The organism is Sphingomonas endophytica (assembly GCF_014199415.1).
Classification (GTDB): domain Bacteria; phylum Pseudomonadota; class Alphaproteobacteria; order Sphingomonadales; family Sphingomonadaceae; genus Sphingomonas; species Sphingomonas endophytica.
In genome coordinates, this window is sequence record NZ_JACIJN010000007.1 from 165,089 (window position 1) to 209,355 (window position 44,267).

41 protein-coding genes (1 of these 41 cut by a window edge) are annotated in these 44,267 nt (G+C 69.1%); 19 read left to right on the forward strand and 22 right to left on the reverse strand.

Annotated features, from left to right (window positions below; genetic code table 11):
- The 3 genes in view from FHS97_RS11945 to FHS97_RS11955 are tightly spaced (at most 12 nt apart) and all read right to left on the reverse strand, a layout consistent with a single transcriptional unit that may run on beyond the window.
- Positions 1-315 carry the 5' portion of an LptA/OstA family protein gene (locus FHS97_RS11945; protein WP_184037801.1) on the reverse strand. It extends 222 nt beyond the left edge of the window, so only the first 315 of its 537 coding nucleotides appear in the window; it begins with the start codon at positions 313-315; the stop codon falls past the left edge of the window.
- Between the two features lie 12 nt (positions 316-327).
- Positions 328-960 carry an LPS export ABC transporter periplasmic protein LptC gene (lptC, locus tag FHS97_RS11950; RefSeq protein ID WP_184037804.1) on the reverse strand — a complete coding sequence of 211 codons (633 nt, stop codon included), beginning with the start codon at positions 958-960 and terminating at the stop codon, positions 328-330.
- Positions 953-1,573, reverse strand: coding sequence for a ribonuclease D (locus FHS97_RS11955; RefSeq protein ID WP_184037807.1), 621 nt, complete (start codon positions 1,571-1,573; stop codon positions 953-955). Before FHS97_RS11955 ends, lptC begins: the two co-directional genes overlap by 8 nt.
- A gap of 269 nt (positions 1,574-1,842) precedes the next feature.
- Here FHS97_RS11955 and FHS97_RS17645 point away from each other — a divergent pair, with 269 nt between their 5' ends.
- Positions 1,843-2,691, forward strand: coding sequence for a cold-shock protein (locus FHS97_RS17645; protein WP_184037810.1), 849 nt, complete (start codon positions 1,843-1,845; stop codon positions 2,689-2,691).
- A gap of 283 nt (positions 2,692-2,974) precedes the next feature.
- The gene (locus FHS97_RS11965; protein ID WP_184037813.1) at positions 2,975-4,501 is read left to right on the forward strand and encodes a peptide chain release factor 3; all 1,527 of its coding nucleotides are present in this window, start codon (positions 2,975-2,977) and stop codon (positions 4,499-4,501) included.
- 123 nt (positions 4,502-4,624) lie between these two features.
- Here the strand turns inward: FHS97_RS11965 and mgtE are convergent, their stop codons facing one another.
- Entirely contained in the window at positions 4,625-6,037 is a 1,413-nt protein-coding gene (gene mgtE / locus FHS97_RS11970) for a magnesium transporter (protein ID WP_184037816.1), read from the reverse strand.
- 143 nt (positions 6,038-6,180) lie between these two features.
- Here mgtE and FHS97_RS11975 point away from each other — a divergent pair, with 143 nt between their 5' ends.
- Complete coding sequence (locus tag FHS97_RS11975; protein ID WP_184038011.1) at positions 6,181-6,609, forward strand: peptidylprolyl isomerase; 429 nt, start codon at positions 6,181-6,183, stop codon at positions 6,607-6,609.
- 150 nt (positions 6,610-6,759) lie between these two features.
- On the opposite strand, the gene FHS97_RS11980 is transcribed toward FHS97_RS11975, so the two are convergent.
- The gene (locus tag FHS97_RS11980) at positions 6,760-7,644 is read right to left on the reverse strand and encodes a LysR substrate-binding domain-containing protein (protein WP_184037819.1); all 885 of its coding nucleotides are present in this window, start codon (positions 7,642-7,644) and stop codon (positions 6,760-6,762) included.
- A gap of 308 nt (positions 7,645-7,952) precedes the next feature.
- Here FHS97_RS11980 and FHS97_RS11985 point away from each other — a divergent pair, with 308 nt between their 5' ends.
- A complete protein-coding gene (locus tag FHS97_RS11985; RefSeq protein ID WP_184037822.1) occupies positions 7,953-10,247 on the forward strand; it encodes a CDC48 family AAA ATPase in 2,295 nt (764 codons plus the stop codon).
- Between the two features lie 117 nt (positions 10,248-10,364).
- Here FHS97_RS11985 and FHS97_RS11990 read toward each other — a convergent pair whose 3' ends face one another.
- Entirely contained in the window at positions 10,365-11,642 is a 1,278-nt protein-coding gene (locus FHS97_RS11990) for an MFS transporter (protein WP_184037825.1), read from the reverse strand.
- 156 nt (positions 11,643-11,798) lie between these two features.
- Here FHS97_RS11990 and FHS97_RS11995 point away from each other — a divergent pair, with 156 nt between their 5' ends.
- The gene (locus tag FHS97_RS11995) at positions 11,799-12,413 is read left to right on the forward strand and encodes a class I SAM-dependent methyltransferase (protein ID WP_184037828.1); all 615 of its coding nucleotides are present in this window, start codon (positions 11,799-11,801) and stop codon (positions 12,411-12,413) included.
- 53 nt (positions 12,414-12,466) lie between these two features.
- Here the strand turns inward: FHS97_RS11995 and FHS97_RS12000 are convergent, their stop codons facing one another.
- Entirely contained in the window at positions 12,467-13,915 is a 1,449-nt protein-coding gene (locus FHS97_RS12000) for a S41 family peptidase (RefSeq protein ID WP_184037831.1), read from the reverse strand.
- A gap of 107 nt (positions 13,916-14,022) precedes the next feature.
- On the opposite strand from FHS97_RS12000, the gene FHS97_RS12005 reads away from it, so the two are divergent.
- Both FHS97_RS12005 and FHS97_RS12010 read left to right on the forward strand, forming a co-directional pair.
- Complete coding sequence (locus FHS97_RS12005; protein ID WP_184037834.1) at positions 14,023-14,373, forward strand: hypothetical protein; 351 nt, start codon at positions 14,023-14,025, stop codon at positions 14,371-14,373.
- Between the two features lie 139 nt (positions 14,374-14,512).
- A complete protein-coding gene (locus tag FHS97_RS12010; protein WP_246346629.1) occupies positions 14,513-15,217 on the forward strand; it encodes a glutaminyl-peptide cyclotransferase in 705 nt (234 codons plus the stop codon).
- A 182-nt stretch (positions 15,218-15,399) separates the two neighbouring features.
- Here the strand turns inward: FHS97_RS12010 and FHS97_RS17650 are convergent, their stop codons facing one another.
- The 5 genes from FHS97_RS17650 to FHS97_RS12030 all read right to left on the reverse strand — a co-directional run bounded on the left by FHS97_RS17650 (position 15,400) and on the right by FHS97_RS12030 (position 18,402).
- Positions 15,400-15,534: a hypothetical protein gene (locus tag FHS97_RS17650; protein ID WP_260396546.1), complete on the reverse strand. Its 135-nt coding sequence runs from the start codon at positions 15,532-15,534 to the stop codon at positions 15,400-15,402.
- A gap of 210 nt (positions 15,535-15,744) precedes the next feature.
- Positions 15,745-17,169 (reverse strand): ammonium transporter, encoded by a 1,425-nt coding sequence (locus FHS97_RS12015; protein ID WP_184037841.1) that lies wholly within the window; start codon positions 17,167-17,169, stop codon positions 15,745-15,747.
- Positions 17,170-17,180: 11 nt separating this feature from the next.
- Positions 17,181-17,519 carry a P-II family nitrogen regulator gene (locus FHS97_RS12020; RefSeq protein WP_028967359.1) on the reverse strand — a complete coding sequence of 113 codons (339 nt, stop codon included), beginning with the start codon at positions 17,517-17,519 and terminating at the stop codon, positions 17,181-17,183.
- Positions 17,520-17,650: 131 nt separating this feature from the next.
- Positions 17,651-17,851 (reverse strand): putative signal transducing protein, encoded by a 201-nt coding sequence (locus tag FHS97_RS12025; protein ID WP_184037844.1) that lies wholly within the window; start codon positions 17,849-17,851, stop codon positions 17,651-17,653.
- Positions 17,851-18,402 carry a pyridoxamine 5'-phosphate oxidase family protein gene (locus FHS97_RS12030; RefSeq protein WP_184037847.1) on the reverse strand — a complete coding sequence of 184 codons (552 nt, stop codon included), beginning with the start codon at positions 18,400-18,402 and terminating at the stop codon, positions 17,851-17,853. The genes FHS97_RS12025 and FHS97_RS12030 overlap by 1 nt, the downstream gene beginning before the upstream one ends.
- Positions 18,403-18,452: 50 nt before the next feature.
- On the opposite strand from FHS97_RS12030, the gene FHS97_RS12035 reads away from it, so the two are divergent.
- Together FHS97_RS12035 and FHS97_RS12040 are read left to right on the forward strand one after the other, a co-directional pair.
- The gene (locus FHS97_RS12035) at positions 18,453-18,698 is read left to right on the forward strand and encodes a type II toxin-antitoxin system CcdA family antitoxin (RefSeq protein ID WP_184037850.1); all 246 of its coding nucleotides are present in this window, start codon (positions 18,453-18,455) and stop codon (positions 18,696-18,698) included.
- Positions 18,698-18,994: a CcdB family protein gene (locus FHS97_RS12040; protein ID WP_184037855.1), complete on the forward strand. Its 297-nt coding sequence runs from the start codon at positions 18,698-18,700 to the stop codon at positions 18,992-18,994. Before FHS97_RS12035 ends, FHS97_RS12040 begins: the two co-directional genes overlap by 1 nt.
- Before the next feature lie 2 nt (positions 18,995-18,996).
- On the opposite strand, the gene tldD is transcribed toward FHS97_RS12040, so the two are convergent.
- Complete coding sequence (gene tldD, locus FHS97_RS12045) at positions 18,997-20,412, reverse strand: metalloprotease TldD (RefSeq protein ID WP_184037858.1); 1,416 nt, start codon at positions 20,410-20,412, stop codon at positions 18,997-18,999.
- A 281-nt stretch (positions 20,413-20,693) separates the two neighbouring features.
- A complete protein-coding gene (locus FHS97_RS12050; RefSeq protein ID WP_184037861.1) occupies positions 20,694-20,930 on the reverse strand; it encodes a zinc-finger domain-containing protein in 237 nt (78 codons plus the stop codon).
- Between the two features lie 82 nt (positions 20,931-21,012).
- Between FHS97_RS12050 and FHS97_RS12055 the strand changes: the two genes are divergently transcribed.
- The 6 genes from FHS97_RS12055 to FHS97_RS12080 all read left to right on the forward strand — a co-directional run bounded on the left by FHS97_RS12055 (position 21,013) and on the right by FHS97_RS12080 (position 31,079).
- Positions 21,013-21,954: an ABC transporter ATP-binding protein gene (locus FHS97_RS12055; RefSeq protein WP_184037864.1), complete on the forward strand. Its 942-nt coding sequence runs from the start codon at positions 21,013-21,015 to the stop codon at positions 21,952-21,954.
- Positions 21,955-22,214: 260 nt separating this feature from the next.
- Positions 22,215-23,144, forward strand: coding sequence for a 3-keto-disaccharide hydrolase (locus tag FHS97_RS12060; RefSeq protein WP_343053439.1), 930 nt, complete (start codon positions 22,215-22,217; stop codon positions 23,142-23,144).
- Positions 23,145-23,386: 242 nt separating this feature from the next.
- Entirely contained in the window at positions 23,387-24,967 is a 1,581-nt protein-coding gene (nadB, locus tag FHS97_RS12065; RefSeq protein WP_184037868.1) for an L-aspartate oxidase, read from the forward strand.
- 289 nt (positions 24,968-25,256) lie between these two features.
- Positions 25,257-26,366, forward strand: coding sequence for a serine hydrolase (locus FHS97_RS12070; RefSeq protein WP_184038017.1), 1,110 nt, complete (start codon positions 25,257-25,259; stop codon positions 26,364-26,366).
- A 176-nt stretch (positions 26,367-26,542) separates the two neighbouring features.
- The gene (gene polA / locus FHS97_RS12075; RefSeq protein ID WP_184037872.1) at positions 26,543-29,311 is read left to right on the forward strand and encodes a DNA polymerase I; all 2,769 of its coding nucleotides are present in this window, start codon (positions 26,543-26,545) and stop codon (positions 29,309-29,311) included.
- Positions 29,312-29,555: 244 nt separating this feature from the next.
- The gene (locus tag FHS97_RS12080; protein WP_184037875.1) at positions 29,556-31,079 is read left to right on the forward strand and encodes a lipopolysaccharide biosynthesis protein; all 1,524 of its coding nucleotides are present in this window, start codon (positions 29,556-29,558) and stop codon (positions 31,077-31,079) included.
- Positions 31,080-31,246: 167 nt separating this feature from the next.
- Here the strand turns inward: FHS97_RS12080 and purH are convergent, their stop codons facing one another.
- From purH to FHS97_RS12100, 4 genes are all read right to left on the reverse strand, one after another.
- The gene (purH, locus tag FHS97_RS12085; protein WP_184037878.1) at positions 31,247-32,821 is read right to left on the reverse strand and encodes a bifunctional phosphoribosylaminoimidazolecarboxamide formyltransferase/IMP cyclohydrolase; all 1,575 of its coding nucleotides are present in this window, start codon (positions 32,819-32,821) and stop codon (positions 31,247-31,249) included.
- A gap of 122 nt (positions 32,822-32,943) precedes the next feature.
- Positions 32,944-34,665, reverse strand: a complete 1,722-nt coding sequence (locus FHS97_RS12090) for a heparinase II/III family protein (RefSeq protein ID WP_184037882.1) — start codon at positions 34,663-34,665, stop codon at positions 32,944-32,946.
- Positions 34,662-35,324: a ribulose-phosphate 3-epimerase gene (rpe, locus tag FHS97_RS12095; RefSeq protein ID WP_184037885.1), complete on the reverse strand. Its 663-nt coding sequence runs from the start codon at positions 35,322-35,324 to the stop codon at positions 34,662-34,664. Before rpe ends, FHS97_RS12090 begins: the two co-directional genes overlap by 4 nt.
- A 28-nt stretch (positions 35,325-35,352) precedes the next feature.
- Positions 35,353-36,675, reverse strand: a complete 1,323-nt coding sequence (locus tag FHS97_RS12100; RefSeq protein WP_184037888.1) for a transcription antitermination factor NusB — start codon at positions 36,673-36,675, stop codon at positions 35,353-35,355.
- 93 nt (positions 36,676-36,768) lie between these two features.
- On the opposite strand from FHS97_RS12100, the gene FHS97_RS12105 reads away from it, so the two are divergent.
- The gene (locus tag FHS97_RS12105; RefSeq protein WP_184037891.1) at positions 36,769-36,930 is read left to right on the forward strand and encodes a DUF1674 domain-containing protein; all 162 of its coding nucleotides are present in this window, start codon (positions 36,769-36,771) and stop codon (positions 36,928-36,930) included.
- A gap of 85 nt (positions 36,931-37,015) precedes the next feature.
- On the opposite strand, the gene FHS97_RS12110 is transcribed toward FHS97_RS12105, so the two are convergent.
- Positions 37,016-37,552 carry a sterol desaturase family protein gene (locus FHS97_RS12110; RefSeq protein WP_184037908.1) on the reverse strand — a complete coding sequence of 179 codons (537 nt, stop codon included), beginning with the start codon at positions 37,550-37,552 and terminating at the stop codon, positions 37,016-37,018.
- 51 nt (positions 37,553-37,603) lie between these two features.
- Between FHS97_RS12110 and FHS97_RS12115 the strand changes: the two genes are divergently transcribed.
- On the forward strand, positions 37,604-39,178 hold the full coding sequence (locus FHS97_RS12115; RefSeq protein ID WP_184037911.1) for a lysine--tRNA ligase: 1,575 nt from the start codon (positions 37,604-37,606) through the stop codon (positions 39,176-39,178).
- 118 nt (positions 39,179-39,296) lie between these two features.
- Here FHS97_RS12115 and FHS97_RS12120 read toward each other — a convergent pair whose 3' ends face one another.
- The 3 genes from FHS97_RS12120 to hemC are packed head-to-tail and all read right to left on the reverse strand — an operon-like array spanning position 39,297 to position 41,744.
- Positions 39,297-40,172 (reverse strand): hypothetical protein, encoded by an 876-nt coding sequence (locus FHS97_RS12120; RefSeq protein WP_184037913.1) that lies wholly within the window; start codon positions 40,170-40,172, stop codon positions 39,297-39,299.
- 31 nt (positions 40,173-40,203) lie between these two features.
- Complete coding sequence (locus FHS97_RS12125) at positions 40,204-40,854, reverse strand: uroporphyrinogen-III synthase (protein WP_184037916.1); 651 nt, start codon at positions 40,852-40,854, stop codon at positions 40,204-40,206.
- On the reverse strand, positions 40,851-41,744 hold the full coding sequence (hemC, locus tag FHS97_RS12130) for a hydroxymethylbilane synthase (RefSeq protein ID WP_184037919.1): 894 nt from the start codon (positions 41,742-41,744) through the stop codon (positions 40,851-40,853). The genes FHS97_RS12125 and hemC overlap by 4 nt, the downstream gene beginning before the upstream one ends.
- Before the next feature lie 306 nt (positions 41,745-42,050).
- On the opposite strand from hemC, the gene tsaD reads away from it, so the two are divergent.
- The gene (gene tsaD / locus FHS97_RS12135; RefSeq protein ID WP_184037922.1) at positions 42,051-43,076 is read left to right on the forward strand and encodes a tRNA (adenosine(37)-N6)-threonylcarbamoyltransferase complex transferase subunit TsaD; all 1,026 of its coding nucleotides are present in this window, start codon (positions 42,051-42,053) and stop codon (positions 43,074-43,076) included.
- Positions 43,073-44,053: an NAD(P)H-dependent glycerol-3-phosphate dehydrogenase gene (locus FHS97_RS12140; RefSeq protein ID WP_184037927.1), complete on the forward strand. Its 981-nt coding sequence runs from the start codon at positions 43,073-43,075 to the stop codon at positions 44,051-44,053. Before tsaD ends, FHS97_RS12140 begins: the two co-directional genes overlap by 4 nt.
- The last annotated feature ends 214 nt before the right edge of the window (positions 44,054-44,267 follow it).

Consider the following 44,267-nt stretch of genomic DNA (forward strand, 5'->3'; position numbering starts at 1 on the left):
GACGCCGAACTGGCTGCGCGCGGTCTGGTCGGGGCGCACCACCGTCACCCCGCCGCTGGCGTCCAGCCGCGACACCTGCGGATTGCCGTCGACGACCTGCCCCGTATAGGCAACCGTCATCCGCTGCGCGGTGAGCGTCATCTCCGCCTGCCGCACCTTGACGTTGCCCGCCAGCACCGCGCGATTGGCGCGATCCTGCAATTCGATATGGTCGGCGCCGAAGTCGATCGGCGCGGCGGTGTCGTGCCGGGTCTGCGCCGCCGCGGGAACGGCGAGCATCAACAGCAGGGCAGGGGCGGCGGCAAGGCGCAACATGCGGAAGCTTCTCTATTTTCTTGGGGTGAACCGCAAGCGGGCATTGCCGTCGAGCGTGACGGTGCGCGCCTCCAGATCGGCGCGCATCGTGTCGCCGCGGAACGTGCCCTGGCGCACGGTGCCGGTCGCCGCGCCGGTGGAGCGCAGGCGGCGCGATTTCAGGTCGACGACCGCATTGTCGGTGTCGAGCGTGTAATTGTTCGGTCCGCGCACCTTGATCGGCCCGTCGACGTTCACCTGCTCGCTGTCCATGTCGTAGCGCCCGGTCGGCGCGGTCAGCGTCGCGGGGCCGTCCGACAGCCGGATCGCCGCGGCCATATCGGCGATGCGCACGATCGGCTCGGCGGAGCTTTTTTGCACCGCCGAGCCCGCGTCGAGCTCGAACGGCTGGCCCTTGGTGTCGGTGCCGCGATAGCGCGCCTCGCGCAATTTCATGCGCTCCTTGGCGACCTCGACGCGGTTCTTGTCGAGGACGAAAGACGCGTCGCCGCCCATCGTCAGCGGCGCCATGACGAGAAACGCGAACAGCACGCCGATCGACACCGGCAGCCCGCGGTTGGCGAGCGCGATGATGCGATCGTGCCGCCCGCCAGGCTGTGCCCAGCGTTGCCGTTCCGATCGGACGCGAAGCGCGACGTCAGACATGCGCGAAGATGTCCACCTCCGGCCAGCCCGCCAGATCCAGCTCGGCACGCGCCGGCAGGAAGTCGAAACACGCCTGCGCCAGTTCGGTGCGGCCCTCGCGCGCCAGCCGGCGATCGAGTTCTTCCTTCAGCCGGTGCAGATAGCGGACGTCGGAGGCGGCATAATCGCGCTGCGCATCGCTCAGCACCGGGCCGCCCCAGTCCGACGATTGCTGCTGCTTCGAGATGTCCTGCCCCAGCAATTCGCGCACGAGCTCCTTCAGTCCGTGCCGGTCCGTATAGGTCCGCACCAGCCTCGACGCGGTCTTGGTGCAATAGACCGGCGCGGCCACGACGCCGAGATAGTGACGGATCGCCGCAATGTCGAAACGGCCGAAGTGATAGAGCTTCAGTCGTGCCGGATCGGCCAGCACCTGTCGCAGCACCGGCGCGGCATAGTCGCTGCGCGGCGAGAAGCGCACCAGATGCTCGTCGCCGCCGCCGTCCGACAATTGCACCAGGCACAACCGGTCGCGCGGGGTGATGAGCCCCATCGTCTCGGTGTCGACCGCGATCGCGGCGCCCGCGGCGAACACGTCGCCGGGCAGGTCTTCTTCGTGCAGATATACAGCCATATGCGGCCTGTAACGAGGCGGGTCGCCGGGCTCAATCGCTTCCTTACTCGTGAACGCTGGTACGACGGAACGTGGCAACAATGCGACCGATCCGGGGCGTTTGACGGTCATTGCTTGAAAAGATGCGCAAAACGATTCGCAGGACGGCGCAAGATGGGCTATGGAGGAGATGAGGTGCAGTAGGTCCTGTGCCCAGGGGAGCCGCGTTCGCCGTCCTGCGCGTGGCCCTGATGAGAGTTATCGGGCGGACCGGGAAGACGAACAGGGTTATGGGTTACGACAAGGGCGGCCGCGGGCAGCGCGGCGGGCGTGGGCGCGACAAGCGCGATGGTTTCGGCGGCGGCAGTGACGATTTCGGCGGCGGCGGCGGTGGTTTCGGTGGCGGCGGCTTCGGCGGTGGCTTCGAAGATCGTGGCGGCGGCGGTTTCGGCGGCGGTCGTAGCTTCGGCGGCGGTGGCGGCGGCTTTGGCGGCGGCGGCGGTGGTGGCTTCCGCGGCGGCGGTGGCGGCGGCTTCGGTGGTGGCGGCGGTGGCCGCGGCTTTGGTGGCGGCGGTGGCGGCATGCCCCCGCAGGTCGTCGGCGAGGGCACCGGCGTGGTCAAGTTCTTCAACGCGCAGAAGGGCTTCGGCTTCGTCGTCCGTGACGACGGCGGTGAGGACGTGTTCGTGCACATCTCGGCGGTCGAGCAGGCGGGCCTGTCGGGCCTGGCCGAGGGCCAGCCGCTCGGCTTCACGCTCGTCGACCGCGGCGGTCGCGTCTCGGCGACCGATCTGAAGATCGACGGCGAGCCGATGCCGGTCACCGACCGCGCGCCTCCCCGTGAAGGCGGCTTCGGCGACCGTGGTGGCGATCGCGGCCCGCGTGCGGGCGGCGCCGGCGGTGCTCCCCAGCGCCAGCTGACTGGTGAGAAGGCGACGGGCACCGTCAAGTTCTTCAACGCGATGAAGGGCTTCGGCTTCATTCAGCGCGACGACGGACAGCCGGATGCGTTCGTGCACATCTCGGCCGTCGAGCGCGCCGGCATGCCGACCCTCAACGAGGGCGACCGCCTGAGCTTCGAGATCGAGGTCGATCGTCGTGGCAAGTATGCGGCCGTGAACCTCGAGTCGGGCAGCTAAGCAGACCGGTTCTCGCGAACGAACGGCGGCCCGTCCGACTAACGTCGGGCGGGCCGTTGTCGTTTTTACGCTGGCATTCGTCGCCCAGACTTGATCCGACGCCGCGCTTCTTCCTCCGACGTCGCAAAGAAGCGGGGGCCCGGGTCGAGCCCGGGATGACGGACCAACGATCGGCAACAAGAGGTCTGCACACCCGCCTCTGTCCCTCCGCGCGCCATCCTGCTATCCGCGCGCTCCACACCGCCGCGCGGAAGCGGCGCTTGCCCGAACCGCTGGAACCCGCATGACGTCTCCCCGCCGTACCTTTGCGATCATCTCCCACCCCGACGCGGGCAAGACGACGCTGACCGAGAAGCTGCTGTATTTCGGCGGCGCGATCCATCTCGCCGGCGAGGTCAAGGCGCGCGGGCAGAACCGGCGCGCGCGGTCGGACTGGATGAAGATCGAGCAGCAGCGCGGCATCTCGGTCACCTCCAGCGTGATGACCTTCGAAAGCGGCGGCATCACCTTCAACCTGCTCGACACGCCGGGGCACGAGGATTTCAGCGAGGACACCTATCGCACGCTGACTGCGGTCGATTCGGCGATCATGGTCATCGACGCGGCGCGTGGCATCGAGGCGCAGACGCGCAAGCTGTTCGAGGTCTGCCGGCTGCGCTCGGTGCCGATCATCACCTTCGTCAACAAGGTCGATCGCGAGGGGCGGCCGACCTTCGAGCTGCTCGACGAGATCGCCGACATGCTCGCGCTCGACGTCTCCCCGATGACGTGGCCGGTCGGGATGGGCGGCACGTTCGAGGGCATCCTCAACCTGTCGACCAACCAGATCGCGCGCCCCGAAGGTGACAGCCGCACGTTCCAGGGCAAGACCGAGGCCGCGCCGATGCTGCCCGACGCGGTGGCGGAAGAAATCGAGCTTGCGCAGGCCGGCTATGCGGCGTTCGATGCCGAGGCGTATCGCAACGGCGACCTCACGCCGGTCTATTTCGGTTCGGCGCTCAAGGACTTCGGTCCCGCCGACCTGATCGCGGCGCTCAGCGACTATGCGCCGCCGCCGCGCCCGCAGCCCGCCGAGCCAGCGCCGGTCGATCCGCAGGAGAAGGAAGTCACCGGCTTCGTCTTCAAGGTGCAGGCGAACATGGACCCGCAGCACCGCGACCGGATCGCGTTCATGCGGCTGTGCTCAGGCACCTTCAAGCGCGGCATGAAGCTGACCCCGACCGGGCACGGCAAGCCGATCGCGGTCCACTCGCCGATCCTGTTCTTCGCGCAGAATCGCGAGGTCGCCGACGAGGCGTATCCCGGCGACATCATCGGCATCCCCAACCACGGCACGCTGCGCGTCGGCGACACGCTGAGCGAGAAGGCCGACGTGCGCTTCACCGGGCTGCCGAATTTCGCACCCGAAATCCTGCGGCGCGTTGTGCTGAAGGATTTCACCAAGACCAAGCAGTTGCGCAAGGCGCTCGACGACATGGCCGAGGAGGGGGTGACGCAGGTCTTTTATCCCGAGATCGGCAGCAACTGGATCATCGGTGTCGTCGGGCAGCTCCAGCTCGAGGTGCTGCTCAGCCGGCTCGATGCGGAATATAAGGTCGCCGCGGGGCTGGAGCCGGCGCCGTTCGACACCGCGCGCTGGATTTCGGCGGAGGACCCGGCCGAGCTGAAGAACTTCACCGACCTGAACCGCGCCGCGATGGCCAAGGATCGCGACGGCAACCCGGTATTCCTCGCCAAAAGCGCATGGGAGGTCGGTTACGTGCAGGACCGCTATCCGAAGGTGAAGTTCGCCGCGACGCGCGAGCGGTAGGACGAACCACTACCGTCATCCCCGCGAAGGCGGGGATCCGGACGCGCAGGTTCTCGCAAGGGGCGAAACGTCAGAGATTCTGGATCCCCGCCTCTGCGGGGCTGACGTCTTCAGGGGAGGGACTTACCCGCCCAATCCCCACAATGCCGCCAGCCCGAGGAAGGTGAAGAACCCCAGCGAATCGGTGCAGGTCGTCACGAACACCGACGACGCCACCGCGGGATCGACATCGAACCGGTCGAGCGTCACCGGCACCAGCACGCCTGCCAGCCCGGCGACGATGTTGTTGATGAACAGCGCCAGCCCGAACACCATCGCCAGCGCCGGATTGCCGAACCACAGATACGAGCCCGCGCCGACCAGCAGCCCGAGCCCGACGCCGTTGCTTCCGGCGATCCGCAGCTCGCGGACGATCATCCGCATGGTGTTGGAGCCGGTCAGCTGATTCGTTGCCAGCGCACGGACGACGACGGCGAGCGTCTGGGTCCCGGCATTGCCGCCCATCCCGCTGACGATCCCCATCAATTGCGCGAGCACCGCGAAGCGCGCGATCCGTTCGTCGAACAGCCCGACCACCGTCGCGGCGATCATCGCGGTCGGCAGGTTGATGAGCAGCCACGTCAGCCGCGTCCGTACCGTCAGGCGGATCGGCTCGTTGATATCGCCTTCGCCCGCGCCCGACAGCCGCAGCGCGTCCTCGCCCGCTTCCTGCTGGATGATGTGGACGACGTCGTCGACCGTGATCATCCCGACCAGCCGCCCCGAACCGTCGACGACCGCGGCGGAGATCAGCGCATATTTCTGGAAGCGCAGCGCGACCTCTTCCTGGTCCATGTCGACCGGGATCAGCGTCTGCTCGCGCTGCATGACGTCGGCGATCGCGATGCTGCGGGGGGTGCGCAGGATCCAGCTCAGCGAACAGGTGCCGACCGGCTCGTGCGTCGGGTCGACGACGAAGATTTCCCAGAAGTCGGTGGTCAGCGTCTCGTCGGCGCGCAGATAGTCGAGCACATCGCCGACCGTCCAATGTTCGGGCACCGCGACCAGATCGCGCTGCATGAGGCGGCCGGCGGATTCCTCCGGGTAGGACAGCGCCTCCTCGATCGCGGCGCGATCGTCGGGCTCCATCGCGCGCAGGACCTCGCGCTGGTCCTCCGGCTCCATGTCCTCGATGATCGCGACCGCGTCGTCGGTATCAAGTTCGCTCGCGATGTCCGCGACCTGCCGCGCGTCGAGCGCGTCGATCAGCGCCTCGCGGACGTAGTCGTTCATCTCCGCGAACACGTCGGCGTCGAGCAGGTCGCTGACCGCGGCGGCGAGATCGCGGCGGCAATCCTCGGGGGTCAGCTCGAACAGATCGGCGATATCCGCGGGGTGGAGCGGCTCGACCAGCGCATGCGCCTCGGCGACGTCGCCAGCCTCGACCGCGTCGAGCACCGCGCGGACGAACTCGGGCTTGAGCCGGTCGTCCTCGTCCAGACGCTCCTCGCGGTCGTCCTGATCCTCGTACGCGTCGCGCAGCTCGGTCTCGCTCATGTGCCGGCTCCCTCGTTCACGTCGGACCGAAGGGCACCTAGCGTGGGCGTCGCGCATTTGCCAGCCGGGCGCGGGACCGATAGGGGCGCGCACATACGGCAAGAAAGGAACTGCCTGTGACCGATACCTATTCCACGCTGACCATGACGCTGGACGGCGGCGACGTGACGATCAAGCTGCGCCCCGATCTTGCGCCCGAGCATGTCGCGCGCATCGCCGAGCTGGCAAACGACGGCTTCTACGACGGCGTGGTATTCCACCGCGTGATCCCGGGCTTCATGGCGCAGGGCGGCGATCCGACCGGTACCGGGATGCACGGTTCGGACAAGCCGAACCTCAAGCAGGAGTTCAGCAAAGAGCCGCACGTGCGCGGCACCTGCTCGATGGCGCGGACGATGGACCCGAATTCCGCGAATTCGCAGTTCTTCATCTGCTTCGACGACGCACGCTTCCTCGACGGCCAGTACACCGTCTGGGGTCAGGTGACCGACGGCATGGCGCTGATCGACGCGCTGCCGAAGGGCGAGCCGCCCGCGAACCCCGGCAAGATCGTCTCGATGAAGGCGGCCTGATCCGGTCGCGACTCGCCCTGCGTGGCGGGGCGGGTCGCGGCCTCTCTCCGTCATTCCCGCGAAGGCGGGAATCCAGAACCTCTGACGTAAGCGACTCTTGCGAGAACCTGCGCATCTGGATTCCCGCCTTCGCGGGAATGACGGTAGAGGTCACCCTTCCCGCAGCGTCCGGATCAGCCAGTCGCGGAAGAGCTTGACCGGCTTGGTCTGCAGCGCGCGTGGGCGGCACGCAAACCAGTAACTGTAGGGGCTGGTCACATCGATATCGAACAGCCGCACCAGCCGTGGGTCATTCGCGTCCTGGAAGTGGTTCTCGTGCATGAAGGCGACGCCGAGCCCCTGCGCCGCCGCCTCGAGGATCAGCACGCCGGTATCGAAATAGTCGATCGCGACCGGCTCCATCCCCGGATAGCCCGCTGCCTGGCTCCACGCCGCGAACGTGTCGGGCATGTCGCGGTGGAGCAGCACGCTATGTTCGCGCATCTGTTCGGGCGAACGCAGCGGCTTCGGCCCGTCGAGCAAGCCGCGCGCACCGATCGGATAGACCATGTTGCGGTCGAGCCGCTCCGAATAGAGCATCGGATCGATGTCGCGCGCGACGACGATCACCGCATCGAGCCCCTCGCCGAGTCGCGCAAGCGCATTGCCGCCGGTGTCGATGTCGAGGTGCAATTCGGGATGCGCGGCGCGCAGCTCGCCCAGGCGCGGAAACAGCCGTTGCGACGCATAGAGCGGCAGCACGCCGAGCCGCAGCCGCAGCACCTCGTTGCCGCTGGTCATCCCTTCGATCGCATCGGACATGCCGTCGAGCGCGGGGGCGATGGCGGCGAGCAGCCGCTCGCCATCGGCATTGGGGACCATCGCCTGATGGCGGCGATCGAACAGCGGCCGCGAGATGAAGCGTTCGAGCGTCTGGATGCGGCGGCTCAGTGCGGGTGGCGACAGCGCAAGCTCTTGCGCCGCGGCCTTGATCGAGCCGAGTCGCGCGACGGCCACGAAGGCCTCGATCGCAGTGAGGGGCGGAAGCCGGCGCATGGCAGGTTCGGGACTGGTCCGAAATGACTGTTGCGCTGCATCATGCAACATCCGGTCCGCGACGCAACAACAATCGCCCTTACGATTGCAGATAGTGCAACCATACCGCTAACATTTCGCACTTGCGAAGGTCGATGCCGCGGCGCACATAGGGCGGGCCTTTCAGGCATCCTCTCCTAAAAACTTCAAACGGCCGGCCCCTTGGGGCTGGCCTTTTTTTCGTCCACGCGACGGGCGGACGTGGGTCGCAATGCGGAACCGCCGCCCTATCTCCTGCGCTCGGCCCCTAGCCGTGCGAAAGGAACAAGATGGCGGATGCCGACGAGACAGTGGTGAAGTTGCAGGTCGCGAACGCGCGGCCGGAGGATAGCGGGCGCGGCGTCGCGCATCTGCCGCGCGCCGTGTTCGCGGCATTGGGTATCACCGACGGCGACGTCGTCGAGATCGTCGGCAAGAAGACCACCCCCGCGCGCGCGATCGGCCCCTATGCCGAGGACGAAGGACTGGAACTTGTCCGGATCGACGGGTTGCAGCGCGCCAATGCCGGGGTCGGCTCGGGCGATTTCGTCGAGGTGCGCCGCGCTGAGTCGAAGGCCGCGACGCGCGTCGTGTTCGCTCCGGCGCAACAGAACCTGCGCTTGCAGGGCTCGACCAACGCGCTGAAGCGCACCTTCTTCGGCCGGCCGCTGTGCGCGGGCGACATCGTCGCGACCGCCGGGCACCAGCGCGTCCAGAACATGCCGCCGGGGATGGAGCGCTACGTCAACGCCCCCGCCTATGCCTTGCAGGAGATCCGGCTGCTGGTCGTCTCGGCGAGCCCGAAGGGCGTCGTCCATATCGACGAGACCACCGAGATCGAGCTGCGCCCCGAATATGAGGAGCCGCAGGCCGCGCGCCGCGCCGACGTTACCTATGACGATATCGGCGGCATGGGGCAGACGATCGACCAGCTCCGTGAGATGGTCGAACTGCCGCTGCGCTATCCCGAACTCTTCCAGCGGCTCGGCGTCGATCCGCCCAAGGGCGTGCTGCTGCACGGGCCGCCCGGCACCGGCAAGACGCGGCTGGCGCGCGCGGTGGCGAACGAGTCGGACGCGCAATTCTTCCTTATCAACGGCCCCGAGATCATGGGCTCGGCCTATGGCGAATCCGAACAACGGCTGCGGCAGGTGTTCGAGGAAGCCAGCAAGGCCGCGCCATCGATCGTCTTCATCGACGAGATCGACTCGATCGCGCCCAAGCGCGGCCAGGTGTCGGGCGAGGCGGAGAAGCGGCTGGTCGCGCAATTGCTGACGCTGATGGACGGGCTGGAGGCGCGCGCCAATCTGGTGGTGATCGCCGCGACCAACCGGCCGGAGGCGATCGACGAGGCGCTGCGGCGGCCGGGCCGTTTCGACCGCGAGATCATCGTCGGCGTGCCGGACGAGCGCGGGCGGCGCGAGATCCTCGGCATCCACACCCGCGGCATGCCGCTGGGCGAGGGCGTCGACCTCGACCAATTGGCGCGCCAGACGTTCGGCTTCGTCGGCGCAGATGTCGCCGCCCTGACCCGCGAGGCAGCGATCGAGGCGGTGCGGCGGATCATGCCGCGGCTCAACCTGGAAGATCGCACGATCCCCGCCGAGGTGCTCGACATGCTCGCGGTGACGCGCGAGGACTTCACCGAGGCGCTCAAGCGAGTCCAGCCGAGCGCGATGCGCGAGGTGATGGTGCAGGCGCCAACCGTCAAATGGTCGGACGTCGGCGGGCTCGACGATGCGCAGATGCGGCTCAAGGAAGGCGTCGAGCTGCCGCTCAAGGACCCCGATGCGTTCCGCCGGCTTGGCATCCGCCCGGCGAAGGGCTTCCTGCTCTACGGTCCGCCGGGGACTGGCAAGACGCTGCTCGCCAAGGCGGTCGCGCGCGAGGCGCAGGCGAACTTCATCGCCACCAAGTCGAGCGACCTGCTCAGCAAATGGTATGGTGAGAGCGAGCAGCAGATCGCGCGGCTGTTCCAGCGCGCGCGGCAGGTCGCGCCGACGGTGATCTTCATCGACGAACTCGACTCGCTGGTCCCGGCGCGCGGCGGCGGGCTGGGCGAGCCGCAGGTGACCGAGCGCGTGGTCAACACGATCCTCGCCGAGATGGATGGGCTGGAGGAACTCCAGTCGGTGGTGGTGATCGGTGCGACCAACCGGCCCAATCTGGTCGACCCGGCGCTGTTGCGGCCGGGGCGATTCGACGAACTGGTCTATGTCGGCGTGCCCAATGCCGCGGGCCGGCGGCGGATCCTCGACATCCAGACGCAGAAAATGCCGCTGGCGCCGGATGTCGATCTCGACGCGGTGGCGGCGCGGACCGAGCGCTTCACCGGCGCCGATCTGGAGGATGTCGTGCGCCGCGCCGGGCTGATCGCGCTCCGCGAGTCGCTCGATACGCGCGAGGTGCGTCGCGCACATTTCGAGCGCGCGCTGGAGGAGAGCCGCGCGAGCGTCACGCCCGAGGTGGAGCGTGATTACGAGCGGATGGCGGCGCGGCTGAAGCAGGAGGCGAATGCGATCCAGCCGATCGGCTTCATCGCGCCGGGGCAACTGACCGCACGACCGGGCGGCAAGGAGGTCTAGGTTCACCGCATCGTCGCCCCGGACCTGATCCGGGGCCCCGCTTGTTCTCGACGGAAGGAAGAAGCGGGATCCCGGATCAAGTCCGGGATGACGCCGTGGGGAGGCGAGCGACCCGACTTAATTCCGCAGCGCCCGCCACCCGAGCGGCAGCAGCAGCGCACAGGCGATCGCCGCGGCATCGTAGGGCATTGCATGGCCGATGCCGTACAGCGCGACCCCGATCGACGGCCCCAGCACGAAGCTGGCCCCGCTGATGCTCGTCACCTTCCCCGCGACCGACGCCTGCAGCGATGCGTCGACTGCGAGGCTCGATCCCGCGGTGAACCCCGGTCGCACGAACCCGAACCCGAGACTGGCCAGCGCATAGCCGCTCGCGATCGCGGGCAGGGTGGCGGCATGGCCGGTCGCCGAGCAGCCGGCGGCGGCGAGCGCGAGCCCGACCAGCACCAGCGCGCGCGGCCGCAGGTCGAGCAGCGGGATCAACCCCCATTGCGCAAGCAGCGACGCGCCCGCGCCGGTCATCAGCACCAGCCCGGTCGCGCCCAGCGCGTCGACCGGCGACACGCCGAGCCGGTCGATGACGAGGAAGCCGACCACCTGCCCGGTCATCGCCTGCGCATGGCCCATCACCAGCCCGACGAACAGCCACCAGCGGATGCGGGGATCGCGCGCGTCGATCCGCCCGCCGCCCTCGGGCGCGATCGCCGCGGTGACGCTCGCGCCCGAGGATTGCCCGCCGATCGACGGATAGGCGTTGACCGCGCCGTGGCTCGAATCGTCCGACCGGTCGTCGGGGAGCCGCCGCCACACTGCCAACAGCATCGCCACCCCGAACAGCGCGAAGACGAACGCCGGCGCGGCCAGCCCGACCGCGACCGGGCCGAGATGGCCGAGGATCAGATACGGCGCGAGCGCCGGGCCGAGGATCGTTCCCAGCCCGAAGGCCGAGGCGAGCAGCGTCAGCGCGCGGGTCCGTTCCTCGCGGGTCGTGCTGCCCGCGACCAGCGCCTGCACCGCGGGCGGGGCCGCCGCACCGGTCGCGCCATAGATCACGCGCCCGACGATGAAGAGCAGGAACGCTGCCGTCCCGCCGATCCACCCGTTGATCCCGGCGAGGAGGAACATGCCGCACAGTACGAGGCTGGTCGCGTAGCCGCCGAGCCCGAGCAGGATCATCGCGCGCCGCCCGTGGCGGTGCGAGCGGTGCGCCCAGAACGGCGCGGCGAGCACCCAGAACAGCGCCGAGATCGAAAAGGCGAGCGCCACCTCGGCATCGCGGACGCCCAGCGAGCGGCCCAGCGCCGGCAGCACCGACTGCAGCGCGGTGTTGCCGGCGGCGATCGTCAGCATCACCATGAACAACAAGGCAAAAGTGCCGTCGCGCGCCTGTCTCACCGCTGTCCGCTCCCGCTCCGTCGCATCGGAACCTCGATTAGGCGCTTGGGAGGCGCGTACAACCCGGCTATGGCAACCGCTTCGCCTGCAGGGCGTTCGTCATGCGGATGACGTGAAATCGTCATCACTTCAGGGTTCGGGAGCCGTTTTTTCCACATGACCAGTTCCACCGACGCCGTGCGGCGCGATCGCAGCAAAGCCGCCGGCGTGCCCGGACCGTGGCAGATGTTCTTCACCGGCTTCCTGAAGCATCCCGTCATGGTCGGCTCGATCATCCCGTCGTCGGACCGGCTGATCGCCAAGATGCTCGGCCCGGTCGACTGGGCCAATTGCAAGCTCTTCGTCGAATATGGCCCGGGCGTCGGCACCTTCTGCCGCCCGATCCTGGAGCGGATGGCGCCGGACGCGATGCTGATCGCGATCGACACCAACGCCGATTTCATCCGCTATCTCGACCATACGATCACCGACTCACGTTTCGTGGCGGTGCATGGCTCGGCGGCGGACGTGGAGCGGATCGTCGCCGAACACGGGCATGAGGCAGCCGATTACGTGTTGTCGGGGCTGCCCTTCTCGACGCTGCCCGACGGCGTCGGCCCGGCGATCGCGGCGGCGACGCAGCGCGTGCTGCGCGTCGGCGGCGCGTTCCTGGTCTATCAGTTCAGCCCCAAGGTCCGCGACTTCATCGCCCCGCATTTCCACCGCATCGACCATGACATGGAATGGTGGAACGTACCCCCGGCGCAGCTCTACTGGGGCTGGAAGGACTAGGATCTGCCGTCTCCCGGATCACGTCCGGGATGACGTTGCCACCGGGCCGGCGCTCAATAGAGCCCCGGCGTCTCCCGCTGCGCGGCGGTCGGACGGGGCGCGACCAGCGGGCGCTGCCACTCCGCGAACAGCCCGGCCGTCCGCGCCGCCGCCGCACTCGCGCCGATCCGCGTGCAGCCACGCCCCGCCAGCCAGTCGAGCGCGGTGCGCGTCGAGGTCTCGCTGACGTCGCCCAGCGGGTGTGCGTAATCGTCGGCGGCCTGGCAGCTCGCCTCCACCTTGGTCGCGAGCCCGTCGTAATAATCGCCCTGCCCCGCCGAATTCCGGAGCGCGAAGGCGATCACGCGCAGCCGGTCGTCGCTGCACGACGGATTGTCGACCGGGATCTGCCCGACGGGCTTGCCATAAGTGTTGGCGCCGACCAGCGCGAGGTCGCTGTGGAGGTACGGGATCAGCGCGTTGATGACATATTCGCTCGCCGAGGCGGTCTGGCCGGTGCCGATGAACGCGATCCGCGTCGGCGCGATCGCGTTCATCTCGCGCGCGAAATGGCGGACCTGGTTTTCCTGCGCCTTGGAAGGACGGAAGGTCGTGTACGCCTGCACGTCGCTCGTCGAGCGATTGGCGCCGAGCAGGTCGGTGAACGTCTCGGCGGTGTTGAGCAGCCCGCCGCCATTGTAGCGCAGGTCGACGATCACCTGCGTCACGCCCTGCGCCTTGAAGGTGGCGAATGCGCTGCGGAGTTGATCGTTGGCGGTATCGATGAAGGTGCGCAGATTCACGTAGCCGACCTTGCGCCCGTTATCGTCGATCGCCTTGACGCCGTAGCGTGAGGAAACCGGCGTCAGCGTATAATCGGCACTGGCCACCCGCACGTCGCGGGTGCCCGCGGCATCGGTGATGCGCAGATAGCGGACGGTGCCGGGGGTCGATACGTCGAACGCGGCGTTGAACGCAGCGGTGCCGCTCGCCTGCAGGTCGCTGATCGTCTGGATCGTCGTCGCGGTGGTGCCGATGCCGACGATCTGCGCCCCGCGGTCGATCCCGGCGTTCAGCGCCGGGGCATTCTCATAGGCTTCGGTCACGAACAGCCGGTCGCTCCCGTCCCGCGCCAGCCGCGCGCCGATCCCGGCGGTGCCGCCCGAACTGTAATAGGCATTCTCCTCCTTGAGCGAGGCCAAATAGGTAAAATAACGATCCTTGTGCTGCGCACGCGCCGTCGCGGTCAGCGCGTCGAGGAAGCTGTCGACGTCCGGGAAACCGGCCGGATCGAGGCTGGCCGGCAGGGTATCGGGGAACAGATACCATTCGTTCATCGCGTCGCGCACCCAGTTCTGCCGCGCGCGCAGCGCACAGCCGGTCGCAGCAGTGGTGCCGCCGACGCTGCCGCCGCCCGTCGCGCCGCCGGTGCTGCCCGCGACGCGCGTGCCGCCGTCACCATCCCCGCACGACGCCAGCAGCGCCAGCCCCGCCACCAGCCCGATCGACCGCTTTGCCCGCATCACACCGTCCCCACGACTCGCCCGCCCTTCTTCATAGAGGAGATGGTGCAACCCGAAGCTGTGAAAAATGTTAAACCAGCGCAACGTTCGTCTTCGAGGGGCCTGAGATGATTCGCCATGCCGTGATCGCCGCCATCCTGCCGTTGTCGCTCGCCGCGTGCGGCTCGCGCCCGGACGGGGAGACCGCCGCGGCGGCCACCAACAACAGCAGCGGTAATTATCTCGCGCAGATCAGCCAGTTGAACGAGAAGGAGCGCAACGGCGTGCTGTTCCGCGCGATCAGCGATGCCGGGCGCGCCTGTCAGGGCGTGACGCGCTCGACCGCCGGCCCGGAACTGCAGGGCAACCCGAGCTGGGTCGCGACCTGCGACGACGGCACGCCATGGGTGGTCTCGATCAATGACAAGGGCATCGCGACCGTGACGGCGGTGCAGGGCACGACGCCCAGGGCGGGCTGAGGCCGGCGCGCGGCGCAACGTGATTGCCCCGCGCCGCGCGGCATCGTACCGCTGGCGCATGTCGCGCTGGCTGCTCCTCCCGCTTCTCGCCCTTGCCGGTCCGGCCGGGGCGGCCCCGCCACAGGCTGCGTCCGCCGTCATGGCGCGCCAGCCGGCGCTGGTCGTGCCGGTAATCGTGCGCCGGACACCGCACGATCCCGCCGCCTTCACCGAAGGTCTGGTATGGCACGGCGGCGCGCTGATCGAGAGCGTCGGGCTGGAAGGGCGTTCGGACGTGCGACGCGTCGATCCGGTCAGCGGCAAGGTCACGCTGCGGCGGACGATCCCCGCCGCGCAGTTCGGCGAGGGGCTGGCATTGTGGAAGGGCGAGGCGATCAGCCTGACCTGGCACGATGGCATCGCGCATCGCTGGACCGCTGCGACGCTCAAGCCGCTGGGGACGATGCGCTATTCGGGCGAGGGCTGGGGGCTGACGTCCGATGCGACGTCGCTGATCCGTTCCGACGGCAGCGCGACGCTGACCTTCCACGATCCGGCGACGATGAAGGTGCGGCGCACCGTTACCGTCACGTTCGCGGGTCGCGCGCTCGACCAGATCAACGAGCTGGAGATGGTCGACGGGCAGATCCTCGCCAACGTCTGGCACCAGCCGGTCATCGTCGCGATCGATCCGCGCAGCGGCGTGGTGACGCGGGTGATCGACCTGCGTGCGATCGTCGCCGAGGTCGGCGCGCGCGATCCCGAGGCGGTCGCGAACGGCATCGCCTGGGACGGCAAGGCGCGGCGGCTGTTTGTCACCGGCAAGCGCTGGCCGACCATGTTCGAGATCCGGCTGCCGAAGTAACCTGCCTTTGTCGTCCCGGATCAAGTCTGGAGCGACGGGAATGGCTTCAGACTGCGGTAGCATCTACTTGCTAAGTGCGAGCGTAGCGAAGCAGTCCAGGGCATCATGATCCGGCACTGGATTGCTTCGCTACGCTCGCAATGACGAGCCAAAGATCCCAATCGTCGTTGTTGCGCGCTCGATCAGCGTATCAGCAGCTCGCCGACATAGACGACCGCATCCGCGGCAAGCTGTGCGCCAAGTACCGCAGCGGTGAACATCGCTGCGAGCCCGGCAGCGACCATACCATGATGGCCGGCGTTCCTGATCCTCAACATGACCCATCCTCTCCTTCTCGGAGCCGGGGTCTCGCTGGAACGAGATCACCCGGCGCCGTTTACTTATATAGCGCATCGGAAGGCCCGCGTCATCTTGCAGCGCAGCACGCAAAAAAGGGCCCGGTCGCGTTGCCGCGCCGGGCCTTGAGGTGTCGTCCGCAGGAGGAACATCGGTGGCAGGGCGGCGACCGTCGCCGCCCCGCGAACTCGTCAGTAATTATAGGCGCGTTCGCCATGCTCGTTGATGTCGAGACCTTCGACCTCGACCTCGAGCGAGGGACGCAGCCCCATCGTCGCCTTGATGCCGTAGAAGAGCACCGCAGAGACGCCGCCCGACAGCACCAGCGTCAGCACGACCGCCTTGATCTGCGTGAAGACCTGCGCGGCCATGTCGTACTTGCCGGCGACCGACGGGAAGCTGGTGTAGTCGATGAAGCCCTGACCGCCGAGCGACGGGTCGGCGACGATCCCGGTCGCAATCGCGCCGATGATCCCGCCGACGCAGTGCACGCCGAACACGTCGAGCGTGTCGTCATAGCCGAGCTTGTTCTTCACCGAGGTGACGAAGAAGAAACACACCGCGCTGGCGACGAAGCCGAGGATGATCGAGGTCATCGGTGCGGCGAAGCCGGCGGCCGGGGTGATCGCGACGAGGCCGGCGACCGCCCCCGACACGCCGCCCAGCAGCGACGGCTTCTTGTGGACGATCTGCTCGATCACCGCCCAGGCGACCGCCGCGGCGGCGGTGGCGACGAAGGTGTTGACGAACGCGAGCGCCGCGCCGCCATTGGCCTCGAGGTTGGAGCCGGCGTTGAACCCGAACCAGCCGACCCACAGCAAGGAAGCGCCGATCATCGTCATGGTCAGCGAGTGCGGCGGCATCGGCTCCGACTTGTAGCCGTGGCGCTTGCCGATGATGAGGCAGCCGACGAGGCCCGCAATGCCCGCGTTGATGTGCACCACCGTGCCGCCCGCGAAATCGAGCGCGCCCCAGCCGTACAGCAGCCCGGCGTCGGTCGGCGCGTCGGCGAGGAAGTCCGGGCCCGCCCAGTACCAGACCATGTGCGCCATCGGGAAATAGACGATCGTCAGCCACAGCACGACGAAGATCAGCAGCGGGGTGAACTTCACCCGCTCGGCGAACGCACCGACGATCAGCGCGGGCGTGATGCACGCGAAGGTCATCTGGAAGGCGATGAACGCATATTCGGGCACGTAGACGTTGTTCGAGAAGGTCGCCGCGACCGAGGTCGGCCCGACGCCCGCGAGGAACGCCTTCGACAGCCCGCCGACGAACGCGTTACCGCTGGTGAAGGCGAGGCTGTAGCCCCAGCACACCCAGACGAGGCTGGCGACCGAGACGATCATGAACACCTGCATCAGCACGCTGAGCATGTTCTTGGTGCGCACCAGCCCGCCGTAGAACAGCGCGAGGCCGGGGATCGACATCATCAGCACCAGCGCCGCGGAGATTAGCATCCACGACGTATCGCCCTTGTTGATCATCGCGACGGCGGCTTCGGCACCCGGTGCGCGCACCGGGCCGGCGGCGCCCTGCGCCCATGCCGGCGCGGCCGTGAGCAACGTGGCGGCCAGCGCCCCCGCGCCGCCCGCAATCTTTCTGGAAAGCGTCATCAGTCCCCCCATCACAAGGCCGTGTCGTCGGTTTCGCCAGTGCGGATCCGCACCGCCTGTCCGACATCGAGCACGAAGATCTTGCCGTCGCCGATCGCGCCGGTGTTGGCGGCGGCCTGGATCGCCTCGACCACGCGGTCGGCGATGTCGCTGGCGCACACGACCTCGATCTTGATCTTGGGCACCATGTTGGTGCTGTATTCGGCGCCGCGGTAGATTTCGGTCTGGCCCTTCTGGCGACCGAACCCCTTCACCTCCGACACGGTCATCCCGGCCACGCCGACGGTGGTGAGCGCTTCGCGCACCTCGTCGAGCTTGAACGGTTTGATGATGGCTATGACCAGCTTCATCGCGCCCCCTTTGCGTTTGTCCGCAAAGGAGCATCGCAAGGGTCGTGCCAGTTGCTCGCAGAGCGGGCAGTCGGGAGAGGAGGTGCTAACGATCGTTAATAATTGTGCAGCGCGTCACCGCTGCCCAAAAATCAGGCAGCGCCGGCGATCGCCTGCGCGGCGGCGAGATCGTCCTCGTCGACCATGACGCGCACCGAGATCAGCAGCCAGCTGCCGTCGGCGATGCTCGCGCCGCCATCGAAAGCCAGCGCGGGGATGCCGTCGCTCTCCAGCCGCGCGACGAGGATGTTGGCGAGGTTGCGGTCGTAGCGGCCGAGTTCGACAAGCGCCATCAGGCGGGCACGCGCGTCGGGCTGCGCACCGGCAGCCCGTCGATGCTGTGGGTGCGGACGGCATATTTGCCGAAGCGCGTCGCATCGTCGGTGCTCGCGTGATATTTGTTGAGCGTGTCGCGCTCGCGCTCGAACGCCATGTACGGCACGCCCCAGCCGCACGAGGTCTGCGCCTCGTCGACCGCGATCACGAAGATCTGCCGCGTGCCGGGCAGCAGCGTGAAATGCGCGGCCAGTTCGTCCCACGCGTCATCCTGCGGCAGCACCGGCCGGCCGCGGCCGTAAATGCGGAAGATCAGCGCGGGATTGTCGAAGGCGCAGAACATGATCGTGATCCGCCCGTCGGCGAGCAGATGCGCGTTCGTCTCGTTCCCCGATCCCGCGACATCGAGATAGGCGACCGTGGTGTCGTCGAGGATGCGGAAGCTGTCCATGCCCTTGGGGCTGAGGTTGACGCGCGCGTCCGCCGCCGCGGTGGCGACGAAGAACACCGGCTGTTTCGCGACGAACGCGCGATGCTCGGGGGTGAGGGCGGGGAAGAACTTGGCCATTGGTCACTCCGCGTTGACGCGCATGGATGATGCGCATAGCTTCATGCGCCATGAAGCACGATCCGATCACGTCCGGCAAGCGCAAGCCGGTCAACCTGTCGCTCGACACGGGCGTAGTGGCTGCAGCCCGAGAGGCGGGAATCAACCTGTCGCAGGTAAGCGAAGCAGCGTTGCGAAAGGCTGCAAAGGAAGAGCGGGATCGTCGCTGGCGGGAAGAGAATCGCGAATGGGCCGAATCCGTCAATCGCTGGGTTGAGGAAAACGGCTTGCCGCTGGAACGCTACCGGCTGTTCTGATGGCACAATTTGATGTGTATCGGTCGAGCGACGGCGGCCTGCTGCTCGATTGTCAGTCGGAGGTGCTCGCCTATCTGGCGACGCGGATGGCGGTACCTCTGCTTCCCGTAGCGGATGCCCCGCAATTGCGGTTACGCTTGAACCCTGTGTTTGAGATCGAAGGCGAACGCTATGCGATGATCACGCAATTCGCCGCCGCTGTGCGGGTCAGCGAACTACGAAAGCTCGTGATCACCTTGCGGGATTATCGCCTCGACATCATCGACGCTTTCGACATGGCGCTGACCGGCGTCTGACGTCAGGCCGTCCCGCCCACCGTCAGCCCGTCGATCAGCAGCGACGGCTGCCCGACGCCCGCGGGGACGCTCTGCCCGCCCTTGCCGCACACGCCGATCCCCTCGTCGAGCGCGAAGTCGTGGCCGACGCCCAGCACCTTGGTCAGCACGCTCGGCCCGTCGCCGATCAGCGTCGCGCCCTTGATCGGCGCGCCCAGCTTGCCGTCCTCGATCCGGTACGCCTCGGTGCACGAGAAGGTGAACTTGCCCGAGACGATATCGACCTGCCCGCCGCCGAACGACTTGGCGAAGATGCCCTTCTTCACGCGGCTCAGCAGCTCGGCGGGATCGTCGCGGCCGGCCTTCATGAAGGTGTTGGTCATGCGCGGCATCGGCGCGTGCGCGAAACTCTCGCGCCGCCCGTTGCCGGTCGGCGCGACCCCCATCAGCCGTGCGTTGAGCCGGTCCTGCATATAGCCTTTGAGGATGCCGTCCTCGATCAGGATCGTCTCCGAGGTCGGCGTGCCCTCGTCGTCGATCGTCAGCGAGCCGCGCCGGTCGGCGATGCTGCCGTCGTCGACGATCGTCACGCCGGGAGCGGCGACACGCTCGCCGATCCGCCCCGAGAAGGCCGAGGTGCCCTTGCGGTTGAAATCGCCCTCCAGCCCGTGCCCGATCGCCTCATGGAGCAGCACGCCGGGCCAGCCATTCCCGAGCAACACCGTCATCTCGCCCGCGGGCGCGTCGACCGCCTCGAGATTGACCAGCGCCTGTGCCAGCGCCTCGTCGATCGCACGGTTCCACATCTCGGGCGTCATCACCCGGTCGTAGAGGTAGCGCCCGCCGACCCCGAACGACCCGGTCTCGCGCCGCCCGTTCGCCTCGGCGACGATCGAGACGTTGAGCCGAACCAGCGGGCGGACGTCGGTGGCGACGAAACCGTCGGCGCGAACGATCTCGACCACGCTCCACGTCCCCGACAGCCCGACCGACACCTGCGCGACGCGCGGATCGCGCGCGCGCGCGGCGGCGTCGATCGTCTGGCACAGGTTCACCTTGTCGGCGAACGGCACGAGATCGAGCGGATCGGCGTCGGTATAGAGCCGGTGGTTGGTGCGCGCCGGCGCGGCGGCCTTCGTCGCGCTCGACGGATCGATCAGCGCCATCGTCTCGCCGGCGCGGCGGATCGCGGCCTCGCTCAGCTCGTTGGCGTGCGCGAAGGCGGTCATCTCGCCCGACACCGCGCGCAGTCCGAAGCCGGCGGTGGTGTCGTAGCTGGCGGTCTTCAGCCGCCCGTCGTCGAACCCGAACGCCTCGGCCTTGCGATATTGCAGGAACAGCTCGCCGTCATCGGCGCGCCCCAGCACATCGGCGGTGACGCGCTGCGCGGTCGCGGGGTCGAGCGTGTCGCGGTACAGGAAGGAGCGGGGATCGGTCATCGCGCCAAGATAGGCGTGCGCGGGTGGGGATGCCAGCGGTTGGGTTCACGCGGAGGCGCGGAGCATGCGGAGAGGGGTGCGCAAGCTCCGCGTCATCGTTCCCCGTCGCCCCCGACTTGATCCGGGACCCCGCTTCTTCTTACCGGCAGGAAGAAGAAGCGGGACGCCGGGTCAAGCCCGGGATGACGAACCTTTTCGTTGGGCGCCGAAGGATGACGCAGGGCGCAACCACACCGCGCATCCGCGTGCCATCACTCTGCTCTCCAAAACGGAGAGCGACGTTATTGCGGGCTGGCACCCTCGGAAATGTCGGGGAGCGTGCTGTGATCGACACCGTCCGCCGGCCCGCCGATCAGCACGAAGCGCCGGTCGCAATAGCCGCAGTCGACATAGCCATGCTCGTCGATCTGCAACCACACGCGCGGGTGGCCGAGCGCCGCGCCGCCCGGAATGTCGGTCGCGCCGTCGCAGGCGACGCGGGCGGAGGAGGTGCGGACGAGTTCGGACGGCGGGCGCATGGGCAGGCGATTAGCAAGGCGGCGACGACGAAACAATCCTCCGTTATTGGCTTCCGCCGCCCACGCGCCTATCGCGCCGGATATGACCGAAGCAGCGATCTCGATCCGCGACCTGTGCAAGACCTACGCCGGGGTGAAGGGCGGCGCGCCGAAGCGCGCGCTGGACGGCGTGACCTTCGACGTCCCGCGCGGCAGCATCTTCGGGCTGCTGGGGCCGAACGGCGCGGGCAAGTCGACGCTGATCAACATCCTTGCCGGGCTGGTCAACAAGACCAGCGGCGCGGCGACGATCTGGGGCTTCGACATCGACGAGCACCCGCGCAACGCCAAGGCGTCGATCGGGATCGTCAATCAGGAGATCCTGTTCGACCCGTTCTTCACGCCGGTCGAGACGCTGGAGATCCAGGCCGGGCTGTACGGCGTGCCGAAGAAGGAGCGCCGCAGCATGGAGCTGCTCCGCGCGGTGCATCTGGAGGACAAGGCGAACGCTTACGCCCGCACGCTGTCGGGCGGCATGAAGCGTCGGCTGATGGTCGCCAAGGCGATGGTGCATGCGCCCCCGGTGCTGGTGCTCGACGAGCCGACCGCCGGGGTCGACATCGAGCTGCGTCAGCAATTGTGGACCTATGTCCGCAGCCTCAACGACGCCGGGGTGACGGTGGTGCTGACCACCCATTACCTCGAAGAGGCCGAGGAACTGTGCGACCGGATCGCGATCATCAACCACGGCCGCGTCATCGCCAACTCGCCGACCGCCGAGCTGCTCGGGAAGGCGCAGGAGAAGATCGTCGCGGTGACCGTCGACCGCGACGTCGCGGCGCTGCCCGACAACGACTGTTTCGGGAAGGTTGCGCTTAAGGGCACGCGGACTCTGGAGATCACCTACGCCAAGGACCGCGTCAATGCGGGCGAGGTGCTGGGCGCGATCCAGCGCGACGGCTACGGGATCGTCGACGTCAGCACCAAGGAAGCCGATCTGGAGGACGTGTTCCTCAACCTGACCCGCGCGGCGAACGCGGGCTGATCCCCGTCGCCCCGGACTTGATCCGGGGGACCTCGCTTCTTCTTTCTTCTTCGCAGCCGAACGACACTCTAGCCACGTCATTGCGAGCGAAGCGAAGCAATCCAGGGCGTCCTGGTCCGGCTCTGGATTGCTTCGCTACGCTCGCAATGACGGGCGGAGAGGCCGTGGATAAGGACCCGAGGTTCCGACCTTGGTCGTAAGTCGTTGTTGCGGCTCCGCTATCCTGCAATATTCCTTTGCGAACGCAGTGGAGGCGGCCAGTGAACATCATCCTGTTGGCGACAGCGATCGCGCAGGCCGCGGCGCCCGCCCCGTCGCCGGTCGAGCAGGCGCGCGCGATCGTCGGCGACGCGCCCACGACCACGCAGACCCTCGTCCTCAGCGACGTCCCCAAGCCGACCGGCCCGTCACGCGTCTTGTTCAACGGCCGCGACCTGTCCGGGTGGCAGCCGTGGCTCGGGTACCCCGACCCGTCGGTTACTTACCGCGACAAGCCCGGCGCAACCGCGATCGGCCGATCGCGCTCGACCGCGGGCGATTTTGCGGTCAGGGCGATCGACGGCAAGCTGGCGCTGTGGGTCAAGGGCGAAACCTGGGGCGCTTTGGTCCATGACGCCGACCTGCGCGACTATCACCTGCGGCTGGAATATCGCTGGGGCGACCAGCGCTGGGCGCCGCGCGCCGGACAGCCGCCCAACAACGGCCTGCTCTATCATACGCATGGCACGCCCGGCGCGGTGTTCGGGACATGGCAGCCCTCGGTCGAGTTCGAGATCATGACCGGTTCGACCGGCATGGCGGTCGCGGTCGGGCGCGATGTGCGCATCCGTACCGCCGCCGCGCTCGACCCGTCATTGATCTCGCCGCCGGTCCGCTACCGGATGGGCGGGAAGCCGGTCGAGATCGTCAACGGCTCGCTGATCTGGAACGTCGAGAATGCCCGCGATGCCGAGCGGCCGGCGGGGCAGTGGAACGTGCTCGATCTCTACGTGCTCGGCGACCGCGCGGTGCATGTCGTCAACGGCGTGCCGGTGATGCTGGTCGAGGGGCTGGCGACCGTCGGAGCCGGCGGTGTGCGCAGCCCGCTGACGCACGGGCACGTCCAGTTGCAGTCGGAGGGCGCGGAGACGTGGTTCCGCAGCGTGACGGTCGAGCCGATCGACCGGCTGCCGACGGTGGTGGCGCGCTAAATCCTTTCCGCCACCAACCGTCATCCCCGTGAAGGCGGGGATCCAGACCCGCTGACGTTGCGGCTCAATCGACGACCTGCGCGTCTGGATTCCCGCCTGCGCGGGAATGACGAAGCAGGTGCGCCCACAACATGGGCTGTCCCTCACGCCCCGATCTATGCCACATGGATCATCATGTACCCCGTGCCCGCCGCAAGAACCCGCCAGCGTCTCAACATTCGCAACATTCGCGGGCGCGCGGCATGACTGGAAGCGACGTGCTGATCGTCGGCTCCGGCGCGGCCGGGCTGACCGCGGCGCTCAATCTCGCCGATCGTTTCAAGGTGACGGTGCTTGCGAAAGGCGCGCTCAACGAAGGCTCCACCGCCTGGGCGCAGGGCGGGATCGCCGCGGTGCTCGAACCCGGCGACACGTTCGAGCATCATGTCGAGGACACGATGGTCGCCGGCGCCGGGCTCAACGACCGCGCGATCGTCGAACTCGTCGTCGAACGCGCCCCCGCCGCGATCGAGCGGTTGCGCGCGTTGGGCGTGCCGTTCGCCGAGGAAAAGGGCGCGCTGCACCTGACGCGCGAGGGCGGCCATTCGCACCGCCGCATCGTCCATGTCGCCGACGCGACCGGCTGGGCGGTGCAGGAGGCATTGCAGCGCGCCGCCGAGGCGCATCCCAACATCACGCTCGTCCCCGATCAGGTCGCGATCGATCTCGCCACCAGCCGGCACGAGGAGCGCTATTCGGGCGCGGGCAACGTCTGGGGTGTCTATGCGATCGACCGCCGCAGCGGGCGGGTCGCGCTCCACACCGCGCGCGCGACGATCCTCGCGACCGGCGGGGCGGGGCGCACCTATCTGTTCTCGACCGCGCCGCGCGGCGCGACCGGCGACGGGATCGCGATGGCGTGGCGGGCCGGAGCGCGCGTCGCGAACATGGAATTCATGCAATTCCACCCGACCTGCCTCTACCATCTGGAGGTCAAGAACTTCCTCATCACCGAGGCGGTGCGCGGCGAGGGTGGGCGGCTCATCAACCCGACCACCGGCAAGCGCTTCATGCCCTATTACGATGCGGAGCGGCTGGAGCTGGCGCCGCGCGACGTGGTGGCGCGCGCGATCGACGCCGAGATCAAGCGCTACGGGCTCGACTTCGTCCATCTCGACATCAGCCACATGCCCGCCGATTTCGTGCGCGGGCATTTCCCGAACATCTACGAGAAGCTGAAAGGGCTGGGGATCGATATGACCGTCGCCCCGATCCCGGTGGTGCCGGCGCAGCATTACACCTGCGGCGGGATCATGGTCGATCGCGACGGGCGCACCGATCTGCCCGGCCTCTATGCCGCGGGCGAGTGCACGCAATCGGGGCTGCACGGCGCGAACCGGCTGGCGTCGAACTCACTGCTCGAATGTTTCGTATTCGGCGAGGCGGCGGCGCGCGACATCGCCGCACGCTGGGACACTTTGCCCGACGTGCCCGCGATCCGGGCGTGGGACGAAAGCCGCGTGACCGATTCCGACGAGGAAGTCGTCATCAAGCAGAACTGGACCGAGATCCGTCGCTTCATGTGGAATTACGTCGGGATCGTCCGCACCACCAAGCGGCTGGAGCGCGCCCGTCACCGCATCGACCTGCTGCGCAGCGAGATCGAGGATTATTACGGGCATTTCCGCGTCACGCCCGATCTGATCGAGTTGCGCAACCTGCTCCAGACCGCCGACCTGATCGTCCGCTCGGCGCTGCATCGCCATGAAAGCCGCGGGCTGCATTACACGCTCGACTATCCCGAGCTGAGCGACCCACCGGTCGATACGGTGCTGGTGCCGTGAGCCCTGGGTCGGATCAACCCGAACATCCTCTTGTACGTCGCCCCGGACTTGATCCGGAGCCCCGCTTCCAGCGACGGCGGCAAAAAGCGGGATCCCGGATCAGGTCCGGGATGACGGAAGAAGGAGATCGGCGGATGTCGATCGGCCTTGGGGGACCAGTCGGTTGAGCGACCCCGACTCGACTCGTCGCGCGCTGGCGGGCGGTCGTCGCAAGCACGAGTCGCAGGGCTTTGCCTCGGCAGGCGCGCCCGGCACACCCGCGGATCAGGCAGGGGTGACGGCGGCGGGCATGGGGAAGACGACATTCGCGCACCGGTCGTCGGTGATCGGCTGGTCGCTGTTGATCGCCGGCTGCGGCGCGGGGGCGGGGTCGACGCTGATCCCGGCCGCGCCACCGCCGCCGATCGTCTCGGTCGCGGTCCCGCCGCCCGCGCCGCCGCGCCCGAAATCGGCGCCGCGCGCGTTGCAGCAACGCGTGACGCAGCTGATCCGCAGCTTTCCCGGCAAGGCCGGCGCGGCGATCCAGGCGGTCGACGAGGACTGGATCGTGCAGGAGGGCGGTTCGCTCTATCTGCCGCAGCAGAGCGTCAGCAAATTATGGGTCGCGATGACCGTGCTGGCGCAGCGCGACGCCGGGCGGCTCAAGCTCGACGACCCGCTGCTGGTGACGCGCGACGATCTGACGCTGTTCCACCAGCCGGTCGCGTCGCTGGTGACCGGCGACGGCTATCGCACCACGGTCGGCGGGTTGCTGACGCGCGCGCTGACGCAGAGCGACAACACCGCCAACGACCGGCTGCTGAGCTATGTCGGCGGCCCGGCGGCGGTGCGGCGCTTCCTTGCCGACAAGCATATCGCCGGCATCCGCTTCGGCCCCGGCGAGCGTCTGCTCCAGAGCGGCACCGCGGGGGTGACGTGGAACCAGTCGATGGCGCTGGGGCGCGGGTTCGAGGCGGCGCGCGCGCGGCTTGATCCGGAGGTGCGCCGGGCGGCGCTGCAACGCTATATCGACAATCCCCCCGACGGCGCGCAGCCCGCCGCGATCGTCGAGGCGCTGGCGCGGCTGGCGCGCGGCGAGTTGCTGAGCGAGACGTCGACGCGGGTGCTGCTCGAGACGATGGCGAATTCGCACACCGGACGCGCGCGGCTGAAGGCGGCGACCCCGGCGGGTTGGACGCTCGCGCACAAGACCGGCACCGGGCAGGAACTGGGCAGCCGCAACGCCGGGTTCAACGACATCGGCATCCTGACCGCGCCCGACGGGCGGCGCTATGCGATCGCGGTGCAGATCGGCGACACCACCGCGCCGATGCGCGTGCGGCAGGTGCTGATCCAGCAGGTCGCCGCCGCGCTGACCGGCGCCCAGCCACGCGCAGGCGGGGCGGACGAGTCGGAGTAGGTGCCTCTTCGTCATTCCCGCGAAGGCGGGAATCCAGAACCTCCAACGGTGCGGCTCTTCCGACGGGCCTGCGCGTCTGGATCCCCGCCTGCGCGGGGATGACGATGGTGGCGCGGGAATGACGAACGGAGAAACCCCGGTTCCCCCTGACCCCAATCCGTTATAGGGCAGCCGCCATGCCGCACCTCTATCTCGTCGACGGATCGGGCTATATTTTCCGGGCCTATCACCGTCTCCCGCCGCTCACCAACAAGCATGGCGAGCCGGTCGGCGCGGTCTATGGCTATACGACGATGCTGTGGAAGCTCGCCGACGCGCTCCACAAGGCCGACGGGCCGACGCACATGGCGGTGATCCTCGACAAGTCGAGCAGCACGTTCCGCAACGAGCTTTACGACCAGTACAAGGCGCACCGCCCCCCGCCGCCCGAGGACCTCGTCCCGCAATTCCCGATGATCCGCGACGCGACGCGCGCCTTCTCGCTGCCGTGCATCGAGGAACAGGGCTGGGAAGCCGACGACCTGATCGCCAGCTATACCAAGGCGGCGCTGGCGCAGGGCTGGCAGGTGACGATCGTCAGCTCCGACAAGGACCTGATGCAGTTGATGACCGATCCGTCGGTCGACATGCTCGACACGATGAACAACCGCACGCTCGGCCCCGCCGATGTCGAGGCGAAGTTCGGGGTCGGCCCGGACAAGCTCGGCGACGTGCTGGCGCTGATGGGCGACAGCGTCGACAACGTTCCGGGCGTCCCGGGCGTCGGGCCGAAGACCGCCGCGAAACTGATCCTCGAACATGGCGATGTCGAGAGCGTGCTCGCCGCTGCCGACGCGATGAAGAAGGGCAAGCTGCGCGACAATCTGATCGAGCATGCCGAAGCGGCGCGGATGAGCCGCAAGCTGGTCGAGCTGGCGTGCGACGTGCCGCTGCCGCAGCCGCTCGAAGAACTTTCGTTGGCAGACGGCATCCCAGACGCACCGCTGCGGGCATTCCTCGACCATCACGGCTTCCGCTCGCTGCTGACGCGGCTCGGCGAGGTCGCCGATGCCCCGGTCGCCGAAGCGGCGAGCGATGCCGCGTTCGACGCCGACGAGGAGCCGGCGTGCAACCACGACGGCTATGAGACGGTAATCGACGACGAGTCGCTCGACCGCTGGATCACGGTCGCGCGGAATCAGGGCTGGGTGGCAATCGATACTGAGACCACCGCGAAGGACCCGATGCTCGCCGAACTGGTCGGCGTGTCGATGGCGTTGCACCCGAACCTCGCCTGCTACGTGCCGCTGGCGCATGGCGGGAGCGACATGTTCGCCGAGCGGCCGCCGCAGCTCGACCGCGACGCCGCGCTGGCGAAGCTCAAGCCGCTGTTCGAGGACCCCGGTGTCCTCAAGATCGGGCACAATCTCAAATACGACCTGATCGTCTTGTCACGGCTGGGGATCGACGTCGCGCCCTATGACGACACGATCGTAATGAGCTTCGCGCTCGACGCCGGCCTGCACGGGCATGGCATGGACGAGCTGGCCGCGACGCACCTCTCGCACACGTGCATCGCGTACAAGGACGTGGTCGGGACCGGGAAGAAGGCGCTCGGCTTCCACGAAATCGACCTGAAGAGCGCGACGCGCTACGCCGCCGAGGATGCCGACGTGACGCTGCGGCTGTGGCGGCGCTTCACCGCGCGGCTGCCGCGCGAGGGCGGGACGCGCGTCTACCAGATGGTCGACCGCCCGCTGGTTTCGGTGATCGCGCGGATGGAGCGGCGCGGGATCAAGGTCGATCGCGAGAAGCTGGCGCAGCTGTCCGGCGAGTTCTCGACGCAGATCGCGCATCTCGAAGGCGTCGTCCACGAGCTGGCCGGCGGGCCGTTCACGATCGGCAGCCCCAAGCAGCTCGGCGATGTGCTGTTCGAGCGGCTGGGGCTCAAGGGCGGGCGCAAGGGCAAGAGCGGGGTCTATTCGACCGATGTCACCGAGCTGGAACGGCTGGCGGCCGACAAGGGATCGGCGGGGGCGGAGATCGCGACCAAGGTGCTGGAATGGCGTCAGCTTACCAAGCTGAAGAACACCTATACCGATAGCCTTCAGGAGCAGATCCACCCGCAGACCGGGCGCGTCCACACCAGCTATTCGCTGACCGGCGCGCAGACCGGGCGACTGTCGTCGACCGATCCCAACCTCCAGAACATCCCGATCCGTACCGAGACCGGGCGGCAGATCCGCGACGCCTTCGTCGCCGACGCGGGCAACGTCATCCTCGCCGCGGATTACTCGCAGATCGAGCTGCGGCTGGCGGCGCATATGGCCGACGTGCCGCAGCTCAAGGAAGCGTTCGCGCGCGGCGACGACATCCACAGCCTGACCGCGCAGGAATTGTTCGGCGAGGTGACGCGCGACACGCGCGCCAGCGCCAAGACGATCAACTTCGCGATCCTCTACGGCATCTCGCGCTGGGGGCTGGCGGGGCGGCTCGACATCTCCGCCGACGAGGCGCAGTCGATGATCGACCGCTATTTCGAGCGCTTCCCCGGCATCAACCGCTATATCGCCGAGACGCTGACGCAGGTGCGCGAGCACGGCTTCACCGAGACATTGTTCGGCCGCAAGACGCATTTCCCGCGCATCCGCAGCAAGGTGCAGCACGAGCGGCAGGGCGCGGAGCGCGCCGCCATCAACGCGCCGATCCAGGGGACCAGCGCCGACATCATCAAGCGCGCGATGGCGCGGATGGAGCCAGCGCTGCTCGAGGCGGGGCTGCCCGACGTGCGGATGCTGTTGCAGGTTCACGACGAACTGGTGTTCGAACTGTCCGAGGGCGACGTCGAGCGCGCACGCCCGGTGATCGAGCGCGTGATGGCGGGGGCGGCGGCACCGTCGGTGGTGCTCGACGTGCCGCTGGGGGTGGAGATCGGGGTGGGAGCAAGCTGGGGAGCGGCGCATTGACCGCGCCGCTTGGCAGCCGGCCACGCCCGGCTGACTCAAGCGGGCGCGGCCGGCGGCCAGCGCCCGTCCGACAACGCGGCTTTGCCGCGGCGCGCCTTCGCACCCCCGTTCGCCTCGAGCAGCCGTCGAGCGCAGCCGAGACGGCGTGTCGAGAGGTCGCCACCCGCGGCACCTTCTCGACGGGCGGGTTCTCGGCTGCGCTCGAACCCTGCTCGAAGCGAACGGTCATTGGTCAGGCATCGAGATGACCGCGACCGACCAACCCGAAGACATCGCCGCGCTTGCGAAAGGCGGCCGCACCAACGTCGCCGGCTTCGTCCTGCGGCTCGGCGCGCGCATCCCGTTCCTGTTCATCGCCGGCCATATGTACGGCGCCGCCTTGGTCGGCCGCTTCGCGATTGCCGTGGTGGTCGTGGAGTTCGCCGCGCTCATCGCGACGCTCGGGCTCAAGCGCGGACTCGCGCAGGCGCTGTCGTCGACCGATCGCCCGCACAATCACGTCGTCTTCGACGCACTGGCGCTCGCGCTGATCGCCAGCCTGATCGCCAGCGTGTTGCTGTTCGCCTTTCCACAGGCGATGTACCCCAATTCACAGATCGGCGGGCTCGACCGCTTCTTCCCGCTCATCATCCTCGCGCCCGCGCTGTCCGACGTCAGCCTCGCCGCGCTCGCCTATCGCCACAACGTCAAGGCGAGCGTGACCGCGCGCGCGGTGATCGAGCCGTGGACGCTGTCGATCTTCGCGTTCCTGTTCTCGTTCTTCACGCACAAGGACGGGCTGGTGCTCGCCTATGTCGCGAGCATGGTCGCGGCGCTCACCGCGAGCATCGTCCCGCTGATCCGCAGCTATGGCGTGCCGCACGGCTGGTCGCCGCATGTCGGGCAATTATGGCAGATGACGCGCGCCAACACGCCACTCGCAGGGGCGGACGCGCTCGAATGGGGCAGCCGCAACGTCGACCGGCTGATCCTCGGCACGTTGTTCGCGCCGAGCGTGGTCGGCATCTATTATATGGCGCAACAGGTCGCGAGCCTGCCGCAGAAGCTCAAGACCAGCTTCGACCCGATTCTGGGGCCGGTGGTGACGCAGAGCCTCGCGCGCGGCGATCTGGCGGCGATCGCGCGGCAGGTGCGGCAGGTGGCGTTCTGGATCATCGCCGCGCAGCTCGCGCTGGCGATCACCGCCTCGATCCCGCGCGAGGGGGTGATGGCGACGATCGGGCCGCAGTTCGTCGGCGGCGCGGCACCGATGGTGTTCCTGTTGTTCGCCGAGGTGTTCGCCTCGACCGGCGCGGTATCCGAATCGGCGCTGGTCTATATGGCGCGGCACCGCAACCTGCTGATCTCGATGACGATGCTCGCGCTGCAGATCGCTTTGTCGTTCGGGTTGATCCTGGCGCTGCGCGCGGCGGGCTATGGCGTCACGACACAGGCGGCGGGTGCGCCGATTGCGCTGATGCTGGTGGTGCTGCTCACCTCGTTCATCAAGGCGGGGGTGCTGGGGCGGCTGCTGGGCGCGAGCGTCTCGCCGATGCGCTGGCCGCTCGTCTGGGCGGCGAGCGCGGGCGCGGCGGTTGGCGGAGCCTTCGCGCTGCTGCCGCCGGCGTGGCGCTGGGCGCAGGTGTCGATCGGCGTCGCCGCGACGCTGGCGGCGTATCTGTTCGTGATCTGGCGCTACGCCTTCGGTCCCGAGGACCGCGCGCTCTTCAGCAAGATGCCGAGCGCGGAAGAGGCGACGCTGCCGAACGAAGGTGGGTTCATCCGCTGATCGCCGGATAGCACCGTCGCCCCTGCGCAGGCAGGGGCCTATGTCTGTAGAGTTCTCGGCTAACCGTTCGCTCGGCCACGTCGGCTTATGTGTCAGCGTTCTGGCACACCCGACAGACATGGGCCCCTGCCTGCGCAGGGGCGACGGGCTTTCGTCAACCGCGCCGATCAATGGCGGAAGTGGCGCATCCCCGTGAACACCATCGCCAGCCCGGCTTCGTCGGCGGCGGCGATCACCTCGTCGTCGCGGATCGAGCCGCCCGGCTGGATCACCGCGGTCGCGCCCGCCTCGACCGCCGCCAGCAAGCCGTCGGCGAACGGGAAGAACGCATCCGATGCCACCGCCGAGCCGATTGTGCGCGTCTCGCCCCAGCCGGCCTTGTCGGCGGCATCCTTGGCCTTCCACGCCGCGATCCGCGCCGATTCCAGCCGATTCATCTGCCCCGCGCCGACGCCGGCGGTGCTGCCCCCCTTGGCATAGACGATCGCGTTCGACTTGACGTGCTTGGCAACCGTCCAGGCGAACAGGCAGTCGGCGAGTTCCTGCTCGGTCGGCTGGCGCTTGGTCACCACCTTCAGGTCGGCGGGCAGCACGCGCCCGGCGTCACGCGACTGGACCAGCCAGCCGCCCGCGATCGACTTGGCGAACAGCCCGTCGCGCGCCGGATCGGGCAGCGTGCCGGCCAGCAGCAAGCGCAGGTTCTTCTTCGCCGCGAACAGCGCCAGTGCTTCCTCGTCGGCGTCGGGGGCGACGACGACCTCGGTGAAGATGCCGGTGATCGCCTTGGCCGTGACCCCGTCGAGCGGGCGGTTGACCGCGATGATCCCGCCGAACGCGCTGACCGTGTCGCACGCGAACGCCGCCTCATACGCCTCGGCCAGCGTCGCGGCGGTCGCCACCCCGCACGGATTGGCGTGCTTGACGATCACGCAGGTCGGATCGGCGTCGCGAAATTCGGCGATCAGCTCCAGCGCGGCATCGGCGTCGTTGTAATTGTTGTAGCTCAGCGCCTTGCCCTGCACCTGCCGCGCCTGCCCGATCCCGGGCGTTGCGTCGCCGATCGCGGCATAGAAGGCGGCGTGCTGGTGCGGGTTCTCGCCGTAACGCAGTTCATCACCCGCGCGGCGCAGCGTCAGCGGCAGGACCGCCGGGAAGCGCTCGCCCTGATCGACATTGCCGAACCAGCGCGCGATCGCGCCGTCATAGGCGGCGGTGGTGGCGAACGCCTTGGCGGCGAGCCGCTTGCGATCCTCCAGCGTGGTCGAGCCCGCGGCAACCAGCGCGTAATCGGCGGGATCGGTGACGATCGCGACATAGGCGTGGTTCTTGGCGGCCGACCGGACCATCGACGGCCCGCCGATGTCGATATTCTCGACCACCTCGTCGCGGTCTGCGCCCTTGGCGACGGTCGCCTCGAACGGATAGAGGTTGACGACCACGAGGTCGATCGCGCCGATCTGATGCTCTTCCATCGACGCGGCGTGCGCGGCGTCGTCGCGGACCGCAAGCAATCCTCCGTGGACCTTGGGGTGGAGCGTCTTGACCCGGCCGTCCATCATCTCGGGGAAGCCGGTCAGCTCGCTGATGTCGCGCACGGTCAGCCCGGCATCGCGCAGCGCCTTGGCGGTGCCGCCGGTCGAGACGAGTTCGACACCTTTGTCGCCAAGCGCTTTAGCGAGATCGACGATCCCGGTCTTGTCGGAGACGGAAAGGAGCGCGCGGCGGATCGGGATGCTGGTCATGCGCGCGCGCTTACGCGCGGGAAGGGCAGGGCTCAAGCCTTTAGGGGGCAGCCGGCCGCCCTGTCCGTCCGTCACCCCGGCCCGCGCCCGGGGTGACGGATGACGCCTGATGCGACGGCCGCCTACCGCGCGCGCTTCAACACCCAGTTGACGCTCACCCCGGTCGGCGGGGCGAGGCCGTGGATCACGATCTGCTGCGTCGTGAACAGCCGTCCCCAGCCGTCGACCCACACGCTGTCCTCGATCGTCAGCCGCTCGCCACGGCTGCGAAAGTGCCAGAAATTGCCAGCAGACGTGCGCAGCATCGCCGCCTGATTGTCCGCGGTCGCGACCGCCTCGACGCCGGCGGCAAGGTGGAAGCGCAGCAGGAACGGCGTCATCGCATCGGCACGGCGCGGGCGCGCGCCCGGTGCGGCGAGCAACGCGTCCTCGCCGCGCAGCTCGCGACCGTCGCTGAGCAGCAGCAGGGTGCGCTGGTGGTGGAAGCCGTGGCGGCGGACATAGCCGTCGTGGCGCGCCTCGATCCGGCTGCCCAGCTCCGATTCCTGCCGCGTCAGCTCGACCTCGCGCACGCCCTTGCCGAGCGTACCGTCGGGCAGGATCGCGGTCGAATTGGTGTCGCCGATCGTCAGCGTCGAATGCGCTGCGGTGCTGCGCAGCCCGGTCATCATCGCCGCCGACATCCGCGCGCCGGTGACGCCCGCGCCGCCGCAATTGACGATCAGCCGCTCCGCGCCGTCGCTGAACTCGAAGGCGAGCGTCGAGGCGCAGCCGCCCTCTGCAACGCGCGCCATCGGCGGCGGGGCGGCGTCGACGATCAGCACCGCCGCGCCATTGGCGAGCCGCTGATAGCCCCAGTCGCGCGACTGCCGCAGCGGGCGGCCGTGCGCGCCGCTGGCGAGCAGCACGTCGTTGACCGTATCGGCGTCGACCGGCAGCCCGCCCTGCCAGCTCGACAGGCCACCGTCGCCCATCGTCGTCCCCAGCAGCGCGGGCGTGGCGAGCGACAGCGCCTGCACCACCGGCTCGGGGAGCGGCACGCCGCGCGCCTCATAGGCGGCGCGCACCAGCCCGATCGTCGCGAGCACGTCGAGCAGTGCCGCCGGCGAGCGGCTGACCACCCCGCCGTCCGCGCTCAGCCCCGTGCCCAGCGCGCGCGCCAGCCCGGTCTCGCCGATCGCGAGCCGCGTCTCACCCGCGGGCAGCAACAGCCCGGCGATCACCACGCCCGCCCAGGCGGCGATGCGCTCGGCGCCCGGGGGCGCCTTGTCGGCGGTGCGATCAAGATGCCGCGCGGCGCGCGCGACGCCGTTGAGAACGCGCGAACGGAACACGAGATCGGACGAGGCGAGCAGCAGCGGCGCATGGAACGCCCACATCGCCAGCCGCCGCGCGGTGGTCGCCGGGCGCCATGCCGGGTCCGACACACGGTCGCCGTGCGCCGCCAGCCAGCCGCCCGCCAGCGCTTCCGCCAACGGCACCGCGCGCGTGCGATCCTCGAGCGCGGCGACATCGCGCAGCCAGGCGAAGGAATGCAGATATTCGACGAACGCCGGCCCGGCGGCGGGCGCGGCGACGTCGATCGTCTCGATCGCGTGATGCTCGCCGCCCGCGAACATCCAGCCTTCGAGCATCGCTTCGCCAAGGTCGCTCTCGCCGGGGATCGGGTCGACGGGCGCCGCGACCAGCTTGACCGGATGCTGGCCGTCGAGCCGCCGGTCGTGGAGCGGGGTGCGCCATGTCAGCCGTTCGAACCACGCCGCCATGCGGTCGCCGAGCGATTCGCCCTGTCCGGCGGAGATGACGTGCTTTTCGGAGTCGATGCCGGTGCGGTCGTCGGTCATCCGCCGCGCAGCGCCCGGATGTTCTCGGCATAATGCTCCGGCCCGCCGCGGAAGGTGGCGGTGCCCGCGACCAGCGCGTCGGCGCCGGCCTCGATCGCGCGCCGGGCGGTCTCGGTGTCGACGCCGCCGTCGACCTCCAGATCGATGTCGCGCCCCGATTGTTCGATCATCTTGCGGATCGCGGCGATCTTCCTGAGCTGGCTGTCGATGAAATGCTGCCCGCCGAAGCCGGGGTTGACGCTCATCACCAGCACCAGGTCGACCATGTCGATCAGATAGTCGAGCATCTTGGCCGGGGTGCCGGGATTGAGCACCACGCCGGCGCGCTTGCCCAGCCCCTTGATGTGCTGGACGGTGCGGTGGATGTGCGGCCCAGCCTCGGGATGGACGGTGATCGTGTCCGCGCCCGCCTCGGCGAAGGCGTCGAGGTATACGTCGACCGGGGAGATCATCAGATGGACGTCGAACGGCTTGGCCGTGTGCGGGCGCAGCGCCTTCACCACCGCCGGGCCGATCGTGATGTTGGGGACGAAATGCCCGTCCATCACGTCGATATGGATCCAGTCGGCGCCCGCGGCATCGATCGCGCGCACCTCCTCTCCCAGTCTGGCGAAATCGGCGGACAGGATCGAAGGGGCGATGCGGACGGGCTTTCTCATGATCCCGCCCCGTTAGCGGACGCGGGCGTCAGGCGGAAGCGCGCTCAACCCGCGCGACGAAGAACCCGTCGCATCCACCGACCGTTTCGAGCATCCCCGGCAGCGTGCGAACCCAGCCTTCGGGCTCGGCGGCGATGCCGGCGGGCAGTTCGCCGTCGACGGGCGCGCGGATCGAAAAGTCGGGATGATCGCGCAGGAAACGCTCGATCTGCGCCTCCCCCTCCTCGGGTTCGAGCGAGCAGGTGGCGTAGACGAGCGTGCCGCCCGGCGCGATCCACGTCGCCGCGCGCTCGAGGATCCGCGCCTGCAACAGCGCCATCTCGGCGACGATCCCGCCGTGCGCGCGGTGGAGCACGTCGGGGTGGCGGCGGAAGATGCCGGTCGCGCTGCACGGCGCATCGACCAGCACCGCCTGCGCGGGCGCGTCGGGCGACCATTTCAGCACGTCGGCGATCGCGATCTCGAACGACAGCCCGGTGCGCTCGCTGTTCTCCCGAAGTCGCACGGCGCGACTTTCGGACATCTCGACCGCGGTCACCTGCCAGCCGGCGGCGGCGAGCTGGAGCGTCTTGCCGCCCGGTGCCGCGCACAGGTCGAGCGCGGTACCGGTGCCGCGCCCGATCAGCCGCGCCGGGATGGAGGCGGCGAGGTCCTGCACCCACCATTCGCCTGCGTCGTAACCGGGAAGCGCGGCCACATCGCTGCCCGCCGGAACGCGCGCGTGCGCGGAGGCGAGCGAGGTGGCGTCGGGCAGCACCTTTGCGGCATCGGCGTAGCTGAGATCGATCGGCGGCGGCGCGGCGATCGCACGCGCGGCGGCGGCGGCGACGTCATTCCCCCAATTGCTCCGCCAGCGCTCCGCAACCGCGGCGGGCAACGTCGGCACCTCGGGCAGCTTCGCCTCGCCGCGCATCAGCGTGCCGAACACGCCATGCACCAGCTTGCGCGGGCCGCCGTCGACCAGCGGCAGCACGGTGGCGATCGCGGCGTGCGGCGGGGTGCCGAGCCCGAGCGCCTGCGCGAGCGCGATCCGCAGCGCGCTGCGCGCCTTGGCATCGTCGGGCAGGCGCTGGCGCGTCGCCGAGTCGATCAGCGCATCGAGATCCGGGAGCCAGCGCAGCGTCTCGGCGGCGATCGCGTGCGCCAATCCGCGGTCGGGTCCCCCCGCCAGCGCGCGCGTCGCATGGGCGAGCGCCGATTCGAGCGGTTCGCCGCGCCGCAGCACCGCATCGAGCAGCCGCAACGCCGCGCGCCGCGGCGCGGTGCCGAGCGGTTCGGGGCCGCCGGGGGTGCGATCGGGACGGGCGGAACGCGGGCGGGCGGGGGAACGGGGCGGGCGGGCGTCAGCCACGGGCGGTCTGCCGCAAGAGGCTCGGCTTGAAGGCGATCATGACGCTGCATATGTGCCGAGGCGCACGCCGGATCAATCGGAAGGACCGAAGCGATGGCCAAGCGCCCCGATCATGTGAAGCCGCCCGCCTATCTCAGCCCCAACACGCCGGTTCCCGCGCCCGGGCCGTTGGAGCGTCCTCGGGAGGACCCGCTCGGTCGCGATCCGGTGCGGTTCGGCGATTGGGAGTTGAAGGGCATCGCCGTCGATTTTTGATGCTGGCGACCAAAACGCCACACAGTCGCCCCGGACTTGGGGGCCCGCTTTTTACCGACCGTGCAAGAAGAAGCGGGATCCCGGATCAAGTCCGGGATGACGTACCCTGAACCCGCTCACGCTCCACACCCGCCGCCGCCCGCACCCCGGCACGCCCGCGGCGCTTCAGCTCCGCCTTCAGATCTTCCGGCTTCGGGGCGATCAGGAAGCCGAAGCTGACGTTCCCTTCCTTCGTCTCCACCACATGGTGCAGCCGATGCGCCTGGATGATCCGCTTCATATAGGCGGACTTCGGAAGATATCGCGTCGGGAGCCTTTTGTGGACGATCACGTCGTGGAACCCGAAATAGATCGCGCCATACGCAGCGATCCCCGCGCCGATCCACGTGAACCCCGGCCACCAGCCGAGCTGCACCCCGCCGAGGATCATCACGAACGACGGCACCGCGAAGATCGCGGCGTACAGATCGTTCAGCTCCCAATTGCCGTGCCGCGCGCGATGGTGGCTTTCGTGGAGGAACCAGCCCCAGCCGTGCATCACCCAGCGGTGCATGACATAGGCGAACCCCTCCATCAGCGCGACGGTGGCGAGGAACAGCAACAGGGCGGGCCAGAACGACATCGCGCGTGCATATAGCCATCGCGCGCGCGTCTCGCTACGTCGGCGCGCATTATGACCGACGAACTCCGAACCGCCGCTCTCGACTCCAAGGCCTGGCCGTATGAGGAGGCGCGCAAGCTCCTCAAGCGTTACCCGGACGGGAAACCGGACGGTCAGCCGGTGCTGTTCGAGACCGGCTATGGCCCGTCGGGTCTGCCGCACATCGGCACCTTCAACGAAGTGCTGCGCACCACGATGGTCCGCAACGCCTTCCACGCGCTCAGCGATACCCCGACGCGGCTGATCGCGTTCAGCGACGACATGGACGGGCTGCGCAAGGTGCCCGACAACGTCCCCAACGGCGACATGCTGCGCGAGCATCTCGGCAAGCCGCTGACCCGCATCCCCGATCCGTTCGGCAAGTTCGACAGCTTCGCCGCGCACAACAATGCGACGCTGCGCGACTTCCTCGACCGCTACGGCTTCGACTACGAATTCGCGTCCTCGACCGATTATTACACCTCAGGCCGCTTCGACGACGCGATCAGGGGTGTGCTGCGCCACTGGCAGGGCGTCATGGACGTGATGCTGCCGACGCTGCGCGCCGAGCGCCGCGCGACCTATTCGCCGGTGCTGCCGGTCAGCCCGAAGAGCGGCATCGTGCTGCAGGTGCCGGTCGAGGTGATCGACGCCGAGCGCGGGCTGATCGCGTTCGAGGATGAGGGCGAACGCATCGAGCAATCCGCGCTCGGCGGGCTGTCGAAGCTGCAATGGAAGGTCGACTGGGCGATGCGCTGGGTCGCGCTCGGCGTCGACTACGAGATGGCCGGCAAGGACTTGATCGACTCGGTCGTGCAATCCTCCAAGATCGCGCGCGTGCTCGGCGGTCGTCCGCCGGAGGGCTTCAACTACGAGATGTTCCTCGACGACAAGGGCGAGAAGATCTCCAAGTCGAAGGGCAACGGCCTGTCGATCGAGCAGTGGCTGACCTACGGCCCCGAGGAGAGCCTCGCTTTCTACATCTATCGCGAGCCCAAGAAGGCCAAGCAGCTCCACATGGGCGTGATCCCGCGCGCGGTTGACGATTACTGGCAGTTCCGCGGCAATTACGCCGGGCAGGCAACCAAGGAGCGGCTCGGCAACCCCGTCCACCATGTCCATGACGGCAAGCTGCCCGACGACACATTGCCGGTGACGTTCGGGTTGCTGCTCAACCTCGTCGGGGTGATGGGCGAGGGGGCGACGCGCGAGCAGGTCTGGGCCTATCTCGCCAATTACGTCGCCGATGCGACGCCCGCGGCCTATCCCGAACTGGACCGGCTGATCGGCCATGCTTTGGCCTATCACCGCGACCATGTCGCCCCGACCCTCCAGCGCCGTGCGCCCGAGGGTGTCGAGGTCGCGGCGCTGGAGCGGCTCGATGCCGAACTGGCAGCATTGCCCGAGGAGGCGAGCGCCGAGGACGTGCAGAACATCGTCTACGAGATCGGAAAGACCGGCGGCTTCACCGAGCTGCGCGACTGGTTCAAGGCGCTCTACGAGACGCTGCTCGGCTCCAGCCAGGGACCGCGGATGGGCAGCTTCATCCGCCTGTACGGCATCGCGAACACGCGGACGCTGATCGCCGAGGCGCTGGGGAAGAAGTAACGTCGCTCAATTCCGTCATTGCGAGCGTAGCGAAGCAATCCAGGGCGTCCTGGTCCGACGCTGGATTGCTTCGCTACGCTCGCAATGACGGGACGAGCGAACCCCGGGCGGCGACGCGCTAAAACAAGCTCCCATCCGCCGAGGCCGAAGGCGAGGGTACCGGCTGCGGCTCGGCCGGGCGTGCCGGCGGCGGCGCGAAGGCACCGGTGATCGCCGCCGTCTCCAGCGTGTCGAGCGCTGCGCGCGCGTCGATCCAGCGCCGCGCCGCGGCGGTCCAGTTCGCCGCATCCGCCGCTCCCGGCAGCCGCTCGACCTCGGCCAGCGCGGTCTCGACATTGCCGTTGTCGAGCTGCCGACGCGCGCGCGCCAGCCGGTCGGACGGCAGCGGCGACGGCGTATCGGCGCGGTGGATCACGACCAGGTTGCGCAGCTCGCTGCCGATCCCGCTCCACCAGTCGCTCGGCCGGGCGAGCAGCATCGGCGCGGCGGTGTTGAGGCTTTCGCGCAAGTCTTCCAGCGTCACCGGCTGGCGCGCGACACGGATCACGGTGCCGACCTGCGCCGGCAGCGTCGCACCGAAGCGGCGGCGCAGCTCGTTCTCCAGATAGCCGAGCCCGGCGCCGCGATCGAGCGCGCGCCGCGCCGCGAAGGTCACGAAGATCGCCTCCGCCTTGCCGGCGTTCACCGCGGCCTCGGCGGTATCGGCGTCGGTGCGCGCGGCGCGCGCCTCGAGATTGGCGAGCTGCGCCGCCAGCGTCGCCTCGCGCAGCGCCAGCGTCGCGGCATCGGCATTGGCTTCGGGCGGCGCGACCGGTGCGGTGGTCGGCTTGGCGGCGGGCGCGTTCGATCCACCGCGCGCGAAGAAGCCGGGCGTGTTGCGGACCGCATAGGCCATCAGCCCCAGCCCGATCAGAAAGGCGAGGATCGCAATCGCCAGCGCCGGGCCGATCCGCGATCGCGTGGGGGGGCGCGTCGTGCCGAGGGGATCGCTCATTGTCCGCTTATCCTCGCGCCCGCCGCGCCGGTCAATCATGTGCGGCAAGCGCCGCCTGTACCAGCGCGGCATCCTCGCGCCGATCGGCGATGACGACCTTGGCCCAGCCCGCTCCCGCCGCCGCGGCGACGGCGTGGCTGAGCGCGGCAAGCCGGATGCGCGGGCGCGGCAACGGCTCGGCCAGCGTCGCAAAATGCTGCGCAGCACGTGCGGAATGGAGCAGCACCACCGCATCCAGCGCTGCCGCGAGCGCGTCGGGCGCTACCGCGATCGGCTCGCTGGCATAGACCGGCAATGCGGCAACCCCCGGCTGCGCGACATGCTCGCGTCCGGCGAGATGCAGCAACCGCGGATAGGCGGCCGCCCGCGCCACCGCTGCGGCAGCATCGCCGTTCCCGACGATCGCGACGTCCAGCCCGGCCGCGCGTGCCGCCGCCGCCGTCGCCGCCCCGACCGCGACCACCGGCAGCCGCGCCAGTCGCGCGAGCCCGGCACCCGCCAGCCGCACCGCCTGCGCGCTGGTCAACAGCAGCGCGTCAAAGTCGGCCGGGTTCGGCGGCGACCAGCCGAGCGGCACCGCCGCGAACAGCGGCAGCGCCACCGGCGCCATTCCCGCTGCCACCAGCGCCGCGCAGGTGCGTGCGTTGCCCGGCTCGGGCCGCAGCACCAGCGCGCGCGTCATCCGAACAGCGCGCGGATCGCTGGCGGTGCGCGCGTCAGCAGCTCCTCGGCGAGCCGCGCCCCGAGCATTACCGGATCGGCGTCCTCGGCCGTGCCCTCGATCGCCTCGCTGCCATCGGGGGTCAGCAATTGTGCGCGCAGCACCAACGTCTCGCTCCCGACCACCGCCAGCGCCGCGACCGGCGAATGGCAATCGGCGCGCAGCCCGGCGAGCAACGCGCGCTCGGCGGCGACCGCCCGATGCGTCGGCGCGTGGTCGATCGCGGCCACCAGCGCGCGCGCCGGACCATCGGCCAACGTCTCGACCCCGACCGCGCCCTGCGCGGGGGCCGGGAGCATCACGTCGAGCGGGATCGCCACCCCGGTGTCATGCCGGCCGAGCCGCTCCAGTCCCGCTGCCGCGAGCAGGGTCGCATCGACCTCGCCGGTCGCGAGCTTGCCGAGCCGCGTGTCGACATTGCCGCGGAACAGCACCGCCGAGACGTCGGGGCGCAGCCGGCGCAGCTGCGCGGCGCGGCGCGGGCTGCTGGTGCCGATCACCGCCTTGTCGGGCAGCGCCGCGATCGACGCCGCGCCGATCAGCCGGTCGCGCACGTCGGCGCGTGGCAGCGTCGCGGCGATCGCGATCGCCTCCGGGCGCAGCGTCTCGACATCCTTCATCGAATGAACGCAGGCATCGACCTCGCCCGCCAGCAGCGCGCGGTCCAGCTCCTTGGTCCACAAAGCTTTGCCACCGATCTCGGCGAGCGCGCGGTCCTGCACGCGGTCGCCGGTGGTGCGGATCGTGACGATCTCGACATCCCCCCAGCCATGCGCGGCCATCAGCGCATCGCGCACCATGCCTGCCTGGGTGAGCGCGAGCGGCGAACCACGGGTACCGAGCCGGAACATGCCGCACCTCTTGGCGGCTCGGCGCGCGGCCTGCAAGCGTTGCGGCGCCACAAGCCCCGTCGCCCCGGCGCAGGCAGGGGCCTATGTCTGCGTCGTTCTGGTGCTTCGTCTGACACAAACATCGGCGGCCGTGTTTCAGGCCGATCGGGTGACGGTACAGGCATGGGTCCCTGCCTGCGCAGGGGCGACGGGAGAGGGGGTGGACAAGCAGCCGAACCTTCGCCGGAGGACGGTATGGAGGCCGCGTTCTCGCGCCGTCGTGTCGCCACGCTCGCAATGACGGACAGCCCGGCCTAGATAGCCGCGATGCTGATCCTCGGGCTCGAATCCTCCTGCGACGAAACCGCCGCCGCTCTCGTCACCGGCGACCGGCAGGTGCTGGCGCACCGCCTCGCCGGGCAGGAGGCGGCGCATCGTCCCTATGGCGGGGTCGTGCCGGAAATCGCCGCGCGCGCGCATGTCGAGGTGCTGCAGCCGCTGGTCGAGGCGGCGCTCGGCGATGCCGGCAAGACGCTGGCGGACGTCGATGCGATCGCCGCCACCGCCGGGCCGGGGCTGATCGGCGGGGTGCTGGTCGGGCTGGTGACCGGCAAGGCGCTGGCGCACGCGGCGGGCAAGCCGCTGATCGCGGTCAACCATCTCGAGGGGCATGCGCTCAGTCCACGGCTGGCCGATCCCGATCTCGACTTTCCCTATCTGCTGCTGCTCGTCTCGGGCGGGCATTGCCAGTTGCTGCTGGTCGAGGGCGTCGCGCGCTATCGCCGGCTCGCGACGACGATCGACGACGCCGCGGGCGAAGCGTTCGACAAGACCGCGAAGATCCTGGGGCTCGGCTTTCCCGGCGGTCCGGCGGTCGAGCGCGCCGCTACCGAGGGGGACGCCCGCGCGGTGCCGCTGCCGCGCCCGCTCAAGGGCTCGCCCGAGCCGCATTTTTCGTTCGCCGGGTTGAAGGCGGCGGTGGCGCGGATGGCGCCCGACCATGCCGCCGCCGATGTTGCGGCGAGCTTCCAGCAGGCGGTGGTCGACTGCCTGATCGACCGCACCCGCCGCGCGCTCGACAAGGCGGACGGCGCAACCGCCTTGGTCGTCGCGGGCGGGGTGGCGGCGAACGGCGCGGTGCGCGCGGCGTTGCAGGCGCTGGCCGCCGAGCATGGCCTGCGCTTCGTCGCGCCGCCGGCGTGGCTGTGTACCGACAACGCCGCGATGATCGCCTGGGCGGGCGCGGAGCGCTTCGCCGCCGGGCTGACCGACCCGCTCGACACCGCGGCGCGCGCGCGCTGGCCGCTCGACCCGGATGCGGAGAAGGTGCGTGGCGCGGGGGTGAAGGCATGAGCGGCCCGATCGGCGTCATCGGCGCAGGGGCGTGGGGCACCGCGCTCGCGCAGGTCGCCGCCACCAACGGCCATGAGGTGCGGCTATGGGCGCGCGACCCGGCGCTGGTCGATGCGATCAACGCGGATCACGAGAACGCCGCCTATCTGCCCGGCATTCCGCTGTCGCCGCTGATCCGCGCGACCGGCGATCTGGCGTGGGTGGCGGAGGCCGCGGCGAACCTGATCGTCACGCCCGCGCAGGCGATGCGCACGGTGCTCGCGCAGCTGCCCGCCAATGCACAGGCCTTGGTGGTCTGCTCGAAGGGGATCGAGGCCGGGACGCATCTGCTGATGAGCGAGGTGGCGCTGGAACAGCATCCCGCCTCGCCGGTGCTGGTGCTGTCGGGGCCGACCTTCGCGCATGAGGTGGCGCGCGGATTGCCGACCGCGGTGACGCTGGCCGGGCACGACCCGGCGACGCGCGCGCTGTTGGCCACCGCGATCGCGGCACCGCATTTCCGACCCTATGCCAGCAGCGACGTGATCGGCGCGGAGATCGGCGGCGCGGTCAAGAACGTGCTCGCGATCGCCTGCGGCGTCGTCGATGGCGCGGGCTTGGGGCAGAATGCGCGCGCGGCGCTGATCGCGCGCGGTTTTGCGGAGATGACGCGCTTCGGTGCGGCGAAAGGCGCGCGGGCGGAGACGCTGGCCGGACTGTCGGGGCTGGGCGACCTCGTGCTGACCTGTTCGTCGACCGCATCGCGCAATTTCTCGCTGGGGGTCGGGATCGGGCGCGGCGAGGCGGCGGCGGACCTGCTGACGAACCGCCGCACCGTCGCCGAGGGCGCCTATACCGCGCCGGTGCTGCTGGAGGCGGCGCAGGCGGCGCGGGTCGAGATGCCGATCACCGCGGCGGTGTGTCGCCTGCTCGCCGGCGGGGCGGTGCGCGGCGTGATCGACGACCTGCTGGCGCGGCCGTTGAAGGAAGAGGTGTAGCCTCACCCCGTTCGTCATCCCGGGCTTGACCCGGGATCCCGCTTTTAGCCCGCGTCGCAGAAGAAGAAGCGGGATCCCGGATCCAGTCCGGGATGACGGAAGTCGGGGGGGGGGGGGGGGGGGGGGGGGAGGGGGGGGGGGGGGGGGGGGGGGGGGGCGCGGGGGGGGGGGGGGGGGGGGGGGGCTGGCCATTTATGATGCTCCCACGTTCCCG

Coding starts and splice junctions, on each gene's coding strand:
- FHS97_RS17645 (WP_184037810.1), top strand. CDS start 1,843: ATGGGTTACGACAAGGGCGGCCGCGGGCAGCGCGGCGGGCGTGGGCGC.
- mgtE (WP_184037816.1), bottom strand. CDS start 6,037: ATGAGCGAGACCGAGCTGCGCGACGCGTACGAGGATCAGGACGACCGC.
- polA (WP_184037872.1), top strand. CDS start 26,543: ATGCCGCACCTCTATCTCGTCGACGGATCGGGCTATATTTTCCGGGCC.
- FHS97_RS11980 (WP_184037819.1), bottom strand. CDS start 7,644: ATGCGCCGGCTTCCGCCCCTCACTGCGATCGAGGCCTTCGTGGCCGTC.
- FHS97_RS12015 (WP_184037841.1), bottom strand. CDS start 17,169: ATGACGCTTTCCAGAAAGATTGCGGGCGGCGCGGGGGCGCTGGCCGCC.
- FHS97_RS12025 (WP_184037844.1), bottom strand. CDS start 17,851: ATGGCGCTTGTCGAACTCGGCCGCTACGACCGCAACCTCGCCAACATC.
- FHS97_RS12120 (WP_184037913.1), bottom strand. CDS start 40,172: ATGAGCGATCCCCTCGGCACGACGCGCCCCCCCACGCGATCGCGGATC.
- FHS97_RS11965 (WP_184037813.1), top strand. CDS start 2,975: ATGACGTCTCCCCGCCGTACCTTTGCGATCATCTCCCACCCCGACGCG.
- tldD (WP_184037858.1), bottom strand. CDS start 20,412: ATGACCGATCCCCGCTCCTTCCTGTACCGCGACACGCTCGACCCCGCG.
- purH (WP_184037878.1), bottom strand. CDS start 32,821: ATGACCAGCATCCCGATCCGCCGCGCGCTCCTTTCCGTCTCCGACAAG.
- FHS97_RS11975 (WP_184038011.1), top strand. CDS start 6,181: ATGACGCTGGACGGCGGCGACGTGACGATCAAGCTGCGCCCCGATCTT.
- FHS97_RS12000 (WP_184037831.1), bottom strand. CDS start 13,915: ATGCGGGCAAAGCGGTCGATCGGGCTGGTGGCGGGGCTGGCGCTGCTG.
- FHS97_RS12125 (WP_184037916.1), bottom strand. CDS start 40,854: ATGACGCGCGCGCTGGTGCTGCGGCCCGAGCCGGGCAACGCACGCACC.
- FHS97_RS12005 (WP_184037834.1), top strand. CDS start 14,023: ATGATTCGCCATGCCGTGATCGCCGCCATCCTGCCGTTGTCGCTCGCC.
- nadB (WP_184037868.1), top strand. CDS start 23,387: ATGACTGGAAGCGACGTGCTGATCGTCGGCTCCGGCGCGGCCGGGCTG.
- FHS97_RS12105 (WP_184037891.1), top strand. CDS start 36,769: ATGGCCAAGCGCCCCGATCATGTGAAGCCGCCCGCCTATCTCAGCCCC.
- FHS97_RS11955 (WP_184037807.1), bottom strand. CDS start 1,573: ATGGCTGTATATCTGCACGAAGAAGACCTGCCCGGCGACGTGTTCGCC.
- FHS97_RS12110 (WP_184037908.1), bottom strand. CDS start 37,552: ATGTCGTTCTGGCCCGCCCTGTTGCTGTTCCTCGCCACCGTCGCGCTG.
- lptC (WP_184037804.1), bottom strand. CDS start 960: ATGTCTGACGTCGCGCTTCGCGTCCGATCGGAACGGCAACGCTGGGCA.
- FHS97_RS11985 (WP_184037822.1), top strand. CDS start 7,953: ATGGCGGATGCCGACGAGACAGTGGTGAAGTTGCAGGTCGCGAACGCG.
- FHS97_RS12055 (WP_184037864.1), top strand. CDS start 21,013: ATGACCGAAGCAGCGATCTCGATCCGCGACCTGTGCAAGACCTACGCC.
- FHS97_RS12140 (WP_184037927.1), top strand. CDS start 43,073: ATGAGCGGCCCGATCGGCGTCATCGGCGCAGGGGCGTGGGGCACCGCG.
- FHS97_RS12040 (WP_184037855.1), top strand. CDS start 18,698: ATGGCACAATTTGATGTGTATCGGTCGAGCGACGGCGGCCTGCTGCTC.
- FHS97_RS11995 (WP_184037828.1), top strand. CDS start 11,799: ATGACCAGTTCCACCGACGCCGTGCGGCGCGATCGCAGCAAAGCCGCC.
- FHS97_RS12070 (WP_184038017.1), top strand. CDS start 25,257: ATGGGGAAGACGACATTCGCGCACCGGTCGTCGGTGATCGGCTGGTCG.
- hemC (WP_184037919.1), bottom strand. CDS start 41,744: ATGTTCCGGCTCGGTACCCGTGGTTCGCCGCTCGCGCTCACCCAGGCA.
- FHS97_RS12030 (WP_184037847.1), bottom strand. CDS start 18,402: ATGGCCAAGTTCTTCCCCGCCCTCACCCCCGAGCATCGCGCGTTCGTC.
- FHS97_RS12115 (WP_184037911.1), top strand. CDS start 37,604: ATGACCGACGAACTCCGAACCGCCGCTCTCGACTCCAAGGCCTGGCCG.
- FHS97_RS12090 (WP_184037882.1), bottom strand. CDS start 34,665: ATGACCGACGACCGCACCGGCATCGACTCCGAAAAGCACGTCATCTCC.
- FHS97_RS12010 (WP_246346629.1), top strand. CDS start 14,513: ATGGCGCGCCAGCCGGCGCTGGTCGTGCCGGTAATCGTGCGCCGGACA.
- FHS97_RS12020 (WP_028967359.1), bottom strand. CDS start 17,519: ATGAAGCTGGTCATAGCCATCATCAAACCGTTCAAGCTCGACGAGGTG.
- FHS97_RS12080 (WP_184037875.1), top strand. CDS start 29,556: ATGACCGCGACCGACCAACCCGAAGACATCGCCGCGCTTGCGAAAGGC.
- rpe (WP_184037885.1), bottom strand. CDS start 35,324: ATGAGAAAGCCCGTCCGCATCGCCCCTTCGATCCTGTCCGCCGATTTC.
- FHS97_RS12035 (WP_184037850.1), top strand. CDS start 18,453: ATGAAGCACGATCCGATCACGTCCGGCAAGCGCAAGCCGGTCAACCTG.
- FHS97_RS12050 (WP_184037861.1), bottom strand. CDS start 20,930: ATGCGCCCGCCGTCCGAACTCGTCCGCACCTCCTCCGCCCGCGTCGCC.
- tsaD (WP_184037922.1), top strand. CDS start 42,051: ATGCTGATCCTCGGGCTCGAATCCTCCTGCGACGAAACCGCCGCCGCT.
- FHS97_RS17650 (WP_260396546.1), bottom strand. CDS start 15,534: ATGTTGAGGATCAGGAACGCCGGCCATCATGGTATGGTCGCTGCCGGG.